Here is a 41524-nt window from a genome sequence, read left to right on the forward strand (position 1 = left end):
CGGTGAACGGCACACCGGCCTTGGACATCTGGTTCTTCAGACGCGCGCAGTAGCCGCACCAGGTGGTGGTGAACATGGTGACGCCGCCGGCCTGGGGCACGAACGCGTCGCGGGTGATCGTCTCGCTCATCTCCACAGGCTAACCCGCCGTGTCGTGAGCAGCCCCTGCACCCTGGTAGACAGGGGCATGTGACGGACACGCACCTCGAGATCGAGCGCACGTACGACCTGCCCGACGACGCCAGCCTCCCCGACCTCATCGGGGTCGGCGGCATCATGCAGGTCGACCACCAGGAGCCCTTCGAGCTCGACGCCACCTACTGGGACACCGAGCGGTACGACCTCGTCGCCGCCCACGTCACGGTCCGTCGGCGCACGGGCGGCACGGACGCCGGCTGGCACATCAAGCGTGCCGAGTCCGACACCGTCCGGCACGAGGAGCACTTCCCGCTCACGGACGACGCCGACACCGTGCCGGTCGAGGTCCTCGCCGCCCTGTTCACCGAGCGCCGCGGCCGCGGTCTCCGTCCGGTCGTGCGCATCACGACCACCCGCACGGTCACGCGACTCCTCGACGAGGACGGCGACCAGATCGCCGAGCTCGCCGACGACCGCGTCAGCGCCGAGCGCCTCGACGACGACGCCCCCGCCGATCCCCGCACCTGGCGGGAAGCCGAGGTCGAGACCGTCGAGGGCGTCGACCAGCAGGTCGCCCACGAGTTCCTCCGGTCCCTCGACGGCCGCTTCGCCGCGGTCGGGGCCGGCCCCGCCGCCGTCGCGTCCAAGCTGGCACGTGGGCTGGCAGGAGCACCCGCGCTGCGCCTCCAGTCCGCCGAGAAGCCGGACAAGGGCACCGTCGCCCGCGCGGTCGCCAAGCGGCTCAAGAAGCTGCGCTCCGCGCTGCTCGGCCAGGAGGCCCGGCTCCGCTCCGGCGACACCGCCGGCCTCCGTGAGACGGCCGAGACCGCACTCGGGGTCGCCGCCGTCCTGCAGACGTACCGTCCGGCGTTCGCCGCGACCGAGGACCTGGACCGTGCAGCCGAGGCGGCGGACGCCCTGGCTGCCGTCACCGCGAAGGCCGCGCTGGCCGAGTACCTGATCGAGCGCCTGCCGCGGGCGTCGTCGCCGGCACAGGACGAGCTCGTCGACGCGATGACCCGCGAGCGCATCCTGGCGTCGACCCGGGAGCGCCGCGACCAGGCCTCGCGCGACGTCGTGGCGTTCCTGCACACGGAGGCGTTCCTGGAGCTCCTCGACGCCCTCGACGACGCCGTCGAGCGCCCCGCGCCGACCGCGTGGGCGCTGCGCTCCCCGAAGCACGTCGCGCAGGACGTCTCCGCGATCGTGAAGCCCCACGTGCGCGAACTCGTCCGCGACGCCGTGGCCGACGACACCTCGGACACCGCCGCTGCGCGCGAGGCCGCCGACCGTGCCACCACCGAGCTGGCGTGGCAGGCGACCATGCGGGCCCGGATGGCGATGGACCTGCTCGGGGATGACGCCTTCCCGCATGCGCTGTGGAAGCGCATCGGCGCGGCGGCGGACGTGCTCACGGAGCGGGTGCGGTCGCTGTACGCGCTCGACGCACTGCGGGCGAACGCCGCCATCGCCGAGCGCGGTGGCGAGTCGACGTTCGGGTACGGCGTGCTGGCCGGTGACCGGGTTCGCCTGGCCGAGGAGTCCTACGACGAGGCGGTGCACGCGCTCAACCGCGTGTGACGCGCTGCGTGTGCGTGTGCGTGTGAGTGTGCTCGCGCGTGCGCGTGCGCGTGCGCTAGCGCTCGTGCTCGTGCGTGCGCGCGTGCCCATCGAGGGAGCAGACGACGTCGGGTGCGTGACCGCGACCCGACGTCGTCTGCTCCGTCGATGCTGTCCGGGCGCTAGCCCGCCGCGATCGGCGCTGCCGAGGCCGCCGCAGGGGAGACGTCGGCCAGTCCGAGCGTGTCCAGGATCCACGCGAGCTCGAAGGCACGCTCCTGCCACGAGGCGTACCGGCCACTCACGCCACCGTGTCCCGCGGCCATCTCGGTCTTCAGGAGCACCGGGGCACCGACCTCGCGGAGCTTCGCCGTCCACTTCGCCGGCTCGACGTAGAGCACGCGGGTGTCGTTGATCGAGGTGACCGCGAGGATCGCCGGGTACTCGACGTCGGAGCGGACGTTCTCGTACGGGCTGTACTCGCTCATGTACCGGTAGACCTCGGGGTCGTGGAGCGGGTCGCCCCATTCGTCCCACTCGATGACGGTCAGCGGCAGGTCCGGGTCGAGGATGCTCGTCAGCGCGTCGACGAAGGGCACCGCTGCCACGATGCCGGCGAAGCGGTCCGGGGCGATGTTGGCGACGGCGCCCATCAGGAGTCCGCCGGCGCTGCCACCCTCGGCGACGAGCCGGTCGGGGCTGGTGCGACCGGTGGCGATCAGGTGGTCGGCGACCGCGACGAAGTCGGTGAAGGTGTTCTTCTTCGTCAGGGTCTTGCCGTTCTCGTACCAGTGCCGGCCGAGCTCGCCGCCACCCCGCACGTGGGCGACCGCGAAGACGACCCCGCGGTCGAGCAGCGACAGGCGCATCACGCTGAAGCCGGGGTCGATCGAGTACTCGTACGAGCCGTAGCCGTACAGGTGCAGCGGGGCCGGGGCGTCGGTGTCGACGGCGTCCCGGCGCCACACGAGGGAGACCGGCACACGGGTGCCGTCCTCGGCCGTGGCCCAGTCGCGCTCCTGCACGTAGTCGTCGGGGTCGTAGCCGCCGAGCACGGGCTGGCGCTTGAGCACCGTGACCTCGCCGGTCGCGAGGTCGAGGTCGCTCACCTCGGACGGGGTGACGAACGAGGTGAACCCGATGCGGAGCGTGGGCTGGTCCCACTCCGGGTTGCCGCCGAGGCCGGCGGAGAACAGGGCCTCCTCGAAGGGGACCTCGCGCGGTTCGCCGTAGCCGTCGCCCTCGATCGGGATGATCGCGACGCGGGGCAGGGCCTCGGCGCGGTACTCGACCGCGAGGTGGCCGGCGAAGGCGTCGGCGGACTCGATGCGGCGTTCGGTGTGGTGCGCGACGACCACGCGGCGGTCGGTCTCGGAGGTCGGGTCGTCGGCGGGGACGTCCACGAGCTCGAAGTTCTCGGCGCCGTCGTTGTGCAGCACGAGCAGGCGGTCGCTGCCGCCGACGATGGCGTGCTCGATCTCGTACTCGACGCCCTCGCGCCGGGGCCAGACGACGTGGAACTCGCCCGTCGGGTCGGCGGCGTCGAGGACCCACGCTTCGGACGTGATCTTCGAACCGAGTTCGATGACGATGTACTGCGACGAGCGGGTCACCCCGATGCCGACCCAGTAGCGGTCGTCGGGCTCCTCGAACACGACGACGTCGTCGGTCGAGGCGGTCCCCACGGTGTGACGCCAGATGCGGTCCGGGCGCCAGGAGTCGTCGACGGTGGGGTAGAACACGTAGCGGCCGGAGGGGTCGAACGTGGCGCCGGAGCCGGTCTTCTCGACGACGTCGGGCAGGTCCTCGCCGGTGGTCAGGTCACGGACGTGCAGGGTGTAGCGCTCGTCACCGGCGACGTCCACGCCGTACAGCAGCCGGGTGCCGTCGTCGGAGATGTCGTAGGACCCGAGCGAGAAGAACTCGTGCCCGTCGGCCAGGGTGTTGCCGTCGAGGACGACCTGCTCGCCGGGGAGCGTGGCCGCGCTCTCCTCGAGCGACGGCGGGGTCCAGTCGTCCGGACCGCTGATCGGGGCCCGGCACTGGACGCCGTACTGGCTGCCCTCGGCCGTACGCGTGAAGTACCACCACTGGCCCATGCGGACCGGGACGGAGAGGTCCGTCTCCTGCACGCGGCCCTTGACCTCGCCGAAGATGCGCTCGCGCAGTGCGGCGAGGTGGTCGGTCGACGCGGCCGTGTGCGCGTTCTCGGCTTCGAGGTACGCGATCGTGTCCGGGGACTCCTTGTCCCGGAGCCACTCGTAGTCGTCGACGAAGTCGATGCCGTGGTGGGTCCGCGTGACGGGCCGCTTGTCGGCGGTGGGCGGGGTGGTCGCTTCGTGCTCGCTGCTCACCGTGCCAGCCTAGGCCGCGTCCTCGTGCACGAGCTCGCGGCGCACGCCGTCGTGCACCCCGACGGCGACCCGCTCGGCGAAGGCGTCGAGCTCGGTGGCGACCCCGGTGACCAGCCAGGCCCGGCCTCGGCGGCGCTGCGTGACCGGACGCACGGCCCCGCTGCGCTCGAGCGTCCGGACCAGGGCGTCGACCGATGCCGGCCCGGACCCCGGCGACCGTCGGCGGAGTGCGACGACGAGGTCCTCGGCGTCGTCCTCGGTCAGGACGGCGTCACGGGAGAGCTCGGGGAGCGGCCAGGGGAGCTGCCGACGCGTGTCCTCGGCGTGCTCGTCGAGCAGCAGTGCCACCAGCGCAGCCTCGTCGCAGACCGTCCCGATCGCCACCGCGAGGTCGGCGACGAAGTCGTGCACCAGGCCGGAGCGGTACCGGGCCAGATGCTCGAAGTACCGCGACCGGTCGGCCACGAGTGCGGTGGCGACCGGCACGGTGATCGTCGTGGTGAGCCCGCAGCGGCGCAGGACCGCCCCGATGAGCGCACGACCCATGCGCCCGTTGCCGTCGGTGAAGGGGTGGACGGACTCGAACTGGGCGTGCGCGATCGCTGCCTGCGCGACGGGGTGCAGGTCGTCACGCTCGAGGAAGGCGACGAGGTCCGCCATGGCGTCGGGGACGAGCTCGGGCGGTGGTGGGACGTACGTCGCAAGTCGTGGGCTGCCACCCCCGCCGATCCAGTTCTGCACCGTGCGGTACCGACCGGCGTCGCGGCCGTCGAGCGGGTCGTCGCGCATCAGGTCGTGGTGTGCGGCGAGGATCGAACGCTCGGTGATGCGTCCGGCGCTCGCGCCGCAGCCCGTGCTGGCGTCGGCCATCAGTCGGCGGAGTGCGGTCGTCGCGGCGACCATCAGCGTCGCGCTGCCGTTCGCCCGCACACCGACCACGGCGCGGACGTAGTCGTCGAGGTCGGCGTGCTCGTCCTCGATCCGGGAGGACGCGACGGCCTCGGTCCGTGCCAGCAGTCCGCCCAGTGCGCCGAGCCGGTCCCCGTGGTGCTCGTCGAGGCTCCGGAGGGCCGCGGCTGCCCGGTCGAGCAGCGCGAGGTCATCGGGCACGGGGTCGTACCGGCGGTCGGCGATGGGCGGCGGCACGGAGGTCGTGACCGCGGTGCAGAGCCGGTCGGCACGAGGACCACGGCGCGAGCTGCGCCACGGCCGCTCCGCCGTGCCGTGGACCGCCCACTCCGGGGCGAGACCGGGGCCGTCGTCGTCCACGTGTCCTCCTGTCGTCCCTCCGACCGTAGGCACGGCGTCGCCCCAGCCGGGCATCGTCGGGATGTTGTATCTCGCCGTCGTCGTCACCGGCCGTGGCTACCGTGGACGACATGACCAACACGTTCGCGATCACCGGTGCCCACGTCGTCCCCGTCACGTCCCAGGAGTTCGACGGGGGAGCCGTCGTCGTGCAGGACGGCCGCATCACCGCGATCGGCCCGGACGTCACCCCGCCGCAGGGCGTCCCCGTGATCGACGCCGCGGGCGCATGGCTCCTCCCCGGCTTCGTCGAGGCCCACGGGCACGTCGGCATCCACGAGGAGGCGAACGGCCCGGCCGGCAACGACACGAACGAGCTCACCGGACCCAACCAGGCCGCGGTCCGCGCGATCGACGCCGTGGACATCGACGACGAGGGCTTCCGGGACGCCCTGTCGGGCGGCGTCACCGCGATCGTCGTCAAGCCCGGGTCCGGCAACCCGATCGGCGGCCAGTCCGTGGCGATCAAGACCTGGGGCGGGCGGACCATCGACGAGCAGCTGATCTCGGACGCCGTGAGCGTGAAGAGCGCCCTCGGCGAGAACCCGAAGCGCGTCTACGGCGACAAGGGCCAGACGCCCTCCACGCGGCTGGGCGTCGCGAAGGTCATCCGCGAGGCCTTCGTCGACGCGCAGGACTACCGTGCCGCACGGGACGCCGCTGCCACGAAGGGCGAGCCGTTCGCCCGTGACCTGACGAAGGAGACCCTGGTTCGGGTGCTCGACGGCGAGCTCGTCTGGGACCAGCACACGCACCGCCACGACGACATCGCGACCGCGATCCGCCTGTCCGAGGAGTTCGGCTACCGGCTCGTCGTGAACCACGGCACCGAGGGCCACAAGATCGCCGACGTCCTGGCCGCCAAGGACATCCCGGTGATCTACGGACCGCTCTTCACCAGCCGGTCGAAGGTCGAGCTCCGTGACCGGGGCATCCCGAACCTGGCGGCGCTCGCGGCCGCCGGGGTCCGCGTCGCGATCACCACCGACGCGCCCGTCGTCCCGATCGCCATGCTCGTGACGCAGGCGACGATGGCGGTCCGCGACGGCCTGCCCCGTCAGACGGCGCTCGAGGCCCTCACCGTGAACCCGGCGACGTTCCTCGGGTTCGGGGACCGCGTCGGGCGCCTCGAAGCCGGTTGGGACGCCGACCTGGTCCTGTGGTCGGGCGACCCGCTGGACGCCACCAGCCGGGCGACCCGGGTGTGGATCGACGGCCAGCAGGTCTTCGCGTGGGCCGACGGCGTGGGGACCACCACGCCCCGCTGGTAGCGAGCCTCAGGACTCCCGCGACAGCAGGAACTCGTTCATCTGCTCCGTCAGGTCGAGGTCCATCGCCTGCTCGTCCCCGTTCACCAGTCGGATCGGGGCGGCCTGGCGCACGCTCGACACGAGCCACAGGGCATCCGCCGCCCGCAGGTCCGCCATCGTGACGAGCTCGTAGGCCGTCTCGATGCCCTCGGCCTCGGCGAACCGGAAGACGTCCGCCTGCGTGGTGCCGGCGAGGATCCCGATGTCGGTGCGCGGCGTGACGAGCCGTCCGCCGACCGCCATCACCAGGTTGGCGCGGGTGCCCTCGAGCACGTAGCCGTCGCTCGAGACGAACAGGGCATCGTCGGCCCCGCGTCGGGCGGCCTCGCGCAGGGCTGCCATGTTCACCGCGTACGAGAGCGACTTCGCGCCCTGCAGCAGCCACGGTGAGGTGCGCTCGACGTCGTGGCGGTACCCGCGGTCGAGCGTCACGACGGAGATGCCCTGCGTCCTGGCGGGCGTCGAGTCGCCGGAGGCCGCCGCGTACACCCAGCCGGTGGGGCGGTCGGAGCCCTCGACGCCGCGGGTCATGACCGTCTTCGCGAAGGCCTCGTGCACGGGGTCGAGCTCGGCGCAGACGGCCTCGACCGCGCGGCGCCAGGCGTCGAGGTCGGGCAGCGGCAGGTCGAGCATGCGGGCGGAGCGCACGAAGCGGTCGAGGTGGGCCTCGAGGGCCTGCGGACGGCCGTCGACGACGGTGATCGTCTCGAAGACGCCGTCACCGCGGATGATCCCGAGGTCCTGCACCTGGAGGTTCGTGCCGAGGGGCGCCTGGTACGTGAAGGCGTCCGCGGCGGGGTCGTGCGCGGCGGCCTCGCGCGAGGGCTGGTTCAGGACGGCGAGCACGGTTTCGGTCATGCGACCATCCAACCGCAGGTCAGCTCTGCTTCGGCAGGGCTCCCATGAGCTTCCAGACGGCCTCGGTCAGCTCCGGGTGCTGCAGCGCGATGCGGCGCAGCCGGTGGTACTCCTCGCCGAGCCGGGTGCCCTGCCCGGAGGCGGGGTGCATCGACCACTGCGCACTCCGGCGTCCGATCGCGTCGTCCATCTCGAGCGCTTCTTCGCGGAGGATGAGCACGACCTGCTCGTCGACGCTCGGCAGCATCGGCATGAACTCCCACGGGTCGTCGCCCTGACGACTGCGGTGCTCGACGATCATCGAGATCTCCTCGGCAGCCTCGGCACGCAGCACTTCGAGGCTGCGCCCGAACCGACGGTGCTCAGCCATGGTGCCCCCGCAGACCACCTGCCATGGAACGAGCGTACGCCAGTTCTTCGGCCAGACTGGACACGTGCCGACCCGTGACGAGACGAAGAACCAGCACCCCAGAGTCGTCGTCGTGTACCTGCTGCGCGACGGTGCCGACGGGCCGGAGGTGCTCCTCGGGGAGAAGCGCCGCGGCCTCGGGACGGGACGTGTGGTCGGCCCCGGCGGCAAGCGCGAGCCGGGGGAGTCGGCGGTCGACACCGCCGTCCGCGAGGTCGCCGAGGAGGTCGGTCTGCGGCTCGACCCCGCCGACCTGGAGGCTCGTGGCACGTTGGACTACCGGTTCCCGTTCCGCCCGTCCTGGTCCCAGGTCTCCGACGTCTTCGTCGGCCGGCGCTGGTCCGGCACACCCACCGCGAGCGACGAGCTGGAAGCACGATGGGTCCCGGTCGACGCGGTGCCGTACGACGCCATGTGGGACGACGCCCGCTACTGGCTGCCGGGCGTGCTCCGCGGCGGGACCGTCGACGCACGCTTCACGTTCGCGGACGACGACGCGACCGTCGCCGGCTTCACGGGCACCGGCGTCGACGCACCGAGCCGCTAGACAGCTCGCGCACTGCCGCCGGGAGCAGGCGTCGGTCTCAGCGACGCTGCTGCGTGCGCGTGCTGCCCGTGCGGGCCTCCTCGGCCTCGGCCATGACGTCGGCGTCCCCGCTCCGGCCGCCGAGCGGGCGGACGAAGAAGTCGACGATGCCCACCACGATCGCGCCGACGAGCGCGAACATCGCCCATCCGACGAAGAGCCCGGCGGTGTCGCGGCCGTCCGCCGGCGCCAGGACGACGCTCGAGACCCAGAGCGCTGCGGTGAGCGCGAGCAGGACGACGACGAGCGTGACGAGGAGGCGGTGCCAGGCGGTGCGGGTCATGATCGGCCCAGGATACCGCCAGGTGCCGCGGTCCTCAGCGGGCCGCGTGCCGACTGTGGGACGTGCTGGTGGGATCGGCCGGGGTGCCGGAGCCGTCGGTCCGTGGGACGGGGCGGGTGCGTGGGCCCGCACCGGGGCCTCCCGTCCGGTTGCCCGCCGGCTGCCGGTCCGTCTGCCGGACCACCGGGATGCGCCCCGTCGTCAGGGGTTCGTTCTCGAGGCCGTCGCGTCCGCCGGTGAAGACGTCGCCGCCGACGCGGTCGTCCTGCCAGTCCTCGTCGCGCAGGACCTGCAGCGTGCCGGTCTCGGTGGAGGACAGCCCGTGCCGCTCGAGCTCGACGTCGCGCTGCTGACCGAGGAACTCGCGGTTGGCGTTCTGGGCGTCCTGGAACATCGTGGTGCGCCCGGTGACGATGGCGCGGATGCGGCGGCGCTCCCACCACATCTTGCCGAAGTACATGAGCACCAGCCCGGCGCCGGCGTAGCACGCCATCGTGATCAGGCCGCGGGCGGGGCCGGGGCCGACGCCGTAGATCTGGTGCTTGATCATGTCGACCATGCTGGAGCCGACGACGACGTTGTTGAGCCAGGCGAAGGGCTCTGGCATGAACCACTTCGGGTAGGCGCCGCCGGAGGACGGCATGGACAGGAAGACGAAGCAGATCATCGCGGGCGCGGCGATGAACCGGCCGACGAAGTAGCTCAGGCCGTTCACCGCCAGGCCGATCGCCACGATCCAGCCCCACGCGATGAGCACGAGTTCGATCCAGTGCCCGTGGATGGCGCCGACGACGGGTCCGGCGAGCGTGTTCGTGATGAGCGAGATGACGAGACCGCCGACGACGATGACCGTCATTCGGGTGCGGTGCCGCAGCGGGCCGCCCATGATGCCGATGAACATCGCGACCATGTAGCCGCCGATGCACCAGGCGAGCATCACGTACATCGGGACGGTGCCGTACTCGTCGTACGCGGGGAGCGCGGCGAGCTCGGTGACCTTCGGTGTGGCGACCCCGATCGCGGTGAGCACGGCGGTCAGCGTGGCGGGGACGAGGTTCGCGACCTGGAACTGGTGCGCGCTGGCCTTGAAGAACTCGTTCGTCGACGGGTCGTACGCGACCGCCATCGAACCGGCGAGCACGTCCCGCTTCGCCGCGACGAGGGAGTCGTACGTGTGGAAGACGAACTCCCCGGGCAGGGCCTTCTGGACGGCCGCGATGAAGCCGGGGTCGCTGCCGATGAGCGCGACGGGCACGTCGTGCGGGTGCGGGGCGTGGAACGCGAAGACGTAGCAGAGGCAGAAGCCGACGATGAAGAACAGCGGCATCCAGAGCTGCAGGCCGATCAGCTGCAGCGAGGGGTGCAGCGTCGAGAACCAGCGGCGGTACGCGCTGATGTGCTGTGGCTGGGGGACCGGGGCCTGGCGGCGGACGGGCCTCGACGACCCGGCGACCTTCGCGCCGCGGCGGGGCGCGGTGCCGCGGGCGGAGGGGCGCGTGGTGCGCTGCTTCGGAGCGGGTCGCGGTCCGGACGCGCCGGGACGGTCCGAGGTGTCGGAGTGCTTCGGGACGTCGTTCCGCGGGATGCTCACTGGCGCGCTGTGCTCCTGGTCTCGTGTCGGGTCACCCGAGGATACGCCCGGCCTCTGACCGCGCTCCTGAGTGGCCGCAGCAGCCCGGCGCCGCTACGACCGGCTGCGGGACGCCTGCGCGGAGTCCATCGCCAGCTCCTCGGCGTCGAGGGTCACGAGCACGCGGCGCATGACCTCCTCGTCGAGGTTGCCGCGCTCGCGCTCCTCGAGCACGATCTCGCGGCGCCGGTCGAGCAGCTCGCGGCGGATGTCCTGGATCTGCGACCCGCGGAGACGAGCGGGCGCGTTGCGGTCCTCGGACTCCTCTTCCATCGCGTCCTGTCGGAAGACCTCCGCCTGGCGCTGCAGGCGGCTCTTGAGCCGGCTGACGACGGAGTCGACGGCCTGGTCGCCGTACTGCTTCGCCCACTCCGGCCGGCGCTTGTCGAGCAGCTCGATCGCCGCCTCGGTGGTGCGCTGGTTGAGACGCATCTCGCTGCGGACGTCCTCCTCGCCCTCGGCCGGGTCCTGCACCTTGAGCGACCGGATCACGAAGGGGAGCGTGAGGCCCTGCAGCAGGAGCGTGCCGACGGTCACGATGAACGCGATCACGAAGATGGTGTCCTGGGCCTTGATGTCGACGGGGTTCGCCACGACCGACACCGCCGCGGCCAGGGTCACCACCCCGCGCATGCCGGTCCACGAGATGACCGTCAGCTCCCGCCAGTTCAGCTTCGGTTCGGCTGACCCGCGGATCCAACGGAGGGACGGGTGCCCACGGGACAGCTTGATCCGCAGTGGTCGGAGCCATCGCCCGTTGAAGCGGTTGCGCACGTAGGACTCGAACACGAACAGCGGCCGGACGACGATCACGACCGCGAGCACCACCGCCGCCGCGGTCAGGGTCTGCCCGAGACTCCGCTCGCTCTTGATGAGGTCCTGCACGACGGTGTTGAGCTGCAGGCCGATGAGCGCGAAGACGAAGCCCTCGAGGATGACGTCGATGCTCGTCCAGAGCGGGCGTTCCTGCAGGCGGGTGGCGTAGCCCTCCTTCGGCGAGTTGTAGCCGATGTAGAGCCCGGCCGTGACGACGGCGATCACGCCGGAGCCGGAGAGGTCCTCGGCGAGGATGTACGCCACGAACGGCAGCAGGATGCTCATGATGGTCTCGACGACGGGGTCGTTGATGCGCATCCGGATCCAGTGCACGAGCACACCGAGCACGATGCCGACCGCCAGGCCGACCCCGATCGCCAGGCCGAAGATGCCGAGGTCCTGCCAGATCGTCAGCGAGGTGCCCGCGGCGATGAGCGTGAAGACGCGCACCAGGGTCAGCGAGGCGGCGTCGTTGATGAGGCTCTCGCCGGACAGCACCGTCATGACCCGGCGGGGGAGCCCGAGCTTGCGACCGATCGCGGCGGCGGACACCGCGTCCGGCGGGGCCACGATGGCGCCGAGCAGGATCGCCGCCGGCCAGTCCATGTCCGGGATGATGATGTACGCCGCCAGGCCGACCGCGAGCGCCGTCACGATGACGAGGAAGATGCCGAGTCGGCGGATCTGCTTGATGGACGTCCGGAAGCTCTGCCACGACACGTCGAGCGCCGCCGAGTAGAGCAGCGGGGGCAGGATCACCGTGAGGATCAGCTCGGAGTCGATCTCGATCGGCGGCAGCCCCGGCAGGAACGACGCCGCGAGCGCCACCGCGGTGACGAGCAGCGGAGCGGGCAGTCCCTTCGACCGCGCGAACCCGGTGACGAGCAACGATCCGACCAGCAGGATGAGGAGCTCGGCGGTGTCCATGCCCTCATTCTCCCATCGGCATGCTTCCGAACCTGAACGAGTTTGAAGGCCGTGTGAACATCGGGTGACCATCTGGGTTTGCCCCGGACGCCGCGGACTGGTTCACTGGCCCGCGGTGGACATCACACTCATAGTCGTCCTGGTCATCGCGTTGGCCCTCTTCTTCGACTTCACAAACGGATTTCACGACACCGCCAACGCGATGGCGACACCGATCGCCACCGGGGCCATGAAGCCCAAGGTGGCGGTCACGGTCGCCGCGGTGCTCAACCTCGTCGGTGCGTTCCTCAGCACCGCCGTCGCGACGTCGATCTCGCACGGGTTGATCAACGAAGGCCCCGGTGGGGTCGCGATCTCGCCGGAGATGATCTTCGCCGGGCTGATCGGCGCGGTGGTCTGGAACATGATCACGTGGCTGCGCGGCCTGCCGTCGTCGTCCTCGCACGCGCTCTTCGGTGGGCTCATCGGTGCGGCGATCGTGGGCGCCGGGTTCCAGTCGGTGAACTACGTCGCGCTGATGACCGTCGTCATCATCCCGGCGTTCCTCTCCCCGGTGATCGCGGCGTTCGTCTCCTTCCTGTCGACGCGCATCGCGTACCGGATCACGCGTCGACCGGTGTTCCCGAACGAGCGCGGCGGGTTCCGTGTCGGACAGATCTTCACCTCGTCGATGGTGTCGCTCGCGCACGGCACGAACGACGCCCAGAAGACGATGGGTGTCATCACGCTCACGCTCATCGCGTCGGGCGCCCAGTCGTCGAACCAGGGCGTGCAGTTCTGGGTCGTCATCGCCTGCGCCCTCGCGATCGCCCTCGGCACCTACACGGGCGGCTGGCGCATCATCCGCACGCTCGGCTCGGGCATCACCGAGATCCGCGCCACGCAGGGCTTCGCCGCCGAGGCCTCCACCGCCGCCACCATCCTCGCGTCGAGCCACCTCGGCTTCGCGCTGTCCACCACGCAGGTGTCCTCGGGCTCGATCATCGGTGCCGGCCTCGGACGCCGCGGCTCGAAGATCCAGTGGTCCACCGCGGGCAAGATCGTCATCGCGTGGTTCATCACCCTCCCGGCCTCTGCGGCCGTCGGTGCCGTGGCCTCGGGCATCGCCCGCTTCGGTGTCGTCGGGCTGGTCCTCGACGCGGTCATCGGCGGCGTCGTGATCCTCGGCCTGTACCTCTGGTCGCTCCGCAAGCCGCACGAGCAGGCCTCCGCGATCGAGGTCGACGTCGCCGCGAACGCGGTCTACACCCGCAAGGAGCTGCGTGACCTGCAGCGCAAGAAGCGCGCCGAGAACGTCGCCGCGCGCCGCGCCGAGCTGAGCCGCGAGCGAACCCTCCGACGCATGGGTGCTCGCAAGGGAGGACGCCGCTGATGGGCATCGACTGGTTCGCGTTCCTGACCGTGGCCGTCGTCGCGGTCGTCGCCTCGTGCTTCGTCGTCTCCGTGTACTCGGTCGGGCTGCGGTTCTGGAGCGCCGCCGACACCCGCGCCGGCAAGTTCACCGTGAAGGACGACGGCACGATCGGCCCGGCGACGGCCGGCTTCCCGAACCCGGCGGGCTCGAGCGGCGCCGTCCGGGGTCTCCGCTCCCTGGCGATCGCGTGCTTCGTGGTCTGCGCCGCGACCGTGCTGTACGGCATCTACCTCATCGTCCCCCAGTTCCACTGACGCGCCGGCGGTCCCGCCCGCTCGCGACCCACCAGCCGGGAGGCTCGTGGCGGCCTGGCACCGCGCCTCCCGTCCGCCGCGTGCCCGGCTGGTGCGACGTTGCCCACGTGGTGCGCGCTCGTCGGCGCGCACGGGGTGCACACCCTCGCACCGGGCGGAGGAACTCGCACCGTGCGTGCCCTCGCACCGGGCCGAGGAACTCGCACCGTGTGTGCCCGCCGCAGCCCGGGTACCGGACCGGCCGGACGGACTGGGTTAGCCTCGGGTGGTGGACCACGACGAGGAGGCGCACGTGAGTGTTGGGACCCGCACGGAGACCGATTCCCTGGGGACGAGGGAGGTGCCCACTGACGTCTACTGGGGCATCAACACCCTCCGGGCCCTGGAGAACTTCCCGATCACGAGCGTCCCGATCTCGGTGTACCCGGACCTCATCGAGGCCCTCGCGACCGTGAAGCAGGCCGCTGCGCGGGCGAACAAGGCGATCGGGGTGCTCGACGCCGAACGTGCCGACGCCATCGACCAGGCCGCGCAAGAGGTCCGCGACGGTGCCCTCCGCGAGCAGTTCGTCGTCGACGTGGTGCAGGGCGGCGCGGGCACGAGCACGAACATGAACACGAACGAGGTGCTCGCGAACCGGGCGCTGGAGATCCTCGGGCGCGAGCGTGGGGACTACGCGTACCTGCACCCGATCGACCACGTCAACCGCAGCCAGTCGACGAACGACACGTACCCGACGAGCATCAAGATCGCGATGATCTTCGGCGTCGGGCGACTCATCGACCAGATCGAGCAGCTCTCGGCTGCCTTCGCGGAGCGGGGTCAGGCGTTCGCGGACGTCCTCAAGGTCGGGCGCACCCAGCTGCAGGACGCCGTGCCGATGACCCTCGGGCAGGAGTTCACCGGCTTCTCGCACACGATCCAGGAGGACGCCCTGCTGCTCCGCCGGGTCACCCCGCTGCTGGCGGAGATGAACCTCGGCGCGACGGCGATCGGCACGGGCATCACGGCCGACCCGCTGTACCGCGACGAGGTCCGACGGCAGCTGCAGGTCGCCAGCGGCATCGACGTCGTCACCGCGCCCGACCTCATCGAGGCCACGAGCGACGCCGGCTCGTTCATGACGCTCTCCGGCACCGTGAAGCGGAGCGCGGTCAAGCTCTCGAAGATCTGCAACGACCTGCGGCTGCTCGCCTCGGGGCCGCAGGCCGGCTTCGGTGAGATCACGCTGCCGGCGCGTCAGGCCGGGTCGTCGATCATGCCCGGCAAGGTCAACCCGGTGATCCCCGAGGTCGTGAACCAGATCGCGTTCGCGGTGGCCGGGGCCGACACGACGGTGACGATGGCGGCCGAGGCCGGGCAGCTCCAGCTCAACGCCTTCGAGCCGATCATCGCGCACTCGATCCTGCAGTCGCTGCAGTGGATGACCCGGGGCTGCGCGACGCTCCGCGAGCACTGCGTCACCGGGATCGAGGCCAACGAGGCCAAGCTCGCGGCACAGGTCGACACGAACGTGGGCGTCGTCACGGCGCTGACGCCGTACATCGGCTACGCGGCCGCCGCCTCGATCGCGCACACCGCACTGACCACCTCGACGCCGATCAGCACGCTCGTCACCGCTGCCGGCCTGATGGACGAGGCCCAGGTGCACCGCGTGCTGAGCCCCGCCCGGCTGTCGGGGATCGAGCTCGCGACGGGGGCGATCCCGGTGATCACCGAGGAGATGCTGGACGCCGAGGCGCGGCGCCACTGAGGCTGACCGAGCCGGAGAACCGACACCCCTCAGGGCATCGGCCGCTCGCCCACCCGGACCTGCTCGGCGACGTCACGCAGGTGCTGCTGCTGCGGCGTCGGCGTGGGCTCCTCGCCGGGCAGCTCCGCCGCGGACACCCGCACCTGCCGGGCGGCCGCGACGTCGGCGTCCCGCCACCGGGCGAGCGTGAAGTTCCGCGTGACGTCCCGCAGCGGCAGCCGGATGGACTCGTCGGCGTCGATGCCCGCGAGGAGCTGCCGCAGCCGGATGACCTCGGAGTCGAGCTCCCCGCCGACGACCAGCACGAAGTTGGAGATGTAGAGGTAGACGAGCAGCAGCAGCGCACCGCCGAGCCACCCGTACGCGATGCTGCTGCCCCCGATCGTCTCGACGTAGATCGCGAACCCGAACGTCGCCATCGCCCACGTGACGATCGCGAACCCGGCGCCCGCGGAGACCCATCGCAGCTGTGGCGTCTTGACGTTCGGCGTCGCGTAGTACAGCACCGCGACCATCACCACGAGGTCGACCGCCAGGACGGGCCACTTCGCCACGTCCCAGACGTCGTCGATCCAGGGCGCCCAGCCGAGGCTCGCGACGATCGCCGCCGAGATCGTCGGGGTGCCGAGCAGGATCACGATCGCGATGGCACCGCCGACCATGATCAGCAGCGTGACGAGGAGCATCATGCTGCGGAACTTCCAGATCCGGCGGCCCTCCTCGACCTCGTACGCCGTGTTCATCGCCCGGCCGAACGCGGTCGCGTACCCGGACATCGACCAGAGCGTCAGCAGGACGCCGATCCAGAAGCCGAGCCACGGGTTGTCCAGGCTGAGGAGCTGCCGGAGCGGCTGCTCGAGGTGCACGGCGGTCTCGGGCCGGACGATGAACCCGAGGATCTCGATGACGTCGCTGACGCTGTCGCCCTGCCGGTCGACGATCGACAGCGCGGAGACCACCGCGAGCGTGGTCGGGAACACCGTCAGCAGCGCGAAGAAGGTCAGGGACGCGGCGGCGTCGACGACCCGGTGCCGGATCACCGAGTGGTAGGTACGGCGCACGACCGCACGGACCCCGGTCCGCTGGAGGTCACGCGTCATGCGGTCCGGCATGGTCCCGAGAATATCGGTTGTGTGAGCAGCCCACGTCTTCGGCGGCCCGCCACCGGACGGGAGGCGCGTGGCGGCGCCGCCACGGGCCTCCCGTCCGGCGGTGGTCAGGACCACCCCGTCCAGGCGCGGCGTCAGTTCGCGTCGGGGTGCAGGGCGTCGTAGCGGCGGAAGGACGGCACGAGCCGCAGGAGCAGCGCGACGAGCCCGATGATCGCGACCCCGCCGAGGATCGGCGGCACCGCGATGCTGGCGGCGACGACGAGCCCGGCGTAGAGGTCGCCGATGCGCGGCCCGCCCGTGACGACCACGGTGAAGATGCCCTGCAGGCGGCCACGCATGCCGTCGGGCGACGCGGCCTGCAGGATGGTGTTGCGGAAGACGGAGCTGACGTTGTCGGCGCCGCCCGCCACGGCGAGGAACACCGCGGCGGCTGCGAGTGCCGGCAGGATGCCGGTGCTGAAGGACTCGCCCTCGCGCCCGCCGAGCACGTGCGCCAGCGCCACCACGACGCCGAACGCCGAGATCGCCCCGCCGTAGACGGTGATCGCCCAGCCGACGGCCTCGCCCTGGCGGCGGACGTGGCCGAGGGGACCGGAGAACACGCTCGAGAGCAGCGCCCCGATCGCGTAAGCGGCGGTCAGGGTGCCGACGGTGATCGCCCCGCCGCCGATGACGAGCGCGCCGATCGCGGGGAAGAGCACCCGCGGCTGGCCGAAGGTCATCGCGATGATGTCCAGCACGAACGTCATGGTGATGTTCCGCGACTTCCGCAGGAACCGCGCTCCCTCGACCAGGGAACCGAGACCCGGGCGGAGGGCGCCCTGGTCGGCGGCCATCCTCGGCAGGGTGAACACCCCGAGGAACGCGCACGTGAAGAGCACCACGTCGATCGTGTACGTCGGGGCGAACCCGACGGTGGCGATGAGGACACCGGCGATCGCGGGGCCGACGGTGACCTGGAAGCCGGACGCGATGCCACCGAGGGCGCTCGCGGCGGGGAGCAGGTCGGTGCCGACGAGCCGCGGGACGATCGCGGAGCGGGAGGCCCCGCTCACGGTCGCCGCCACGGCGTTCACCGTCGCGAGCAGGTAGAGCAGGGCGACGCTGTGCAGCCCGAGCCACGAGTGCGTGGCGATCATCGCGACGGCGACCCAGGCGACGATCGAGGACACCAGGGCCACGGTGCGGCGGTCGAAGGCGTCGGCGAGCATCCCGCCGTAGAGCCCGGCGACGATCATCGGCAGCAGCGCGATCACGCCCACGAGCGACACCGCGAACGTCGAGCTCGTGATGTCGTACACCTCGAGACCGACGGCGACGGTGGTCATCTGCGTGCCGATCCCGGCGATCGCCGTACCGGCCCAGAGTCGGGCGAACGCGGGGGACCGACGGAGCGGCGTGAGGTCGGCGAACAAGCGGCGCGGCGGTGCGGGCGTGTCCTGCGGGGGAGTCGGTGGTGTCACGGTGGAACCATTCTGCGGCCTGGAGCGGTGCTGCGTCTGCTCGGTGCGCGGTCTGGTTGACTTGCCGACATGACTGACCTGAACAGCAAGCCCGAGTTCGACGCGCCCGAGGGCCCCGCCCCCACCGACCTCGTCATCACCGACATCGTCGAGGGCTCCGGCGACGAGGCCACGGCCGGCTCGACCGTCAAGGTCCACTACGCCGGCGTCGAGTACGAGACCGGCGAGGAGTTCGACAGCTCCTGGGGCCGTGGCGAGCCGATCGACTTCCCGCTCGCGGCGCTCGTCCGCGGCTGGCAGGAGGGCATCCCCGGCATGAAGGTCGGCGGGCGCCGCAAGCTCGTCGTGCCGCCGGAGCTCGCCTACGGCCCGGCCGGCGGCGGACACTTCCTCTCCGGCAAGACCCTGATCTTCGTCATCGACCTGCTCGGCGTCCGCTGATGCCGTCCGGTGCGCCCGTCGCCCCGACCGTCGAGCTGAACGACGGGCACCGCATGCCGGTGCTCGGCCTCGGCACCTACTCGCTCGACGGCGACGAGGGTGCTGCGGTGATCGGCACGGCCATCACCAGCGGCTACCGCCTGCTCGACACCGCGCTGAACTACGGCAACGAGGACGCTGTGGGCCGAGCGGTCCGTGACGCCGACGTGCCGCGTGACGAGCTCTTCGTCACGTCGAAGCTGCCGGGCCGTCACCACGGCTACGACGAGGCGCACCGGTCGATCGACGAGACCCTGGGCAACCTGGGGCTCGACCACGTCGACCTGTACCTGATCCACTGGCCGAACCCGTCGGTGGACAGGTTCGTCGACACGTGGAAGGCGTTCGTGGACCTCCGGGACAGCGGCAAGGTCCGCTCGATCGGCGTCTCGAACTTCACGCCGGCACACCTCGACCGGATCATCGACGCGACCGGTGTCGCGCCGGCCGTCAACCAGGTCGAGCTGCACCCGTACTTCCCGCAGGCAGCCCTCCGCGCCGTGCACGCCGAGCGCGGGATCGTCACCGAGAGCTGGAGCCCGCTCGCCAAGCAGTCGGAGCTCATGACCGAGGCACCGGTCCTCGCGGCAGCGAAGGCCCACGGGGTCACGCCCGGCCAGGTCGTGCTCCGCTGGCACGTCCAGCTCGGTGCCGTCCCGGTGCCGAAGTCCGGCGACGCCGACCGCCAGCGCGAGAACCTCGACGTGTTCGGGTTCGAGCTGACGGGCGACGAGGTCGTCGCGATCTCCGGCCTCGAGCGCGGGCGTCTCTGGGACGGCGACCCGGACACGCACGAGGAGATGTAGCGCCGACGCGCTGACGGGAGGCGCGGTGCCAGCTGGCACCGCGCCTCCCGTCCGTCCGTGGTCCGGCACCACGGCCCGCGGCACCAGCCCGATGGGCAGGGGGACTACACTGGATACCCCTGTCCCGAAGGGTTGCGTGTGTCCGAACCGACCGAGATCGACCGCGAGCGAACGTACGTCGACGGACTCTTCGTCCGCCTCGACGAGCTGACCGCCGAGGCCGAACAGCGCCTCGCTGAGACCCGTCGTCAGGCCGTCGGCGGGAACCACCAGAGCCGCAGCGAACGCGACGCCTTCGCTCGGCTCTACGAGGACACCATCCACACGTTCGAGCGCGTGGGAGACCGGCTCGTGTTCGGTCGGCTCGAGGTCGCGGACCCGCCCGCCGACGAGTCCGCCTTCCGGTACATCGGCCGCGTGGGGCTCCGTGACGCCGAGCACCGCCCGCTGCTGCTCGACTGGCGTGTGCCGGGGGCCAGCGCGTTCTACCAGGCCACCGCCGCGTACCCGATGGGCATGCGGGCCCGTCGCCACCTGTCGCTCGAGGGACGCAGCGTCGTCGGCGTCGAGGACGAGGTCTTCGACGCGACCCTGTACGACGACGAGCGCACCCACCTGCAGGGCGAGGGTGCCCTGCTCGCCGCCGTCACCGCCGAGCGCACCGGCCGGATGACCGACATCGTCGCCACGATCCAGGGCGAGCAGGACCGCATCATCCGCTCCCCGCTCGAGGGCGTCCTCATCGTGCAGGGCGGCCCCGGCACCGGCAAGACCGCCGTGGCACTGCACCGCGCCGCGTACCTGCTGTACTCCTACCGCGAGCGCCTCCGCGGGTCCGGCGTCCTCGTCGTCGGGCCGTCCCCGGCGTTCCTGACGTACATCGAGCAGGTGCTGCCGTCCCTCGGCGAGACGGGCGTGGTGATGGCGTCGCTCGGCTCGCTCTACCCGGGGCTCCACGCCACCCGTCACGACCGCCGCGAGGTCGCCGCGGTCAAGGGCTCGGGCGAGATGGCCGACCTGCTCCGCCGGGCGGTCCGCTCGCGCCAGGTCGTGCCGACGGAGTCCGTCGAGCTCGACGTCGAGGGCGAGCGGCTCGTCGTGCCGCCGCAGCTCGTCGCGGACGCCATGCACCGGGCCCAGGACCGCGGCAAGCCGCACAACGTCGCCCGGGTGTCGTTCAACAAGGGCGCACTCGACGCCATGACGAAGCTCCTCGCCGAACAGCTGCGGCAGCGCGGCACCACGGTCGACGACGCCGACATCAAGGTGCTCCGCGAGGACATCCGGTCCTCGTACGACGCCCGCGTCCTGCTCAACACCGCCTGGCTGCCGCTGCCGGCGGAGAAGCTGCTCGAGGACCTCTACGCGCGGCCGAACTGGCTGGCGTCCCTCACGCCGAACTGGTCGCCGGAGCGCCGGGCCCTGCTCGCCCGGGAGCGCGGCGCCGGCTTCACGGTGGAGGACGTCCCCCTGCTCGACGAGGCCGCCGAGCTCCTCGGCACGTTCGACCCGACCGGCGGTGCGGCGAAGCGCCAGGCGAAGGCCAGCCGGAACCGGGACATCGAGAACGCCCGCCAGGCGATCGAGAACATGGGCGTCGAGGGCATCGTCTCTGCCGAAGAGGTGGCGGGTGCGTTCGCCGAGGGCGGCGACCCCCGCACCACGGCCGAGCGCGCCGCCGAGGACCGCGAGTGGACCTACGGCCACATCGTCGTCGACGAGGCCCAGGAGCTCTCGCCGATGCAGTGGCGGGTGCTGGCCCGACGCAACCCGCTCCGGTCGTTCACGATCGTCGGGGACATGGCGCAGGGCTCCTCACCCGGTGCCGCCCGCACGTGGGAGGACGTCATCGGCGCCCTCGCCCGTCGTCGCCGTGGTCGCGCCCCGCAGGTACCGCTCGACCACCGCGTCGCCGAGCTCACGGTGAACTACCGCACGCCGCGGTCGATCGTCGAGGCCGCCGGCGAGTTCGCCGCAGCGGCCGGGCTCACCGTCACCGCGAACCAGGCGGTCCGGGACGGCGACCCGGTGGAGCGCGTGTCCGTGTCACGGGCCGAGGTGCTCGACGTCGTCGCCGCCCGGGTGGCGGGGGAGCGGTCGCACATCGGCTCGGGGACGATCGGCGTGATCGTGCCGGAGGCCCAGGTGGACGTCGTCCGGAAGCGGCTCGCGCAGGGCGACCTCGACGTCCGGAGCCTGGGCTCGCCACGACCGGGCTCGGTCACGGTGCTCACGGGGGCGGACGCCAAGGGCCTGGAGTTCGACGGCGTGGTGCTCGTGGACCCGGACGGGGTCGGGGCGGACGCCGCCCGTGCCGCCGCCGCGGTCTACGTCGCGATGACCCGTCCCACGCGGCGGCTCACCGTCATCGACGTGGCCTGACCCGGACGGCAGGCCCGGGTCGGGTCCGGCGAGGGGGCCCGGCCGGGTCCGGACGGGAGGCCCGGGTCGGCCCCGTCAGTCCGGCTCGCCCTCGGTCCGCACCCGTTCCACGAGTGCGGCCAGCGGCCCGTCGAGCGCACGGCCGGGCACCCGCACCGTGGTGCTCGCGACCGTGATCGTCCAGACGTAGTCGTCGGGCACCGGTGCCACCGGCTGCCGCGCTGCACGGGGCACCGCGTCGACCAGGTCGGACCAGCCGTCGGGGTCGACGTCCGTGTCGATCCGCCAGCCCCGGGTGAGGCCGGCGAACCCACCGCTCCGACGCACGAGGATCTGCATGCGCCCGACCCTACGCCGGGCCGTCCGCTGCCCGGGCGGTCAGTCGAGCACACCCACCGTGCGCCAGGCATCCGCGACCGCGACCGACTGCTGCGAGCCGGACCCGAAGCGGGCGTCGGCCGCGGACACGGTGACCCGGGCGAAGCCGGCGAAGTCGATCGACGCCGTCACCTCGGCCGCGGTCAGGGTGTCCCACCACACCGCGCCGGCACCCTCCCAGGCGTTCCCGCCGATCGCCGTGGCGGCGAGGAAGAACGCGTGGTTCGGGATGCCGGAGTTCGTGTGCACCCCGCCGGCGTCGTCCTCGGTCTCGACGTAGTCGGCCATCGTCGCCGGCTGCGGGTCCTTGCCGAGCACCGGGTCGTCGTACGCGGTGCCCGGAGCCCGCATCGAGCGGAGTGCGACCCCGTGCACGGCGGGCGTGAAGAGGCCCTCGCCGATGAGCCAGCTGGCCTCGGCAGCGGTCTGCCCGGCGGTGTACTGCGCCACGAGGGACCCGAAGACGTCGCTGACCGACTCGTTCAGCGCCCCGGACTGCCCCTGGTACGTCAGGTCGGCGGTGTACTGGGTGACCCCGTGGGTGAGCTCGTGGCCGATGACGTCGAGCGCGATGGTGAAGCGGGTGAAGACCTCGCCGTCCCCGTCGCCGAAGACCATCCGGGAGCCGTCCCAGTACGCGTTGTCGTAGTCCTGCCCGTAGTGCACGGTGGCGTCGAGGGGGAGCCCCGCGCCGTCGATCGAAACCCGCCCGAAGACGTCGAGCCAGAACGCGTGCGTGGCACCGAGCCCCGCGTAGGCCTCGTCCACGGCGGCGTCGCCGGTGTCGGGTGCGCCCTCGCTCCGGACGACGGTGCCCGGCAGCGTGGTCGTGCCGTGTGCGTCAGCGATGGTGCGCTGCGGTGACGCATCCGGCGCGGTGGCGGTGCGCGGCGGACGCAGGGACCTGGTCTTCGGTGCTTGGACGGCGTCGAGTGACGCCAGCGCCGTCCGTGCCGCCGGGGTGGCACGGGGGAACGCGTCGGTCGGCGCGTCGGCGATGGCGCGCAGCAGGTACGGCGGGACGACGGAGCGGAGCGGGGCAGCGGTCATGGCAGCCATGCAACCCCTCGGCACCGACACTCGCGTCAGCCGTCGCCGTCCTTCCGGTTCTCGACCAGGTCGAGCGCGTAGGACTCCCACCACTGCCCGGCTGCCGGCCCGCCGTTGCAGGTGCCGTCGCTCAGCCCGGGCGTCTTGACCCAGAGCAGGGCGTCCAGCCGCGAGGAACCAGCAGTCACGTGCGGCGACTGCCCGAGCCCCGCGCCCTCCGGGTTGCACCAGGTGCCGAGCCACCCGCGGCCGTTGCGGGACACGTCGATGACGAAGTGCGGGTCGCCGCCGACGGCGTCGGCGAGCCGGTCGGCGTAGGCACGTTCCTGGTCGACGCGGTAGAAGTTCGACACGTTCGTGAAGAAGCCCTGCGTCCGGTCGACCCCGGCCTGCCGCAGCCACCCGGCCATCGTGGCGGTCGGCACGCGGTTCTCGTTCCCGCCGTCGAGGTACACGGTCAGCCCGTGCCCGCTGAGCTCGTCCACGGCCTTGCGGAGCAGTGGCAACCGGGAGTCCGACAGGCGCTTGCAGACGTGGATCTGCGCGATCGCGTCGGGTTCGACGAGCACGACCGCGTGCGACCCCGCCGCTGCCCGCACGACCGACCGGATCCACGGCAGGTACTCCGCCGGGGTGGAGCCGCCCTTCGAGTAGTGGCCGCAGTCCCGGTCGGGGATGGTGTACAGCACGAACACCGGGGTCTTGTCCTGCCGGCGGGCGTTCGCCACGACCTCCCGGACGGTCTCGCGGGTCGTCGTGACGGAGGGGTCCGTGAGCCAGGTCGCGATCGGTTCGTCGGCGATGACGGCGATCCGCTGCGCGGTGGTGGTGTCGCCGTCCGCACGTGCCTGGGTCTCGCGGCGGCCGGGCTGGTTCTCGCTGGCCGGCTGTCGGGCGAGTCCGCCGGGGAAGGCCTGCGCAGCGCTCTCCCGCTCGACGATCCGGCGGCCGTCCGGCCCGTTCGGCACGGTCGGCAGCCAGAGGGCGACCCCGACGACCACCGCGACGACGACCGCGGCGGCCCCGCCGATCCACGCCCACTGGCGCGTGGCACTCGGTGGGCGACGCAGCGTGGGCACGTGGTCGTCCGGTGGCAGCTGCTGGTCCGGCATCGAGCGGTCCTCCCTGGTCACCACCGCGCGTCGCGACGATGCCCATGCTTCCATCCCGTCGGCCTCCTCGGCCACCCCGCACCGGCGATCGCCCAGCATCGCCGCCGCTGCTGCCCAGGAGCGCTCCAGGTGCCGCGCAGGACGGTGCCCCACACTGTCCGGATGCTCCGGAAACTCCTCCTGCTCGCCCTCACGGCGGCCTACGCCTGGGTGATCTGGCGGATGACGCTGACACCGCACGTGTTCACCTCGGCGGAGAACTCCCTCGTCCTGCACGCCATCGCGTGGGCACAGCACCTGCCACACGGGTCGTGGCTGACCTACGACCGCACCGAGTTCCTCGCCAACATCGCGATGTTCGTCCCCGTCGGCATGATCGCGGCGATGTGGTTGCCGCGGCGCTGGTGGTTCCTCGCGGCCGTCGTCGCGGTCGCACTGTCCGCGGGCATCGAGCTCGCCCAGGGAGCCCTGCTGCCGTACCGCGTGTCCGACCCGCGTGACGTCCTCTCGAACGGCCTCGGCGGACTCCTCGGCGCCACGCTCGTCGGCTTCGTCCGCAGCCTGCTGCCGGCACCCCGCCGCCGGCGGCTGCGCGCCCGCACGGTCTGACCCAGCTGGGCTCCTCGGCGGTCCGCTGCTCTGGTAGGCTCTCCAGGTTGCCGTCGAACGGCCGCGGACAAAGAGCGCTCATGCATCAGGCATGGGCACCGCGCAACGGACAGAAGGGGATCACCATGGCACTTGATGCACAGGTCAAGCAGGAGATCATCGAAGAGTACGCGACCCACCCGGGCGACACCGGATCCCCCGAGGTCCAGGTCGCCGTTCTGACGCGTCGCATCAACGACCTGAACGAGCACCTCAAGGAGCACAAGCACGACCACCACTCGCGTCGTGGTCTGCTGCTCATGGTCGGCCAGCGTCGCCGCCTCCTCGGCTACCTCTCGAACGTCGACATCGCCCGCTACCGTGCGCTCATCGAGCGTCTCGGCCTGCGCCGCTAGTCGTCGCCGCACCGCTTGACCGAACGCCCCGGCCCTCCTCGTGAGGACCGGGGCGTTCTTCGTTCCCGGTCGGCAGGGCGGCGGGAATGCGCACACGACCTCCCGAGTTCAGTACAGTGTTCATGCAAACGCATTGAAAGATCGGGAGATCCCATGACCACCATCGCCGTCGTCTCCGCCGGGCTCTCCGAGCCGTCCTCGACACGTCTCCTCGCCGACCGCCTGGCCGAGTCCGCCGTCGCCGCGCTCCAGGCACAGCACGGAGGCGCGCCCCGCGTCGTGCACGTCGACCTGCGTCCGCTGGCCCACGAGATCACGGACGCGATGCTCACCCGGTTCCAGGCGCCGGCCCTCGCTGCCGCCACGGCCGCGGTCCTCGAGGCCGACGCCGTCGTGTTCGTCTCGCCCGTCTTCACCGCCGGCATGAGCGGCCTGGCGAAGTCGTTCCTCGACGTCCTGGACACGGACGCCCTGACCGACATGCCGGTCCTCCTCGCGGCGACGGGTGGCACGTCCCGCCACTCGCTCGCGATCGAGCACGGCATGCGCCCCGTGTTCGCCTACCTCCGCGCGGCCGTCGTGCCCACCGGTGTGTTCGCCGCGACGGACGACTGGGGCACGGACGGCGACCAGGCGGCTCTGGACGGACGCATCCGCCGGGCCGGTGCCGACCTCGCCTGGATGATCGGGGCCTCCCGTCGGGTGCGGCAGGACGCGACCGCCCTGCCGGAGGTCACCGACTTCGCGAGCCTGCTCGGCGGACTCGGGCACTGACCGCCCTGCCGAGCCGGCGCGTCAGTACCAGTGCGGGTCGACGCTCATCTCGTGGTTCCACGCCCCGCACGGGGTGCCGTAGCTGCTCTTGATGTAGGCCAGGCCCCAGTTGACCTGGGTGTCCTGGTTGGTCCGCCAGTCGGCGCCGGCAGCGGCGAGCTTCGACGCCGGCAGGGCCTGGGGGATCCCGTAGGCACCGCTCGAGGCATTGAGGGCGTTCGCGCGCCAGCCGGACTCCTGCGTCCAGAGGGACACCAGGCACCCGAACTGGTCGTCGCCCCAGCCGTAGCTGCCGAGCACGCTGCGGGCGTAGGCCTGCGCGGCCGCAGGGTCGACGGTGACGCCGCCGGTGTCCGGGTAGGCGTTGCCGGGCGCCGCGGCGACCGGGGTGCTGGCGGACGCCTGCGCGGCCGCGGTGGCCTGTGCCGCGGCCCGGGCTGCTGCGGCCTGCGCTGCCGCCTGGGCGGCGACGGCGCGCCCGACCGCGTACCGGCGTTCCGTCTCGGCGGTGGTGTCCTGCAGCGAGGCCAGCTGCGCGTACAGCTCGGTGCTGTGCGACTCGGTGGACGCCACGGCGCGGTCGGCCCGGTCCTCGGCGGTCTTCGCCGCGGTCGCCTTCGTCTCGGCCGCCGCGGCGAGGGACGCCCGCTCGGACTCGGCCCGTCGCGCCTGGTCGCCGAGCGACGACGCCGTCCCCGCCGCGACGGAGGCGTCGTCCATCACGCCGGACCACGTCGTCGTGAGCTGGTCGATGGCCCCGAGCTGGTAGAGCAGCTGGTTCGGGTCCTTCGTCGTGGCGATCCTGGTGGTCATCTGGTCGCCCGAGCCGTCCCGGTAGAGACTCGCGGCGAGCTGTCCGGCCCGCGTGCGCGCGCGCTCGGCGGTCGCCCTGGCGGCGTCGGCCTGAGCCTGGAGGCTCGTGGCGGCCTGGGTGGCCGCCTGCAGGTCCGCCTCGGCCTGCGCGGCGACCGCGGAGGCGTCGAGCGCGTCCTGCGACGTGGCGGCGGCGTCCGCCTGCGCCGACCGGAGTGCGACCTCGACGCGCTGCACCTCGGCCCGCTTGGCGGTCTCGTTGCCCTTGGCCTGTTGGACGTCCTGCCAGCTCGGGTACTCGGTGGCACTGGCCGGCACCGCGGTCACGAGGGGGCCGACGAGCGCACCCACGACCACGACGGCCGCGACGAGTACGCGTCTTCCAGGAACACGACGCATGAGGGCAGGGTACCGAGGACACGCCCGTTCGCCGCCAGCCTCGCCGCCGATGCACTGCTGAATGCTAAAGTCAGGGCGTCCGGGGACCGTTTCCCGAGACGCCACACAACATCGCACGCAGACCGGCACGAAGCTGGTCATCGGTGGTGGCATGCGGGCCGATCGCTCCCGACTGCTTCTACTGCTGGCCAGGCATGCGTTCCGCGTCGTGGAGCGCACGTGCACACACGTGTGCCCGAGGCCGGGTCTGCTGCACCACAGACGCAAGGAGGCATCCTCTTGGAGGGTCCCGAGATCAAGTTCGCTGAAGCGACCATCGACAACGGTCGCTACGGCACCAGGACGGTCCGGTTCGAGACCGGTCGTCTCGCGCAGCAGGCACAGGGTGCCGTCGCTGCGTACCTGGACGAAGAGACCATGCTGCTGTCGGCCACCAGCGCCGGCAAGCACCCGCGGGAGGGCTTCGACTTCTTCCCGCTGACGGTCGACGTCGAGGAGCGTTCCTACGCCGCCGGCAAGATCCCCGGCTCGTTCTTCCGCCGCGAAGGCCGCCCGAGCACCGAGGCGATCCTCGTCTGCCGGCTCATCGACCGGCCGCTGCGCCCGTCGTTCGTCGACGGTCTCCGCAACGAGGTCCAGATCGTCATCACCGTCCTGAGCATCGCCCCGGACGAGTTCTACGACGCGCTGGCCATCAACGCCGCGTCCGCGTCGACGCAGATCTCCGGTCTGCCGTTCTCCGGCCCGATCGCCGGTGTGCGCCTCGCGCTCATCGGTGACCAGTGGGTCGCGTTCCCGAAGGCGTCGCAGCTCGCCGAGGCCGTCTTCGACCTCACCGTCGCCGGCCGTGTCGTCACGGACGACGCGGGCAACGAGGACGTCGCGATCATGATGGTCGAGGCCGAGGCCACCGAGCACAGCTGGGACCTCATCCAGGGCGGCGCCACCAAGCCCGACGAGGCCGTCGTCGCGCAGGGTCTCGAGGCGGCGAAGCCGTTCCTCAAGTCCCTCGTCGAGGCCCAGGCCAAGCTCGCCGCGCAGTCGGCCAAGGAGATCCAGGACTACCCGGTCTTCCCGCCGTACGCCGACGAGGTCTACGCCGCCGTCGAGTCCATCGCGCTCGCCGAGCTCGGTGACGTCTACAAGATCGCCGCGAAGACCGAGCGTCAGGACGCCGACGACGCGCTCAAGTCGCGCGTCAAGGCCGCCATCGCCGAGCAGGTCACCGCGGGCACGCTGCCCGAGGTCGCCAACAGCCAGGTCAGCGCCGCGTACAAGTCGGTCACGAAGAAGGTCGTCCGCGGCCGCATCCTGACCGAGCAGGTCCGCATGGACGGCCGCGGCCTCGCCGACATCCGTCCGCTCGACGCCGAGGTCGCCGTGATCCCGCGCGTCCACGGTTCCGCGGTGTTCCAGCGCGGCGAGACGCAGATCCTCGGCGTCACCACGCTGAACATGCTCAAGATGGAGCAGCAGATCGACTCGCTGTCGCCCATCACGAAGAAGCGCTACCTGCACCACTACAACTTCCCGCCCTACTCGACCGGTGAGACCGGCCGCGTGGGTTCGCCGAAGCGTCGCGAGATCGGGCACGGCTTCCTCGCCGAGCGCGCCCTCGTGCCGGTGCTGCCGTCGCGTGACGAGTTCCCGTACGCCATCCGTCAGGTCTCCGAGGCGCTCAGCTCGAACGGCTCGACCTCGATGGGGTCCGTCTGCGCCTCGACCCTGTCGCTGCTCAACGCCGGTGTGCCCCTCAAGGCCCCCGTCGCCGGCATCGCCATGGGCCTGGTGTCCGACACCGTCGACGGCCAGACCCGCTACGCGGCGCTGACCGACATCCTCGGAGCCGAGGACGCCCTCGGTGACATGGACTTCAAGGTCGCCGGCACGTCCGAGTTCGTCACCGCGATCCAGCTCGACACCAAGCTCGACGGCATCCCGTCGTCGGTGCTCGACGCCGCGCTGAAGCAGGCCAAGGAGGCCCGCTCGGCCATCCTCGGTGTGCTGAACGAGGCGATCGACGGCCCCGACGAGATGGCCGACACCGCTCCGCGCGTCATCTCGGTGCAGATCCCCGTCGACAAGATCGGCGAGCTGATCGGCCCGAAGGGCAAGACGATCAACGGGATCCAGGACACCACCGGTGCCGACATCTCGATCGAGGACGACGGCACGGTCTACATCGGTGCCGTCGACGGTCCGTCCGCCGAGGCCGCGCGTGCGCAGGTCAACGCGATCGCGAACCCGACCAACCCGGAGATCGGGGACCAGTTCCTCGGCACCGTCGTGAAGATCGCCACGTTCGGCGCCTTCGTGTCGCTGCTCCCGGGCCGTGACGGTCTGCTCCACGTCTCCGAGGTCCGCAAGCTCGCCGGTGGCAAGCGCGTGGAGAACGTCGAGGACGTCCTGGGCGTCGGCCAGAAGATCCTGGTCGAGGTCACCAAGGTGGACGACCGCGGCAAGCTCTCGCTCGCGCCGGTCGTGGCCGACGACGTCGACACCGACGGTCGCGACGACCACGGGTCGCACGCCGAGGCTCCCGCCGAGGGCTGAGCCCCAGCACGACCGAACGGCCGCCACTCCTGCTGGAGTGGCGGCCGTTCCGCGTTGCGGGGTGCGGATGCTCAGCCCGCGGGGGTCTCCTGCGTGCCGGTGAGCTGTGCACGCCCGATGACGTGCTCGCGGAGGACGAACCCGACGACCGCGGGGGTGGCGTCGGCCGGGGCCTCGAGCACGGGCACGTCGAGGGCGCTCAGCGTGAAGACGTAGCGGTGCGAGCCGTGTCCGGCGGGCGGGGCGGCACCGAGGAACGTGTCCGTGCCGAACTCGTTGCGGCGGCGGAGCGCCTCGGCCGGCAGCAGCGCGTCGTCCGTGCCGGCACCAGCGGCCAGCTCGGTCGCGGACGCCGGGATGTCGGTGAGGCTCCAGTGCCAGAAGCCCGAACCGGTCGGCGCGTCGGGGTCGTACACGGTGAGCACGTAGCTCTTCGTGCCCTCGGGGGCGCCGGTCCAGGCGAGGGCGGGGGAGCGGTCGTCACCGCCGACGTCGGAGCCGCGCGCCGACGTGGGCAGTTCGCCGCCGTCGGTGAAGTCGGTGCTGGTGAGGGAGAAGGAGGGCACCTCGGGGAGGCGCCAGAGCGGGTCGTTGGCCATGTCCCCAGGCAACCACCCGGGCCCTGGTGGTGACCGGGAGGCACTGGTGGTGACCGGGAGACAGGGGAGAGGCCCGGTGCCAGCTGGCACCGGGCCTCCCGTCCTGGTGGTCGCGCTCACCGCGACCGTCGCGGATCAGGCCGGGCCGGTCGCGCTCCCGGGGTTGCCGCTCGCCACGATGGCGCCGTTGACGCCCTCGGGGAAGAAGCCGCCCTTGTCGATCTGGTTCGGGGTGAGGAACACGATGTTGAGCACGCGCTCCGCGGTGCGGCCGTACGCCAACGAGTTGGCGTCCGTCGGGACGAAGTTCACCGCTCCGGTGGACGTCGTGATGCCCTGGTCGTCGTCGGTCGGCCCGTCGAGCGAGTCGCGGGCGTCGGAGATCTTGTTGGCCGGCACCTGCAGCCCCTTGTCGAAGAGCTTCGAGCGGATGATGCCCGCGTGGTACGCCTCGACGGCCAGGATGCCCGCCGCTGCGCTGAGGTACGTCTTGTTGGTGATGAGCGGAGCCGCGCCCTTGTAGGCGGTGACCCCGACGTCCTCGAACACGTAGGCGCCGAGCAGGAAGGCCTCCTCGCTGGCGAAGGGGTCGAAGGTCCCCGTCGGCCCGACCACGCCCGCGGCCCGGGCGGCCGCGGTGAAGGCGTTCGTGAAGTCGATCTTCGGGCGCGAGACGGCCGCACCACCGAGCGCCGACCGCAGGAACGCCACGTGCGCGCGCTCGTCGTTGGCGATCTCGGTCGCGATCCCGCGGATGGCCGCGGTCTTGAACGGCACCTTGCTGCCGCCGACGACCGGCCCCTGGGGGTCGATGCCGGTGGTCATGCTGGCGGTCAGTCCGGTGCCGAACACGGCGCGGAGGTAGAACTCGGCCTCGAGGTACTCGAGGTTGAGCGCGAAGTTGAGGATGGCGGCGTCGGAGACGGCACCGTCCTCAGCGGGGGAGGCGGAGGCTCGGTCGGTGGTGAGCACCGAGGAGCCCAGCGCGGCGATGCCGGCTGAGGCGCCGGCGACGCCGGCGGCTGCGAAGAAGCGACGTCGATCGAGAGCGTTCTCGGCGCTCCGGTCGATGGCGTGACGGATGAATCGGTTGTCGAACATCGGTGTCCTCGTGACGTGCTGGCAGCACGGACCCTGCCGACGCTGCAGGGAAACGGGTCGGCCGGGCACGGTCGGCGGGTTGGTCGACCGTGGGGGTGAAGCTACCCCCGGACGGGGGCGTCCACCAGGGGCGACGCGGAAACCGGTCGGGGTCAGCCGGCGAGGACGCGTTCGGCGACGCGGCCGAGCGCGGCGGTGGCCGCGATGGCGTCGCCCGCGTACGCGCCGGACATCGCGCCGTCGCGGGCGAGCATCAGCTCGTCGGCGCCGTCGCCGGGCAGCGGGTGGCCCGCGTCCTGCAGCAGGTCGGCGAGCCGCTCCGTGTACCAGTCGCGGTGCGAGGCCACGACGACCCGGATCTGGTCGCGGGGGTCGTGGTACTCGGCCGCGGCGTTCAGGAACGCGCAGCCGCGGAAGGTCGGCGCGTTCACCTCGTCCGCCACGGCGGTGACCCAGGTGCGCACGGCGTCGGAGGCACTGCCGGCGTCCGCCACCAGGGCGTCGAAGGCCTGCTGCACACGGTCGTGCTGCGTGTGCACGTAGGCCAGGATCAGGTTGTCCTTGGACCCGTAGTGCTTGTAGAACGTCGCCTTCGTGACGCTGGCCTCGGAGATGAGACGGTCGACGCCGACGCTGTGGATGCCCTCTTCGTAGAAGAGCCGGTTCGCGGTCTCGAGGATGCGGACCTTCGCGCCGCCGGAACGGGGAGCCGGGGGGACGCTCGACCCGTCCGGCGACGCGAGGCCACTGGTGCTCTTCCCGAGGAGACGCTGGACGGTCGGTTGGGGGGAATCGACCGTCACAGCATGGCTCCTCGGTGGTCATCGGCTCCGCGGCTGAGTGGGGGAACTCGGTGCCGCCGAGGACTGATGTCCCGAGCCACCGGATCGGCATCTAGCGGGGGCTTCCGATCCGGCATGCATCACTGTAGCACGAAGGAGGACAGACAGACGAGTCGGTCTGTCCTCGATTTCTGTACCCCAGTTCGTGGCACAACGAGCCCAGACGCACAAGCTGGCAGGACCGCGCTGGATCATCAGTAGGCTCGACCGCGATGAACCACCCAGTGCCGTTGCCCCTCGAGGCCCCGGACACGTCGTTCCTGACGTCCGGGGGATCCTTCGTCCGCCGAACCGTGCTCCCCTCGGGCGTACGCGTGCTGACCGAGGCGGTTCCGGCATCCCACTCCACGAGCATCGGGTACTGGGTCGGTGTCGGGTCGCGGGACGAACGCGCGGGGCAGTTCGGCTCGACGCACTTCCTCGAACACCTGCTCTTCAAGGGCACGACCACCAGGAGCGCGCTCGACATCGCCGTCGCGTTCGACTCGGTCGGGGGCGAGCACAACGCCGCCACGGCCAAGGAGTACACCTGCTACTACGCCCGGGTGCGGGACGCCGACGTCCCGATGGCCGTGCGCGTCATCGGCGACATGGTGACGAACTCCGTGCTCGAGCCTGCCGCCTTCGACATCGAGCGCGGGGTCATCCTCGAGGAACTGGCGATGGCCGCGGACGACCCGGCCGACCTCGCCGGGGAGGCCTTCTTCGCGTCGGCGTTCGACGGGCACGCGCTCGGCCGGCCGATCGGTGGCACGCCGGAGAGCATCCGCGCCGTCCAGCGCGACGAGGTGATGGCGCACTACGCCGAGCACTACGCCCCGAACGGCCTGGTCATCACCGCGGCCGGAGCCGTGGACCACGAGCGCTTCTGCGCCCTGGTGGACGAGGTCTTCTCCTCGGCCGGACGCGCGCGGCCCGTCGACCGTCGCACCGCGAAGCCGGTGGCCGACCCGGTCGCCGAGAAGCTCTCGGTCGTGCACCGGCCGACCGAGCAGGTCAGCATGCTCCGCGGGTCGCAGGGCCTCGACCTCCGCGACGAGCGGCGTCCCGTGCTCAGCGTCCTCAACGCCGTCCTCGGCGGCGGCATGAGCTCACGCCTGTTCCAGGAGGTCCGTGAACGCCGCGGGCTCGCGTACGCCGTGTCCTCCTTCGCCCCCGCCTACCTCGACAACGGTGCCTTCGGGGTCTACGCCGGCTGCGCGCCCGACAACGTCGCCGGGGTCGTCGACATCATCGACGCCGAGTTCCGCCGCATGGTCGACGCCGGCATCACCGAGGACGAACTCCGCCGCGCGAAGGGCCAGATCGAGGGCGCGCTGACGCTCTCGCTCGAGGACTCGGACGCCCGGATGACCCGCCTCGGTCGCGCCGAGCTCGGCACCGGGGAGTTCACCGACCTCGACACCGCGCTGGAGCGCGTGGACCGCGTGACCACCGGCGACGTCCTGGACCTGGCCCGCGACCTGCTGACCCGCCCGACGATCACCGCGGTGGTCGGCGACGTCGAGCGGTCGGCGCTCGAGGCCGCTCTGGGCACCGGCGGTCGATGACGGAGATGTCGCACTACCTCTACCTCGTCCGACACGGCGAGCACCAGGACGCCGAGCACGGCCTGCGCGACGGCAAGCTGTCCGAGCGCGGCAAGCGGCAGTCGATGCTCATCGCCGACCGCCTCGGTGGCGTGCCCTTCGACGGCGTGTACCACTCGCCGCTCGAGGCCCCGAGCGAGACCGCGTCGTTCCTGGCGCAGCGCCTGCCCGCGATCCAGCCCGAGCCGTCGACGCTGCTGTTCGACTGCATCCCGTCCGGCCCGACGCCCGACATGCCCACGGCCTACAAGAAGTTCTACGGCGGGATCACCGAGGAGGAGATCATCGCCGGCCAGGCCCAGATGGGCGACGCCGTGGCCGAGTGGTTCACCCCGGCGATGCAGGACCGCCACGACCTCGTCATCACGCACAACGCGGTGATCGGCTGGTTCGTCCGCGAGGTCTTCCAGGCACCCGAGTGGCGGTGGATGGGGACGAACGTCGCCCACACCGCGCTCACCGTGATCCGGATCCGCTCCGCGAAGCCCGCCGAGCTCGTCACGCTCAACGACACGGCGCACCTGCCGGTCGAGCTCCGCACCGGCCTGCCGGTCGAGCAGCCGCTCTAGCGGTCAGACGCCCAGGCGGTACCAGGCGGTCGCGTTCGGGTTGTCGTTGAAGGGCTCGACGCGGTCGTAGCCCCGACTCCGGTACATGGCGCCGGCGGCGGCGAGCGAGTCGTTCGTGTCGAGCACGACCGCCGTCGCCCCGAACGCCGCGCCGGCCTGCTCCAGGGCATCCATGACGGCCGTGGCGACCCCGCGGCCGCGGCCCGCCGGCGTCACGAACACGTGCTTGACCTCGTACCGGACGTCGTCCCCGTCGTCGGCGATCCGCCGCAGCCCGCCGCACCCGACGGGGGTGTCGCCGTCGTACGCCACGACGAACACCCCGCGCGGTGGGGTGAACTCCTCGGCCGGTGTGCGCTTGCGCGAGTAGGAGCCCTGCGCGCTCGGGAAGGTGGCCTCGCGCTCGTCGAGGTAGGCGTCGAGCAGGGCGTCGACCTCCGGCAGGTCCGCCGGGACGGTGCGCACGGTGACCGGGATGCGATCGGTGGTCATGGGTCGATCCTAGGATGGGCGCATGGTCACTCCCGTCGCCGTCGTCGGCGCCACCGGTCGTCTCGGGGGCCTCGTGGCCGCCGTGGTGGACGACCTGCCCGAGTTCGAGCTCGTCGCCCGGCTGTCGTCGAAGGACGACGCCCACGAAGCCGGGCCAGCGGTCTTCAACGGCGCAGCGGTCGTCGTGGACGTCACCGTCCCGGCGCTCAGCCCCGCGATCGTCGAGCACGCCCTGGCGAGCGGCGCGAACGTCCTGGTCGGCACCTCGGGGTGGTCCGCCGCACGGCTGGCGTCGCTGCGGACGTCCCTGGCCGACCGACCGGAGCAGGGCGCCTTCGTGGTGCCGAACTTCTCGATCGGGTCGGTCCTCGGCACCCACCTCGCCACGATCGCCGCGCCGTGGTTCCCGTCGATCGAGATCGTCGAGACCCACCACGCCGGCAAGGTCGACTCCCCGTCCGGCACGGCCGTGCGCACCGCCGAGCTCATCGCCGAGGCCCGGCGCGAGGTCGGCCCCGTCGACGCGCCGCACGTCGACCAGCGCGCCCGCGGCCAGCAGGTCGCCAGCGTGCCGATCCACTCGCTGCGGCTGCCGGGCGTCAAGGCGCTGCAGGACGTCGTGCTGAGCGGCCCGGGGGAGACCCTGACGATCCGCCACGACACCACCGACGACGTCGCCTACGCCCCGGGCATCCGTGCCGCGCTGGCGGCGGTCGGCTCGATGCGCGGGCTCACCGTGGGCCTCGGCTCCGTGCTCGGCATCGGCTAGCGGAGAGCGCCGATGCATCTCCGTTCGCCGTTCTGGGGCGCCGCCCTGATGGCCCTGCTGCTCGCGCTCTACATCGTGCTCGTCGGGCAGCGCGCCGTGGCGTTCATCGCGACCGGGCTGCCGATCGGCATCGCGATCGGGGTCGCCCTCGCCGTCTTCGCGGTGATCGGTGCGCTCCTGCTCGTCCTGGAGTTCCGCTTCGGCCTGCGGATCACCCGGCTCGGTGCCCGGCTCGAACGCGAGCACGGCACACCGGCCGACGTCGTGCCCCTCCGACCGTCGGGGCGTCCCGACCGCGCCGCGGCGGACGACCTCTTCCCGCAGTACAAGGCCGAGGTCGAGGCAGCACCCGACGACTGGCGTGCCTGGTTCCGCCTCGGGGTCGTGTACGACGCCGCGGGGGACCGGAAGCGTGCGCGGGCGGCCATGCGGACCGCACTCGCGCACGCCAGGGGCTAGAACGCGGCGTCGACCGCGATCTCGGCCTGCGTGAAGCGGAACACGTAGCCCGACTCGAGCAGCTTCGTCGGCACCATCTGCTGGCTGGACAGGAGCATCTCGTCGGCCGCGTCCCGCAGCAGCGCCTTCAGTGCGAACTCCGGCAGACGGAAGACGTACGGCCGGTGCAGGTCCTCCGCGACGCGCTTGGTGATGCGGTCGGCGACGGCGGGCTCCGGGCCGGCCAGGTTCACCGGGCCCCGGACCTCCGACGCCGAGGCGGCGGTCGCGAGGTGCACGATCGCACCCACCTCGTCCTCGAGCGCGATCCACGGCCAGAACTGGCCGCCCGTGCCGAGCCGGCTGCCCAGGCCGAAGCGGGTCAGCGGGATGAGCGGCGCGAGCGCGCCACCACCCTGGCCGACGACGATGCCGGTGCGGAGCAGGACGACGCGGACGCCCTCCGGTGCCTCGGTGGCAGCGGCCTCCCACGCCGTGCAGACGTCGGCGAGGAACCCGCTGCCGGGCGCGGCGTCGTCCTGCAGCACGTCCGAGGGTCGGTCGCCGTAGACCCCTGACGCTGACCCGGACAGGAACAGGCGCGGCGGGGTCGTCGCCTGGCGCATGGCCTCGACCAGCGTGCTCGTGGCGTCGATGCGGGAGCGCTCGATCTCCTGCTTGTAGGCGTCCGTCCAGGGGAGCTTGCCGATGTTCGCCCCGGCGAGGTTGACGACCACGTCCGCGCCGTCGAGCACGGCCGGGTCGAGCGGCCGCTGCCCGGGTGCCCAGCGGAACTCGGTGGGGGTGTGCGGTTCGCGTCGGACCAGGGTCGACACGTGGTGCCCGGCCTCGCGCAGCGCGCGGACCAGGGGGGTCCCGATGAAGCCGGACGCGCCGGCCACCAGGATCGAGAGCGGCTGTTCCGCCATGTGGGCCTCCATGGCTGCCACGGTACTCAGCAGCCTGGAGGCTCGGCGCGCGTCCCGCCCCGCGTCTCGCGCGTGTGGGTGGTCGCGCTTACGATCGTCTGGTGACCGACACCGCGACCGTCCTGCCCGACGCCTCCGTCTCGACCCCGTACGAGGACCTCCTGCGGCGTGTGCTGGACGAGGGCGCGCCCAAGGGCGACCGCACCGGCACGGGGACGCGCAGCGTCTTCGGCGCGCAGCTCCGCTACGACCTGTCCGAGGGCTTCCCGCTCGTCACGACGAAGCGGGTGCACTTCAAGTCGATCGCGTACGAGCTCCTCTGGTTCCTCCGCGGTGACGGCAACGCCACCTGGCTGCAGGAGCACGGCGTGCGGATCTGGAACGAGTGGGCCGGTGCCGACGGCGACCTCGGCCCGGTCTACGGCGTGCAGTGGCGCTCGTGGCCGACCCCGTCGGGTGCGCACGTCGACCAGATCGCCCAGGTGATCGAGCAGATCAAGGACAACCCCGACTCCCGCCGGCTCATCGTGTCGGCGTGGAACGTCGCGGACATCCCGGACATGGCCCTGGCGCCCTGCCACGCGTTCTTCCAGTTCTACGTCAACGACGGCAAGCTCTCGTGCCAGCTCTACCAGCGGAGCGCGGACATGTTCCTCGGCGTGCCGTTCAACATCGCCTCCTACGCCCTGCTCACGCACATGATCGCCGCGCAGACCGGGCTCCAGGTCGGGGACTTCGTGTGGACCGGCGGCGACTGCCACATCTACGACAACCACGTCGAGCAGGTCCGCGAGCAGCTGTCCCGCACGGCGTACGCGCCCCCGACGCTCGAGCTCGCCCCGCGGGACTCCATCGACGACTACCGGTACGAGGACTTCACCGTCGTCGGGTACCACCACCACCCGGCGATCTCCGGCGCGGTCGCGGTCTGATGGCGGACGGCACCTGGGTCGAGCCCGTCCGGGGGATCGGCATGGTCTGGGCACGCTCCGTGGGCGGAGTCATCGGGGCCGACGGCGGGATGCCCTGGCACGTCCCCGAGGACCTCGCGCACTTCCGCCAGGTGACCGGTTCGTCGACCGTCGTGATGGGCCGTCGGACCTGGGAGTCCCTCCCGGAGCGCTTCCGCCCGCTGCCCGGCCGCCGGAACGTCGTGCTCACCCGCGACACCGGGTGGAGCGCCGACGGGGCCGTCGTCGTGCACGACCTCGCGGCGGCGCTCGACACCGACGAGCCCGTGTGGGTCATCGGCGGTGGCCAGGTGTACGCCGCGGCCCTGCCGTTCGCCGACCGGGTCTCCGAGACCGTGATCGACGTCGAGGTCGACGGCGACACCGTCGCGCCGGTGCTCGACGACGGCTGGGACCTCGTCGACGACGGGCCGTGGCAGGAGTCCCGCGCGGGCCTGCGCCACCGGTTCCTCGAGTGGCGCCGCCGAGCATGACCGTCACCGTCTGTCCGGACGGCCGTTCCGACGCGCATCCCCGGTACGCTGGTTCCCGTGTCCACGCGTGAGAATCCCTTCGGTCAGGTCCTCGTCGCCCTCGTGACCCCGTTCACCGCCGACGGCGAAGTCGACTGGGCGGGCGTCGAGCGGCACATCGACGACTGCATCACCGCCGGGGCCGACGGCATCGTCGTGACCGGCACCACCGGCGAGACCTCGACCCTCACCGACCCCGAGAAGCTCCGTCTGGTCGAGGTCGGCAAGTCCGTCGCCGCCGGTCGCGCGAAGATCATCACGGGCGGTGGCTCGAACGAGACCGCGCACGCCATCCACCTCTACAAGCAGAGCGAGCGGGCCGGCGCCGACGGCGTGATGATCGTCACGCCGTACTACAACAAGCCGACCCAGGCGGGCGTGCTGACCCACTTCCGGATGATCGCGGACGCCACCGACCTGCCGGTGATCCTGTACGACATCCCCGGACGCACGGGCATCCCCATCACGTACGACACCATCCTCCGGGCGTCGAAGCACCCCAACATCCTCGCCGTGAAGGACGCCAAGGGCGACTTCGCCGAGGTCTCCCGCGTGCTGAACAACACCGACCTGATGTACTTCTCCGGGGACGACACCAACGTCCTCCCGCACCTGTCCATCGGTGCCACCGGGCTGATCGGGGTGACCGCGAACATCACCAGCGCGCCGTACCGCACGATCGTCGACGCCGTGAACGCCGGCGACCTGGCGACCGCCACGCGGGAGCACCAGCGCCTCGAGCCCCTCGTGCGCGCCGTCATGACGCACGTGCCCGGCACCGTCGCCGCGAAGTACATCCTGCACGGGCTCGGCCGCATCGGCAGCCCGCGCGTCCGTCTGCCGCTCGTCGGCCCCGAGGACTCCGAGGCGTACGCCATCGAGACCTCGCTCGAAGCCGTGCACGGGATCCCCGGCGCCGACTTCTCCAACTTCCGCCCCGACCGCAACGCGGCCGCCGGCGGTGCGCTTCCGAAGGTGCCAGGCACCACCCGTTGATCGACCGCGGCGCGCGGGTGCGCGCCGCCGAAGCAGTCAGGACCGAATGCCCACGCAAGTCTCCGAACCCCAGCCCCTCGAGCCGGGCACCCTCCGTGTCATCCCCATCGGGGGACTCGGCGAGATCGGTCGCAACATGACCGTCTACGAGTACGAGGGCAAGCTGCTCGTCGTCGACGCCGGCGTGCTCTTCCCCGAGGAGCACCAGCCGGGCGTCGACCTGATCCTGCCCGACTTCTCGCCGATCCGGGACCGCCTCGACGACGTCCTCGGTGTCGTGCTCACGCACGGCCACGAGGACCACATCGGCGCCGTCCCGTACCTGCTGAAGCTCCGCGCGGACATCCCGCTCATCGGCTCGACGCTGACCCTCGCGCTGGTCGAGGCCAAGCTCAAGGAACACCGGATCAAGCCGTACACGCTCGTCGTGGCCGAGGACCAGACCGAGCAGATGGGCCCGTTCCACCTCGAGTTCGTCGCGGTGAACCACTCCATCCCGGACGCCCTCGCCGTCGCCATCACCACCCCCGCCGGGCGCGTGCTGCACACCGGCGACTTCAAGATGGACCAGCTGCCGCTCGACGACCGCATCACCGACCTCCGCGCCTTCGCGCGGCTCGGCGAGGCCGGCGTCGACCTGTTCCTGCCGGACTCGACCAACGCCGACGTCCCAGGGTTCACCGCTCCGGAGCGCGACATCGGCCCGGTGCTGGAGAACATCATCATGCGGGCGCGCAAGAAGGTCGTCGTCGCGAGCTTCTCCTCGCACGTGCACCGCGTCCAGCAGGTCCTCGACGCCGCCGCGGCCGCGAACCGCAAGGTCGCGTTCATGGGCCGCTCGATGATCCGCAACATGACGATCGCCGCCGAGCTCGGGTACCTGCGGGTGCCGGAGAACGTGCTGATCGACACGAAGAAGGCCAAGAACGTCCCGGACGACCAGATCGTCTACATGTCGACGGGGTCGCAGGGCGAGCCGATGGCCGTCCTCGCCCGCATGGCGAACCTCGAACACCAGATCGAGATCGGCGAGGGCGACACCGTCATCCTGGCGTCCTCGCTCATCCCGGGCAACGAGAACGCCGTCTACCGCGTCATCGACGGCCTGACGAAGCTCGGCGCGAAGGTCGTCCACAAGGGCAACGCGAAGGTGCACGTCTCCGGCCACGCGTCGGCCGGCGAGCTCCTGTACTGCTACAACATCCTGCGTCCGCGCAACGTGCTGCCCGTCCACGGCGAGCACCGCCACCTCTACGCGAACGCCGACCTCGCGATCCAGACGGGTGTGCCGCCGCGCAACGTCATCCTCGGGCAGGACGGCATCGTCGTCGACCTCAAGGACGGTCTCGCGAGCGTCGTCGGCCAGCTCGACATCGGCTACGTCTACGTCGACGGCTCCACCGTGGGCGAGATCACCGACGCCGACCTCAAGGACCGCCGCGTCCTGGCGGAAGAGGGCTTCATCTCGATCGTCTGCGCCCTGGACTTCACCACGGGGCAGTGCGTGATCGGGCCGGAGATCTCCTCGCGCGGGTTCGCCGAGGACGACTCCGTCTTCGACGACGTCCGCCCGCAGATCGCCAAGGCCCTGGCCGACGCGGCCGGCAACGGCACGCACGACCAGCACGCGTTCAGCCAGGTCGTCCGCCGCACGGTGGGCCGCTGGGTGAACACGAAGCACCGCCGCCGTCCGATGATCGTCCCGGTGATCATCGAGGCGTAGCCGGTCCGGCGCGCAGCGCCGGTGCATCAGCCAGGAGGCTCGGTGCGGGTCCGTGACGGACCCGCACC

General features: G+C 71.7%; 40 protein-coding genes (1 of these 40 only partly in view). 21 read left to right on the forward strand and 19 right to left on the reverse strand.

Annotated elements, in window-relative coordinates:
* Nucleotides 1-130 carry the beginning of a mycoredoxin gene (locus ITJ68_RS08315; protein ID WP_071274277.1) on the reverse strand. Its footprint begins 143 nt before the window's first position, so the window shows 130 of its 273 coding nt (coding positions 1-130); it begins with the start codon at nucleotides 128-130; the stop codon falls past the left edge of the window.
* A 59-nt stretch (nucleotides 131-189) separates the two neighbouring features.
* Between ITJ68_RS08315 and ITJ68_RS08320 the strand changes: the two genes are divergently transcribed.
* The gene (locus tag ITJ68_RS08320) at nucleotides 190-1719 is read left to right on the forward strand and encodes a CYTH domain-containing protein (protein WP_194660749.1); all 1530 of its coding nucleotides are present in this window, start codon (nucleotides 190-192) and stop codon (nucleotides 1717-1719) included.
* 161 nt (nucleotides 1720-1880) lie between these two features.
* On the opposite strand, the gene ITJ68_RS08325 is transcribed toward ITJ68_RS08320, so the two are convergent.
* Together ITJ68_RS08325 and ITJ68_RS08330 are read right to left on the reverse strand one after the other, a co-directional pair.
* Nucleotides 1881-4052: a S9 family peptidase gene (locus tag ITJ68_RS08325; protein ID WP_194660750.1), complete on the reverse strand. Its 2172-nt coding sequence runs from the start codon at nucleotides 4050-4052 to the stop codon at nucleotides 1881-1883.
* A 9-nt stretch (nucleotides 4053-4061) separates the two neighbouring features.
* A complete protein-coding gene (locus tag ITJ68_RS08330; protein ID WP_194660751.1) occupies nucleotides 4062-5321 on the reverse strand; it encodes a Fic family protein in 1260 nt (419 codons plus the stop codon).
* A 110-nt stretch (nucleotides 5322-5431) separates the two neighbouring features.
* Here ITJ68_RS08330 and ITJ68_RS08335 point away from each other — a divergent pair, with 110 nt between their 5' ends.
* On the forward strand, nucleotides 5432-6631 hold the full coding sequence (locus ITJ68_RS08335) for an amidohydrolase (protein ID WP_194660752.1): 1200 nt from the start codon (nucleotides 5432-5434) through the stop codon (nucleotides 6629-6631).
* A 6-nt stretch (nucleotides 6632-6637) separates the two neighbouring features.
* Here ITJ68_RS08335 and ITJ68_RS08340 read toward each other — a convergent pair whose 3' ends face one another.
* Together ITJ68_RS08340 and ITJ68_RS08345 are read right to left on the reverse strand one after the other, a co-directional pair.
* On the reverse strand, nucleotides 6638-7528 hold the full coding sequence (locus ITJ68_RS08340) for an aminodeoxychorismate lyase (protein WP_194660753.1): 891 nt from the start codon (nucleotides 7526-7528) through the stop codon (nucleotides 6638-6640).
* 19 nt (nucleotides 7529-7547) lie between these two features.
* A complete protein-coding gene (locus tag ITJ68_RS08345) occupies nucleotides 7548-7898 on the reverse strand; it encodes a tryptophan synthase subunit alpha (protein ID WP_194660754.1) in 351 nt (116 codons plus the stop codon).
* Between the two features lie 64 nt (nucleotides 7899-7962).
* On the opposite strand from ITJ68_RS08345, the gene ITJ68_RS08350 reads away from it, so the two are divergent.
* Complete coding sequence (locus tag ITJ68_RS08350) at nucleotides 7963-8484, forward strand: 8-oxo-dGTP diphosphatase (RefSeq protein WP_194660755.1); 522 nt, start codon at nucleotides 7963-7965, stop codon at nucleotides 8482-8484.
* A gap of 37 nt (nucleotides 8485-8521) precedes the next feature.
* Here ITJ68_RS08350 and ITJ68_RS08355 read toward each other — a convergent pair whose 3' ends face one another.
* From ITJ68_RS08355 to ITJ68_RS08365, 3 genes are all read right to left on the reverse strand, one after another.
* Nucleotides 8522-8806: a hypothetical protein gene (locus ITJ68_RS08355; protein ID WP_194660756.1), complete on the reverse strand. Its 285-nt coding sequence runs from the start codon at nucleotides 8804-8806 to the stop codon at nucleotides 8522-8524.
* A 34-nt stretch (nucleotides 8807-8840) separates the two neighbouring features.
* Nucleotides 8841-10397: an ABC transporter permease gene (locus tag ITJ68_RS08360; protein ID WP_194660757.1), complete on the reverse strand. Its 1557-nt coding sequence runs from the start codon at nucleotides 10395-10397 to the stop codon at nucleotides 8841-8843.
* 93 nt (nucleotides 10398-10490) lie between these two features.
* Nucleotides 10491-12179 carry a cation:proton antiporter gene (locus tag ITJ68_RS08365; RefSeq protein ID WP_194660758.1) on the reverse strand — a complete coding sequence of 563 codons (1689 nt, stop codon included), beginning with the start codon at nucleotides 12177-12179 and terminating at the stop codon, nucleotides 10491-10493.
* Nucleotides 12180-12294: 115 nt separating this feature from the next.
* Here ITJ68_RS08365 and ITJ68_RS08370 point away from each other — a divergent pair, with 115 nt between their 5' ends.
* From ITJ68_RS08370 to ITJ68_RS08380, 3 genes are all read left to right on the forward strand, one after another.
* Nucleotides 12295-13551 carry an inorganic phosphate transporter gene (locus ITJ68_RS08370; RefSeq protein ID WP_268096817.1) on the forward strand — a complete coding sequence of 419 codons (1257 nt, stop codon included), beginning with the start codon at nucleotides 12295-12297 and terminating at the stop codon, nucleotides 13549-13551.
* Nucleotides 13551-13847: a hypothetical protein gene (locus tag ITJ68_RS08375; protein ID WP_194660759.1), complete on the forward strand. Its 297-nt coding sequence runs from the start codon at nucleotides 13551-13553 to the stop codon at nucleotides 13845-13847. Before ITJ68_RS08370 ends, ITJ68_RS08375 begins: the two co-directional genes overlap by 1 nt.
* A gap of 268 nt (nucleotides 13848-14115) precedes the next feature.
* Nucleotides 14116-15600, forward strand: a complete 1485-nt coding sequence (locus ITJ68_RS08380) for an aspartate ammonia-lyase (RefSeq protein WP_194660760.1) — start codon at nucleotides 14116-14118, stop codon at nucleotides 15598-15600.
* A 29-nt stretch (nucleotides 15601-15629) separates the two neighbouring features.
* Here ITJ68_RS08380 and ITJ68_RS08385 read toward each other — a convergent pair whose 3' ends face one another.
* Nucleotides 15630-16712, reverse strand: coding sequence for a YihY/virulence factor BrkB family protein (locus tag ITJ68_RS08385; RefSeq protein WP_194660761.1), 1083 nt, complete (start codon nucleotides 16710-16712; stop codon nucleotides 15630-15632).
* Nucleotides 16713-16843: 131 nt separating this feature from the next.
* On the reverse strand, nucleotides 16844-18175 hold the full coding sequence (locus ITJ68_RS08390; protein WP_323743255.1) for an MFS transporter: 1332 nt from the start codon (nucleotides 18173-18175) through the stop codon (nucleotides 16844-16846).
* Nucleotides 18176-18244: 69 nt separating this feature from the next.
* Here ITJ68_RS08390 and ITJ68_RS08395 point away from each other — a divergent pair, with 69 nt between their 5' ends.
* From ITJ68_RS08395 to ITJ68_RS08405, 3 genes are all read left to right on the forward strand, one after another.
* A complete protein-coding gene (locus ITJ68_RS08395; RefSeq protein ID WP_194660762.1) occupies nucleotides 18245-18616 on the forward strand; it encodes an FKBP-type peptidyl-prolyl cis-trans isomerase in 372 nt (123 codons plus the stop codon).
* Nucleotides 18616-19461: an aldo/keto reductase gene (locus ITJ68_RS08400; protein ID WP_194660763.1), complete on the forward strand. Its 846-nt coding sequence runs from the start codon at nucleotides 18616-18618 to the stop codon at nucleotides 19459-19461. Before ITJ68_RS08395 ends, ITJ68_RS08400 begins: the two co-directional genes overlap by 1 nt.
* A gap of 138 nt (nucleotides 19462-19599) precedes the next feature.
* Entirely contained in the window at nucleotides 19600-21843 is a 2244-nt protein-coding gene (locus ITJ68_RS08405; protein WP_323743256.1) for a HelD family protein, read from the forward strand.
* Nucleotides 21844-21918: 75 nt separating this feature from the next.
* Here ITJ68_RS08405 and ITJ68_RS08410 read toward each other — a convergent pair whose 3' ends face one another.
* The 3 genes from ITJ68_RS08410 to ITJ68_RS08420 are packed head-to-tail and all read right to left on the reverse strand — an operon-like array spanning nucleotide 21919 to nucleotide 24383.
* Nucleotides 21919-22182: a protealysin inhibitor emfourin gene (locus tag ITJ68_RS08410; protein ID WP_194660765.1), complete on the reverse strand. Its 264-nt coding sequence runs from the start codon at nucleotides 22180-22182 to the stop codon at nucleotides 21919-21921.
* 39 nt (nucleotides 22183-22221) lie between these two features.
* Complete coding sequence (locus ITJ68_RS08415) at nucleotides 22222-23271, reverse strand: M4 family metallopeptidase (protein WP_194660859.1); 1050 nt, start codon at nucleotides 23269-23271, stop codon at nucleotides 22222-22224.
* Between the two features lie 35 nt (nucleotides 23272-23306).
* Nucleotides 23307-24383 carry a glycoside hydrolase family 6 protein gene (locus ITJ68_RS08420; protein WP_194660766.1) on the reverse strand — a complete coding sequence of 359 codons (1077 nt, stop codon included), beginning with the start codon at nucleotides 24381-24383 and terminating at the stop codon, nucleotides 23307-23309.
* 162 nt (nucleotides 24384-24545) lie between these two features.
* On the opposite strand from ITJ68_RS08420, the gene ITJ68_RS08425 reads away from it, so the two are divergent.
* The 3 genes from ITJ68_RS08425 (at nucleotide 24546) to ITJ68_RS08435 (ending at nucleotide 26161) form a co-directional block, all read left to right on the forward strand.
* Nucleotides 24546-24992 carry a VanZ family protein gene (locus tag ITJ68_RS08425; RefSeq protein WP_194660767.1) on the forward strand — a complete coding sequence of 149 codons (447 nt, stop codon included), beginning with the start codon at nucleotides 24546-24548 and terminating at the stop codon, nucleotides 24990-24992.
* A gap of 125 nt (nucleotides 24993-25117) precedes the next feature.
* Nucleotides 25118-25387 carry a 30S ribosomal protein S15 gene (gene rpsO, locus ITJ68_RS08430; protein WP_123653908.1) on the forward strand — a complete coding sequence of 90 codons (270 nt, stop codon included), beginning with the start codon at nucleotides 25118-25120 and terminating at the stop codon, nucleotides 25385-25387.
* Between the two features lie 153 nt (nucleotides 25388-25540).
* Nucleotides 25541-26161 carry a CE1759 family FMN reductase gene (locus ITJ68_RS08435; protein WP_194660768.1) on the forward strand — a complete coding sequence of 207 codons (621 nt, stop codon included), beginning with the start codon at nucleotides 25541-25543 and terminating at the stop codon, nucleotides 26159-26161.
* A gap of 21 nt (nucleotides 26162-26182) precedes the next feature.
* On the opposite strand, the gene ITJ68_RS08440 is transcribed toward ITJ68_RS08435, so the two are convergent.
* A complete protein-coding gene (locus tag ITJ68_RS08440; protein WP_194660769.1) occupies nucleotides 26183-27373 on the reverse strand; it encodes a hypothetical protein in 1191 nt (396 codons plus the stop codon).
* A gap of 279 nt (nucleotides 27374-27652) precedes the next feature.
* Here ITJ68_RS08440 and ITJ68_RS08445 point away from each other — a divergent pair, with 279 nt between their 5' ends.
* On the forward strand, nucleotides 27653-29926 hold the full coding sequence (locus ITJ68_RS08445; RefSeq protein WP_194660770.1) for a polyribonucleotide nucleotidyltransferase: 2274 nt from the start codon (nucleotides 27653-27655) through the stop codon (nucleotides 29924-29926).
* A 71-nt stretch (nucleotides 29927-29997) separates the two neighbouring features.
* Here ITJ68_RS08445 and ITJ68_RS08450 read toward each other — a convergent pair whose 3' ends face one another.
* From ITJ68_RS08450 to ITJ68_RS08460, 3 genes are all read right to left on the reverse strand, one after another.
* Complete coding sequence (locus ITJ68_RS08450; protein WP_194660771.1) at nucleotides 29998-30525, reverse strand: YbhB/YbcL family Raf kinase inhibitor-like protein; 528 nt, start codon at nucleotides 30523-30525, stop codon at nucleotides 29998-30000.
* Nucleotides 30526-30660: 135 nt separating this feature from the next.
* The gene (locus ITJ68_RS08455) at nucleotides 30661-31626 is read right to left on the reverse strand and encodes a ferritin-like domain-containing protein (RefSeq protein ID WP_194660772.1); all 966 of its coding nucleotides are present in this window, start codon (nucleotides 31624-31626) and stop codon (nucleotides 30661-30663) included.
* A 152-nt stretch (nucleotides 31627-31778) separates the two neighbouring features.
* Nucleotides 31779-32429: a TetR/AcrR family transcriptional regulator gene (locus ITJ68_RS08460; protein ID WP_194660773.1), complete on the reverse strand. Its 651-nt coding sequence runs from the start codon at nucleotides 32427-32429 to the stop codon at nucleotides 31779-31781.
* Between the two features lie 251 nt (nucleotides 32430-32680).
* Between ITJ68_RS08460 and ITJ68_RS08465 the strand changes: the two genes are divergently transcribed.
* A complete protein-coding gene (locus ITJ68_RS08465) occupies nucleotides 32681-34018 on the forward strand; it encodes a M16 family metallopeptidase (RefSeq protein ID WP_194660774.1) in 1338 nt (445 codons plus the stop codon).
* Nucleotides 34019-34023: 5 nt separating this feature from the next.
* Nucleotides 34024-34626: a histidine phosphatase family protein gene (locus ITJ68_RS08470; protein ID WP_194628142.1), complete on the forward strand. Its 603-nt coding sequence runs from the start codon at nucleotides 34024-34026 to the stop codon at nucleotides 34624-34626.
* Between the two features lie 3 nt (nucleotides 34627-34629).
* On the opposite strand, the gene ITJ68_RS08475 is transcribed toward ITJ68_RS08470, so the two are convergent.
* On the reverse strand, nucleotides 34630-35118 hold the full coding sequence (locus tag ITJ68_RS08475) for a GNAT family N-acetyltransferase (protein WP_194660775.1): 489 nt from the start codon (nucleotides 35116-35118) through the stop codon (nucleotides 34630-34632).
* A gap of 22 nt (nucleotides 35119-35140) precedes the next feature.
* Here ITJ68_RS08475 and dapB point away from each other — a divergent pair, with 22 nt between their 5' ends.
* Both dapB and ITJ68_RS08485 read left to right on the forward strand, forming a co-directional pair.
* The gene (dapB, locus tag ITJ68_RS08480; protein ID WP_194660776.1) at nucleotides 35141-35887 is read left to right on the forward strand and encodes a 4-hydroxy-tetrahydrodipicolinate reductase; all 747 of its coding nucleotides are present in this window, start codon (nucleotides 35141-35143) and stop codon (nucleotides 35885-35887) included.
* Nucleotides 35888-35899: 12 nt separating this feature from the next.
* Complete coding sequence (locus ITJ68_RS08485; RefSeq protein WP_194660777.1) at nucleotides 35900-36346, forward strand: hypothetical protein; 447 nt, start codon at nucleotides 35900-35902, stop codon at nucleotides 36344-36346.
* On the opposite strand, the gene ITJ68_RS08490 is transcribed toward ITJ68_RS08485, so the two are convergent.
* Nucleotides 36343-37266: a TIGR01777 family oxidoreductase gene (locus tag ITJ68_RS08490; protein ID WP_228504868.1), complete on the reverse strand. Its 924-nt coding sequence runs from the start codon at nucleotides 37264-37266 to the stop codon at nucleotides 36343-36345. The genes ITJ68_RS08485 and ITJ68_RS08490 overlap by 4 nt on opposite strands.
* Nucleotides 37267-37355: 89 nt before the next feature.
* Between ITJ68_RS08490 and ITJ68_RS08495 the strand changes: the two genes are divergently transcribed.
* The 4 genes from ITJ68_RS08495 to ITJ68_RS08510 are packed head-to-tail and all read left to right on the forward strand — an operon-like array spanning nucleotide 37356 to nucleotide 41456.
* Nucleotides 37356-38186, forward strand: a complete 831-nt coding sequence (locus tag ITJ68_RS08495; RefSeq protein ID WP_268096834.1) for a thymidylate synthase — start codon at nucleotides 37356-37358, stop codon at nucleotides 38184-38186.
* Nucleotides 38186-38698, forward strand: a complete 513-nt coding sequence (locus ITJ68_RS08500) for a dihydrofolate reductase (protein ID WP_194660778.1) — start codon at nucleotides 38186-38188, stop codon at nucleotides 38696-38698. The genes ITJ68_RS08495 and ITJ68_RS08500 overlap by 1 nt, the downstream gene beginning before the upstream one ends.
* Before the next feature lie 57 nt (nucleotides 38699-38755).
* Complete coding sequence (gene dapA, locus ITJ68_RS08505) at nucleotides 38756-39733, forward strand: 4-hydroxy-tetrahydrodipicolinate synthase (protein ID WP_194660779.1); 978 nt, start codon at nucleotides 38756-38758, stop codon at nucleotides 39731-39733.
* Nucleotides 39734-39779: 46 nt separating this feature from the next.
* Nucleotides 39780-41456 (forward strand): ribonuclease J, encoded by a 1677-nt coding sequence (locus tag ITJ68_RS08510; protein WP_194660780.1) that lies wholly within the window; start codon nucleotides 39780-39782, stop codon nucleotides 41454-41456.
* Nucleotides 41457-41524 lie beyond the last annotated feature (68 nt).

The organism is Curtobacterium sp. VKM Ac-1395 (assembly GCF_015350975.1).
GTDB lineage: Bacteria > Actinomycetota > Actinomycetes > Actinomycetales > Microbacteriaceae > Curtobacterium.

What these genes read in the sequence shown, in the direction of transcription:
- ITJ68_RS08355 (WP_194660756.1), bottom strand. Translation starts at nt 8,806, where the DNA reads ATGACCCGCACCGCCTGGCACCGCCTCCTCGTCACGCTCGTCGTCGTC.
- ITJ68_RS08335 (WP_194660752.1), top strand. Translation starts at nt 5,432, where the DNA reads ATGACCAACACGTTCGCGATCACCGGTGCCCACGTCGTCCCCGTCACG.
- rpsO (WP_123653908.1), top strand. Translation starts at nt 25,118, where the DNA reads ATGGCACTTGATGCACAGGTCAAGCAGGAGATCATCGAAGAGTACGCG.
- ITJ68_RS08500 (WP_194660778.1), top strand. Translation starts at nt 38,186, where the DNA reads ATGGCGGACGGCACCTGGGTCGAGCCCGTCCGGGGGATCGGCATGGTC.
- ITJ68_RS08375 (WP_194660759.1), top strand. Translation starts at nt 13,551, where the DNA reads ATGGGCATCGACTGGTTCGCGTTCCTGACCGTGGCCGTCGTCGCGGTC.
- ITJ68_RS08475 (WP_194660775.1), bottom strand. Translation starts at nt 35,118, where the DNA reads ATGACCACCGATCGCATCCCGGTCACCGTGCGCACCGTCCCGGCGGAC.
- ITJ68_RS08400 (WP_194660763.1), top strand. Translation starts at nt 18,616, where the DNA reads ATGCCGTCCGGTGCGCCCGTCGCCCCGACCGTCGAGCTGAACGACGGG.
- ITJ68_RS08425 (WP_194660767.1), top strand. Translation starts at nt 24,546, where the DNA reads ATGCTCCGGAAACTCCTCCTGCTCGCCCTCACGGCGGCCTACGCCTGG.
- ITJ68_RS08450 (WP_194660771.1), bottom strand. Translation starts at nt 30,525, where the DNA reads ATGGCCAACGACCCGCTCTGGCGCCTCCCCGAGGTGCCCTCCTTCTCC.
- ITJ68_RS08340 (WP_194660753.1), bottom strand. Translation starts at nt 7,528, where the DNA reads ATGACCGAAACCGTGCTCGCCGTCCTGAACCAGCCCTCGCGCGAGGCC.
- ITJ68_RS08510 (WP_194660780.1), top strand. Translation starts at nt 39,780, where the DNA reads ATGCCCACGCAAGTCTCCGAACCCCAGCCCCTCGAGCCGGGCACCCTC.
- ITJ68_RS08420 (WP_194660766.1), bottom strand. Translation starts at nt 24,383, where the DNA reads ATGCCGGACCAGCAGCTGCCACCGGACGACCACGTGCCCACGCTGCGT.
- ITJ68_RS08485 (WP_194660777.1), top strand. Translation starts at nt 35,900, where the DNA reads ATGCATCTCCGTTCGCCGTTCTGGGGCGCCGCCCTGATGGCCCTGCTG.
- ITJ68_RS08385 (WP_194660761.1), bottom strand. Translation starts at nt 16,712, where the DNA reads ATGCCGGACCGCATGACGCGTGACCTCCAGCGGACCGGGGTCCGTGCG.
- ITJ68_RS08490 (WP_228504868.1), bottom strand. Translation starts at nt 37,266, where the DNA reads ATGGAGGCCCACATGGCGGAACAGCCGCTCTCGATCCTGGTGGCCGGC.
- ITJ68_RS08465 (WP_194660774.1), top strand. Translation starts at nt 32,681, where the DNA reads ATGAACCACCCAGTGCCGTTGCCCCTCGAGGCCCCGGACACGTCGTTC.
- ITJ68_RS08455 (WP_194660772.1), bottom strand. Translation starts at nt 31,626, where the DNA reads ATGTTCGACAACCGATTCATCCGTCACGCCATCGACCGGAGCGCCGAG.
- dapB (WP_194660776.1), top strand. Translation starts at nt 35,141, where the DNA reads ATGGTCACTCCCGTCGCCGTCGTCGGCGCCACCGGTCGTCTCGGGGGC.
- ITJ68_RS08435 (WP_194660768.1), top strand. Translation starts at nt 25,541, where the DNA reads ATGACCACCATCGCCGTCGTCTCCGCCGGGCTCTCCGAGCCGTCCTCG.
- ITJ68_RS08415 (WP_194660859.1), bottom strand. Translation starts at nt 23,271, where the DNA reads ATGACCGCTGCCCCGCTCCGCTCCGTCGTCCCGCCGTACCTGCTGCGC.
- ITJ68_RS08440 (WP_194660769.1), bottom strand. Translation starts at nt 27,373, where the DNA reads ATGCGTCGTGTTCCTGGAAGACGCGTACTCGTCGCGGCCGTCGTGGTC.
- ITJ68_RS08395 (WP_194660762.1), top strand. Translation starts at nt 18,245, where the DNA reads ATGACTGACCTGAACAGCAAGCCCGAGTTCGACGCGCCCGAGGGCCCC.
- ITJ68_RS08345 (WP_194660754.1), bottom strand. Translation starts at nt 7,898, where the DNA reads ATGGCTGAGCACCGTCGGTTCGGGCGCAGCCTCGAAGTGCTGCGTGCC.
- ITJ68_RS08470 (WP_194628142.1), top strand. Translation starts at nt 34,024, where the DNA reads ATGTCGCACTACCTCTACCTCGTCCGACACGGCGAGCACCAGGACGCC.
- ITJ68_RS08365 (WP_194660758.1), bottom strand. Translation starts at nt 12,179, where the DNA reads ATGGACACCGCCGAGCTCCTCATCCTGCTGGTCGGATCGTTGCTCGTC.
- ITJ68_RS08410 (WP_194660765.1), bottom strand. Translation starts at nt 22,182, where the DNA reads ATGCAGATCCTCGTGCGTCGGAGCGGTGGGTTCGCCGGCCTCACCCGG.